Genomic DNA, 56527 nt, shown 5'->3' on the forward strand with positions numbered 1-56527 from the left:
GCCTGCTGCAGTGCTGCGCGAATACTGTGCAGATTGCCACCTGCAACGCCCACCACCACCAGGCGCGGGTGGATCAGCAGCTCGTCGCGGTTGGCCGGGCGCGCCTGATGCCCCACATGAATGGTGCGCTGCGCCACTTCGCTGGCGGGCAACTGCGCCAGCTGCAGCCACGGGGCGTTACCTTCGATGCGCACAGACTCACCCGCCAGCAGGTCGGATACAAAGCGCTTGCCTTGCTCGATGTCGGCCAATGCATAGCCCTGCGGCGGGTTCAGCAGGCAAGTACCGAAGCGCAGCTCGCCACTGGTGGTGATGGCAGCGGAAACGCCCAATGCGTCAGCGATTTCGCGCGCCATCACGTTCACCCCACCAAGGCCTCCAAGCAACGGCACTACCGCGCTACCATCCTCGGCCACGGCCAGGACCGGCGGCTCGCTGCCCTTCTCGCTGAGCAGGCTGGCCAGGCTGCGGATGACGATACCCGCGGCGCACAACGCAATGATCGGCGTGTCTTGCTGGTACAACCCGCGCAGGGTATCGCCGAAGGACGCGTACGACTGGTCCGCACCCTCGACACGCCCCTCAAGGCCATGGATCGTGGCCTGTGGATAACAGGCCTGGATACGCTGCGCTGTCGCAAGGCTGCCCGGGCCGAGAATGACGATGGCCGGTGCCTTGTGCATGTTCAGCCCTGCCATTTTTCCCCCGGCACGATGATCAGCGAGAAGTAGGGTGACGACTGCGGGTCGACCTGGTCCAGCGGCACGATCTTCTGGTTGGCCATGGTCGCCCGCTCCACATACAGCGCACGCCGATCCAGGCCCAGTTCGGCCAGCACTTCGCGCACCTTGGGGAAGTTGCGTCCAAGTTTCATGATCACCGCTGCATCGGCGTCGGCCAGACGGCGCTTGAGCTCTTCGGCGGGCAACACGCCAGACAACACCGACAGGCTCTGGTTGCGGTACACCAGCGGTGCCCCCAGCACCGAAGCACCACCGAGCATCGAGCAGACACCGGGAACCACTTCGGCCTCGTAGCGCTGCGCCAGGCGGTCATGCAAGTACATGTAGGAGCCATAGAAGAACGGGTCGCCTTCGCAAATCACCGCCACGTCGCGGCCGGCATCCAGATGCTCGGCCACCTGTACGCTGGCTTCGTCGTAAAAGTCGCTGATCACTTGCTCATAGGACAGCGGCGCCGGCAGTACTTCGGTGGTGACCGGGTAGACCAGCGGCAGCAGGGTCTGCTCGGGCTGCAGATGCGCCTCGATAATGCCGAAGGCATTGCCACGCTTGCCCTTGGCCACGAAGTAGCCGACCACCGGCGCCTCACGCAACAGGCGCAGGGCTTTGAGGGTAATCAGTTCAGGATCGCCAGGGCCCACGCCCAGGCCAAGCAGCCGTCCACGCGGGGCCATCATTCCACCTCCGTAGCCAGGGCGTTGACCGCCGCAGCGGCCATCGCGCTGCCGCCCAGGCGGCCTTGCATGATCACGAACGGCACGCCACGGCTGTCGGCGGCGAGCATGGCCTTGGACTCGGCAGCGCCGACGAAACCGACCGGGAAACCGAGGATCAGCGCCGGTTTTGGCGCGCCGGCATTAAGCATTTCCAACAGGTAGAACAGCGCGGTAGGGGCATTGCCGATGACCACTACACTGCCTTCCAGGTGCGGGCGCCACAGTTCCAGGGCTACGGCGGAGCGGGTGTTGCCGGCGTCTTTGGCCATGCCCGGCACGCTCGGGTCACGCAGGGTGCAGATGACTTTGTTGTCGGCTGGCAGGCGGGCCCGGGTGATGCCTTCGGCCACCATGTGCGCATCGCACAGGATCGGCGCGCCGTTGAGCAGCGCCTCGCGCCCGGCCCGGCCGGCACCTTCGGAGAACTGCAGGCCATCGATGGCGTCGACCATGCCACAGGCATGGATCACGCGCACGGCGAGCTTTTCAAGGTCTGCGGGGATCCGCTCGAGTCGGGCTTCCTCGCGGATGATCCGGAAGGAGTTGCGATAGATCTCCTGACCATCGCGGATGTAGTCAATCATCAAGGTGCTCCGTCGGCAGGTCGAGCATGGCGCCTGCTTCATTCAAGGTAAGGTCGGTGGCGCGCAGGGCACCGAAACCCGGCTGGCGCGCATCACGCAGGTACAGGTCGTAACGGCCCGGGGAACGGGCCAGCAAGGTGGCCGGGGCAACATGGGCCACAGCACAGGAACGGGGGCAGCCGGACAGGTGCACGCTGGCCGGCACGCCAGGGCCCAGCAGCGCGGCCAGGACAACCGCGTCGGCCTTGGTCTCGGCAAGGGCCTTGGCGCAGCCGCTGGCACCGGTGCAGGCGCTGATACGCGCCAGGGGTTCATGGTCGTGGCACAGCAACCCCAGCGCAGACAGTTCGGCCAGGGCCTGATCGAGGTGTTGTTCTTGCAGGTTGGTCAGCACCAGGCTTTGCCAAGGGCTAAGGCGCATGCTGGCATCGCCCAGTTCACGGGCAATACGTGCGGCAACGCGCAGCATCGCGGGGGTCAGGCGGCCTTGCGGCGGGGCGACGCCAAGGGCAATACCCTGCGCCTGGGGCAGCCTGCCCAACCACGAGGTGCGGTGCTGTTCACGCCGCCATGTGAGCACGGCGGCATCGCGGCGGATGTCCAGACCGAGCCCAGCAACAAAATCAGCTGTCGGGTACACCTCAAGCAGCTGGCGCATGCGCGTCTGCGCCGGGGATGCCAGATCGAGGAAGCGCTCCAGCACGGCGCGCACCAGCATCAGGCCCTGCGCCAGCGGCACCGCACCGAGCACCTGGCCCTCTGCCGGGCAACCTGCCAGGCCAAACGCCAGCCAGGTCTGCTGTTCCAGGTGCAGGGGCGACAGCCACAGGTCATGGGGGTGTTCGAGCATCGCCAGGCGCTCGCCTGCATCCAGCTGCACGGCGAACTTGGCCGACAACTGGTGAAAGCGCGGGGTGCCTTCCAACAGGTCAAGGATCTGCCCGGCCAGCGGCCTGGCATCCAGCAGCATCGCCGGGTCATGCCCGGCCAGCGGGCTGAGCATCAGGTTGCGCACATCGTCACCGGCAGCCTCGCGTGGGCCCAGGCCGGCAGCGAGCAGGGTGTCGACCAGGGCTCGGTGCTCGTTACCGATGCCGCGAATCTGCAGGTTGCCACGGTTGGTAGCCTCGATCACGCCGCCAGCAAAGCGCTCGGCCGCCGCCGCCACGGCTTCGGCCTGCTCGGCCAGCAGCAGGCCGCCCGGCAGCTTGATGCGGCAGATACCGCCATCACGGGCACTGACAATGCGCCACAACCCCGGGCAGGCCGAGGGGCGGGGCGATACGTGGGGGGCATGGGCCTGCGTCAAAGGGGCATCCGGCAGTCTGTGAAAATGCGCTTGAGTGTAGAAGGCGCGGTATTATGCCTGCTTTGTCCGGCGGCATGAAAAGCCGGTGGTCGAGCATCCTCGGCGATTAAGTAGAAATTCAGGACCGCGTCGCCTTCTTCGCGGGCTCGCCCGTTCCCACAGGATCACTGCAGGCCGCACATGCTGCACTGTATCTGTAGGAGCGGGCTTGCCCGCGAAGGGGCGCGAAGCGGCCCCAAAAATGGCGGATTGAAATACATGACACCCTGGCTGACGGTAGTAGGCATCGGTGAAGACGGCTTCAGCGGCCTGGGCAAGCAAGCCCGACGCGCCCTGCTGGGCGCTGGGCGGGTCTTCGGCAGCCCGCGCCAGTTGGCCTTGCTGCCACGTTGCGTGACCGCTGAACAACTGGCCTGGCCCAGCCCGTTCTCGCTGGCCCCGGTGTTGAGCCTTCGCGGCGAGCCGGTGTGCGTGCTGGCCAGCGGCGACCCCATGTTCTACGGCGTCGGCGCCAGCCTGGCGCGCCAGGTGCCTGCTGCAGAAATGCGCGTGCTGTCGATGCCCTCTTCCTGCGCCCTGGCCGCTGCCCGCCTGGGCTGGCCACTGCAGGACCTGCAGGTGGTGTCGCTGGTGGCCCGCCCCCTGGCAGCGCTCAATGCCCACTTGCACAGCGGCATGCGCCTGCTGGTGCTGAGCAACGATGGCGACAGCCCGGCGGCAATTGCCGCGCAGTTGCGCGAGCAAGGCTTCGGCCCAAGCCGCCTGCAGGTGTTCGAGCACCTGGGGGGCGTGGACGAACGCGCACTGGCCGGCACCGCCCAGGACTGGCCGCACACCGGGATCGCGGCACTCAACCTGGTAGCCATCGAATGCCTGGCTACACCCGATGCGCCCCGCCTGCACCGGCTGGCCGGGTTGCCAGACACCGCATTCCGGCACGATGGCCAGTTGACCAAGCGTGATGTCCGCGCCATTACTCTGGCGCGGCTGGCACCGCAGCCTGGCGAACTGTTGTGGGATGTGGGCGCGGGCTGCGGCTCGATCGGCATCGAATGGATGCGCGCCCATCCGGCATGCCGGGCCCTGGCCATCGAGGCCGAGGAAGGCCGCCAGGGTTTGATCGAGCATAACCGCGATGCTTTGGGTGTACCTGGCCTGCAACTGGTTCGCGGCAAGGCGCCAGCGGCGCTGCAAAGCCTGGAGCAACCGGATGCGATCTTCATCGGAGGTGGCGTTACCCGCGAAGGTGTACTGGACCTGTGCTGGGCAAGCCTGCGCCCCGGCGGCCGCCTGGTGGCCAACGCCGTAACCTTGCAAAGCGAACTGGCCCTGGCGCATTTTCGCGAACAGCACGGTGGTGAGCTGACCCGCATCCATGTCGCTCATGCCCAGCCCTTGGGTGCGTTCGACACCTGGCGCCAGGCACTGCCGATCACCCTCCTGGAAGTATTGAAACCCGCCGATGCGTGAAGAAACCCGCGAACAGCCCGCGCCTCTGCGCAGCGGCCTTACCACCGGCAGCTGCGCCACCGCTACCAGTCTGGCAGCGGCCAAGCTGCTGCTCACCGGGCAGCGCGACGATGCGGTGGACATCACCCTGCCCAAAGGCAAGGTCGTGCAGATGCGCCTGGAGTTCTGCCGCCTGATCGGCGAGTGCGCCGAAGCCGGCACCCTCAAGGATGCGGGTGACGACCCAGACGTGACACACGGTGCCCTGCTCTATACCCAGGTGCGCCTGCTGGCGGAACCTGGCATTGGTTTTGTCGCCGGCAGCGGCGTGGGCACGGTGACCCGGCCGGGGCTGGTGCTGGCTGTGGGTGAACCGGCCATCAACCCGGTGCCTCGGCGCATGATCAGTGAACACCTGCAACGCCTGGCCGACGCGTGCGGCTACCTTGGCGGCTTCGAGGTCACGGTCAATGTGCAAGATGGCGAGCAACTGGCCCTGAAAACCATGAACCCGCGCCTGGGCATCCTTGGCGGGCTGTCGATCCTCGGCACCAGCGGAATCGTCCGGCCGTTCTCCTGCGCGGCCTACATTGCCTCGATCCACCAAGGCATCGACGTGGCCCACACCAACGGCTACACGCACATAGCCGCGTGCACCGGCAATGCCAGCGAAGACACCATGCGCCGCGTTTACGGTCTGCCGGAAATCGCCCTGATCGAAATGGGCGATTTCGTCGGCGCGGTGCTCAAGCACCTGCGCAAGGTACCGGTGCCGCGCCTGACCCTGTGCGGCGGCTTCGGCAAGATCAGCAAACTGGCCGCCGGGCACATGGACCTGCACAGTCGTCACTCCAGCATCGACTTGCCGCAACTGGCCGGTTGGGCCGCAGACATTGGCGCTGACGAGGCGTTGCAGGCTGCCATCAGCGGCGCCAACACCAGCCAGCAAGCGCTCGCTCTGGCTCATGCGGCCGGCATTGCCTTGGGTGACGCGGTGTGTGCCCACGCCCTGGCCTTTGCCCGTAGCGTCGTGCCGGCGCAGGTGCAAGTGGAAGTGTTCGCCATCGACCGCCAAGGCGGCATCGTCGGCCAGGCGGGTGTGCAATGACCGCGCGCATCCTGTTGCTGGGGGGGGTCACTGAAGCCCTGGCTATGGCCCGCCGGCTCGGGCCTCAACACGTCTATAGCCTGGCCGGTATCGGCCGCGTGCCACAGGGCTTGCAATGCCAGGTCCGGGTCGGGGGCTATGGCGGTGTCGAGGGCCTGACCCGCTACCTGCGCGAAGCAGGGATCACCCTGCTGATCGACGCCACCCATCCCTATGCCGCGCAAATCAGCCGCAATGCCGCCAGCGCCGCACGCAACGCCGGCATCCCGTGCTGGGCCTTGCGTCGCCCCGCCTGGCAGGCACAAGCAGGCGACGACTGGCGAGAAGTCGAGGACTGGGCAGGGTTGATCGAAGCACTGAAGCCGTTCCGCAGGCCGCTGTTCACGCTGGGGCGTGAGCCGCTGCAGCACCTGGACGAGATTCCGCCGGAGCAGTTCTGGACCCTGCGTGCGCTGGAGGCATGCCCTGGCAACGAGCGCTGTGAAGTGATTGGCGCACGTGGGCCGTTCCATATCGAGGATGAGCGGGCGTTGTTCCAGAGCCGCCACATCGATGTGCTGATCAGCAAGAACAGCGGCAGTGTGGCGACCGAGCCGAAGCTGGAAGTGGCGCGGGAGCTTGGCGTGCCGGTGCTTGTCCTGAAACGTCCGACGCTGCCGGAGGTGGACCGGGCATTCGACTCACTGGCGGATCTGGCAACCGCGCTCGCCCTTTAGGTGCTGCCTTTTCGCTGCCCAAAGGCGCTCCTACAACGATTTCAGACTTTTCTTCCAACTAACCAAGTGGCCTGTTGCAGCCCTGCTGCCTTAAACTCAACGCCCCTCCCCCGGAAGGTTTCACCCATATGGAAATGCAATGGTGGATCTGGCTGGTCTTCGGCATCGCGCTGATCCTGCTTGAACTGGTCCTGCCAACGTTCTTCATACTCTGGTTCGGCATCGGCGCCGTGCTGGTCTCGCTTATCTCGCTCGCCGCCCCCAGCCTGCAACTGGACATGCAGGTCCTGCTGTGGGTACTGCTGTCGTCGGCCACCACTGTGCTGTGGTTCAAAGTGTTCCGGCGCAAGCAGCCGGATGTGCGCTGGACCGCCGATAGCGTGATCGGCGAAGTGGGCCTGCTGACCGCTGCCGTGTCGGAGTTTCAGAAGGGCCGCGTACGCTTCCAGAAGCCGATCCTCGGCAACGAAGAGTGGACCTGCATCGCCGATAGCCAGATCGCCGTCGGCGAACGGGTACGCCTGACCGCCATCGAGGGGAACACCGCCCGCGTTATCCGGGCCTGAATCCGCATTAAAAGGAATTTTGCAGCATGACCAGCCTCATCGTCGTCGGCGCCATCGCCCTGTTCGTCCTGATCACCGTGTTCAAGGGGGTGCGCATCGTGCCCCAGGGCGAGGAGTGGATCGTCGAACGCCTGGGCCGCTACAACAGCACCCTCAAGCCAGGCCTCAACATTGTCATCCCCTACATGGACGTGGTCGCCTACCGCCTGCCGACCAAGGACATCATCCTCGATGTGCAGCAGCAGGAAATCATCACCAAGGACAACGCGGTAATCGTCGCCAACGCCCTGTGTTTCGCCAAGGTAGTCGACCCGCAGAAAGCCTCGTATGGCGTGCAGGACTTCTCGTTCGCCGTCACCAGCCTGACCATGACCTCGCTGCGCGCCATCGTCGGTGCAATGGACCTCGACGAGGCGCTGTCCAGCCGCGAGCAGATCAAGGCCCGCCTGCGCGATGCAATGTCCGAGCAGACCGAAGACTGGGGCGTGACCGTGCGCTCAGTGGAAATTCAAGACATCAAACCTTCGGAAAACATGCAACTGGCCATGGAACGTCAGGCCGCGGCCGAGCGTGAGCGCAAGGCCGACGTCACCCGCGCCGAAGGGGCCAAGCAGGCAGCAATCCTCGAAGCAGAAGCGCGCCTGCAGGCGGCCAGGCTGGATGCCGAGGCACAGATCAGCCTGGCCGAGGCCTCGGCGCGGGCGATTTCGCTGGTGAAGGAAGCGGTGGGCAACGAGACCGTACCGGCCATGTACCTGCTGGGCGAGCGCTATGTGGGCGCGATGGAGAACCTGGCGGGCAGCAGCAATGCCAAGGTGGTGGTGTTACCCGCGGATCTGCAGGAGACCGTGCGTGGGTTGATGGGGCGTGGCAAGGTTTGAGCATGCCAGGGGCTGCTGCGTAGCCCCGATACCCGGCCCCTGCGTCACTTCACCGCACCCCGGCATTTTTACCTATACTCCGCCGTACAATAGCCACCACGATTCCTGACCGGATCTCTCCATGCCCCCACGTCGGCACATTGCCTGGATAGCCTGCCTTGCAGTGCTGTTCAACCTGCTGGCCATGCCGCTGTCCTCTGCTGCGCCCAAGGGCCCGGCCGAGCAGCTGCTGTGGGGGGCTTTCTGTTCCAGCATGGCCAACAAGGCCAACGTCGACGTCCAGGCCTTGGCCAAGATCGACCTCGGCCCGCAAAGTGATGCCAGCGCCGGCATGATGAACTGCTGGTGCTGCTCCGGTGCCGTGCCGCTGCTGGCCCTGCCCAGCTACCCGCCACAGTTGCACAACCCGCCGACACTGCTCGGCGGGCTGCTGCCGCCACCTGCCAAGTACCAGCCTACGCCGCGCCAGCTCTGGCCTGGGCTAAATCCCCGTGCCTCTCCGCTAGCCTGAGTTCATCACGCTGTCTGCCTGAACCAGAACGGAAACGGAGATTCACCATGCTCAAGCACGCCCTCGTCATGGCCGCCCTGCTGCTGCCTGGCGCCTTTGCCAACGCCCACGAATACAGCGTGGGTGACCTGCATATTGCCCACCCGTGGTCGCTGCAACTGCCACCCAACGCGCCTAACGTCGCCGCATATTTCGTGGTGCACAACAATGGCCAGGCCGACGACCGCCTGCTCAGCGTGGACAGCCCCATCAGCGATGATGCGCAACTGCACGAGCATGCCATGAGCGCCAGCGGCGCCATGAAGATGCAACAGGTGCCCAGCGTGGTAGTGCCTGCCGGCAAGGACCTGACCTTTGCCCCCGGCGCGTACCACGTGATGCTGATGCAGCCCAAGGACCGCAGCCTGCTCAGCGACGGCAAGCGCTTCCCGTTGACCCTGCACTTCGAAAAGGCCGGCGATATCACCGTCGAAGTGGCCGTGCAGAAGCAGGCGCCAGCGGACCAGTCGCAAGCCCACGAACACGCACACTGACACCTGCTGACAGGCACTCGCCATGAGCCTGCCGCGCAGCCGCATCAGCCGTACCACCCGCCCTGAATTCAGGCGCGCCGGTGGCGGATGGCTGAGCCTGTTCGCCATGTGGATGATCTTCATCGGCCCGCTGATTTCTCAGTCGATGCCGATGGACCACCACGCGGGCATGAACATGCCGATGGACATGCCGATGGCGGCTGCCCATCAGCATGGCAGCGCCCCCCATCACGGCCACGGTGGCGATGGCCAGCTGCATGTGATGTGGGAAAAGTGCGGTTACTGCAGCCTGTTGTTCAACTGCCCGGCCCTGCCCCAGGCCCTCAGCCCGCTCAGCGCCGGCAGCATCGTCCCCACCAGCCACCTGCTTGCGCCAACGCACCAGGGCCATGCCCGGCAGGCTGTATTCCCTGGTGCGCGCAGCCGCGCCCCGCCTTCTTCGATCAACGTCTGAAACCACATTTTGCGCACGAAGCCAGGAGGCTTCGCGCTAACTCATGACTGATCGACTGGAATCATTATGTCCGGCTGCACCCCTGTTTTTGCCTTGTCCCTGCGTGGGACCATCGCCGCCCTGTGCGGCTCGCTGCTCGCACCCATGGCCCTGGCCGCCGACCCTGGCCATGAAGGCCATGTGCACGACGCACCCGAGTTGAGCCCGACGGTGATCACCGCCGTGGCCCCGAGTTCGCCGCTGACCGTGGTCACCAACCCGAAAGACCCGCGCCAGCCAGTGCCGGCCAGCGACGGGGCCGACTACCTGAAGACCATCCCCGGCTTCTCGGCAATCCGTGCCGGCGGTACCAACGGCGACCCGGTACTGCGCGGCATGTTCGGCTCGCGTCTGAACATCCTCACCAACGGAGGCCTGATGCTTGGGGCCTGCCCCAATCGCATGGACGCGCCCACGTCCTATATTTCGCCAGAAACCTACGACCGCCTGACCGTGATCAAAGGCCCGCAGAGCGTTATCTGGGGCCCCGGCGGCTCGGCAGGCACCATCCTCTTCGAGCGCGAACCAGAGAAATTCGGCACCCTCGGCAGCCGCGTCAACGCAAGCCTGCTGGCCGGCTCCAACGGCCGCTTCGACAAGGTGCTGGATGCCGCGGCCGGCAACAGTCAGGCCTATGCCCGCTTCGTCGGCAACCAGTCACGTTCGGATGACTACCACGACGGCAACAACGACACCGTGCCGTCGCGCTGGGACAAGTGGAACGGCGATGTCGCCCTCGGTTGGACACCCGACCAGGACACCTTGCTGGAGCTGACTGCCGGCAAGGGTGATGGCGAAGCCCGCTACGCCGGGCGCGGCATGGACGGCTCGCAGTTCAAGCGCGAAAGCCTGGGCCTGCGCTTTGAGAAGTCCAACCTCGGCGAGGTGCTCGACAAGGTCGAGGCGCAGGTCTACTACAACTACGCCGACCATGTGATGGACAACTACAGCCTGCGCACACCGTCGGGTAGCGGCATGATGGGCATGCCGATGGTCAGCAACGTCGACCGCCGCACCATGGGCGCACGCATCAAAGCCACCTGGCGTTGGGCCGACGTGCAGTTGATCAGCGGGATCGACGCGCAAACCAACGAACATCGCCAGCGTGGCGGTATGGGTGTGGACGCACACAAGGGCCAGGCCTGGACCAAGGACGCCGACTTCCACAACTACGGCGCCTTCAGTGAACTGACCTGGTACGTCAGCGGAGAAGACCGCTTGATTACCGGCGCCCGTCTGGACCGCGCCTCAGCGCGGGACTTCCGCAAAACCAGCGCCACCGAAGGCGACACCCGCGCCGATACCCTGCCAAGCGGCTTCATCCGTTACGAGCACGACCTGGCAGCCATCCCGGCCACCACCTACATCGGCCTCGGCCATGCCCAGCGCTTCCCCGACTACTGGGAGCTGTTCTCACCCAAGCTGGCACCACCCGGCTCGGCCAATGCCTTCGACGGCATCAAGCCAGAGAAAACCACCCAGCTCGACTTCGGCATCCAGTACCGCACTGAACGCCTGGAGGCCTGGGCTTCGGGCTATGTCGGGCAGGTTCGCGACTACATCCTGTTCGACTACCGCACAGGCATGATGGGCATGAGCACCTCGCAGGCGCAGAACATCGACGCCCGCATCATGGGTGGCGAACTGGGCGCCGCCTACCAGCTGACTGAAAACTGGAAGGCCGACGCCACGCTTGCCTACGCTTGGGGCAAGAACAGCAGCGATGGCAAAGCGCTACCTCAAATGCCTCCCTTGGAAAGCCGCATGGGCCTGACGTACAGCCGCGATGTGTGGAGCCTCGGCGCACTGTGGCGGCTGGTGGCGGCGCAAAACCGTATTGCCGAAAATCAAGGGAACGTCGTCGGCAAGGACTACGACAAGAGCGCCGGCTTCGGCGTGTTCTCCCTGAACGGCGCCTACAAAGTGAACAACAACCTCAAGCTCAGCGCAGGGGTCGACAACCTGTTCGACAAAACCTACGCCGAGCACCTGAACCTGGCCGGGAACGCCGGGTTTGGCTACCCGGCTACAGATCCACAGCCGGTCAACGAGCCAGGCAGGACCTTCTGGACCAAGGTCGACTTCAGCTTCTGACAACAACGGGCGCAGCTTCGGTTGCGCCCCTCAGCTGGTCAAAAAGGAGGTTCCCATGAGAGGAACACGCGTCTCATTCTATAACCTGGCCTGGCGTTGGCATTTCTATGCGGGGCTGTTCGTGGCCCCGTTCATGATCCTGCTGGCGATCACCGGGATCATCTACCTGTTCAAGCCCCAGCTCGACCCGCTGCTGTACCGCGACCTGATGGTGGTCGAGGCCGGTCACCACCGCCAGGGCGCAGACATGATGCTGGCTGAAGTGCGCCAGGCCTACCCCAAGGGCCACATCAGCCAATACCTGCCGCCACTGAATGCAGAGCGTAGTGCGCAGTTCGTGGTGCAGGACGGCGGGCGTGAACTGAACGTGTTCGTCGACCCATACAGCGGCAAGGTCCTCGGTGAGCAGGACGGCAAGCAGAACCTGCAGGCCATCGCCCGCGCCCTGCACGGCGAACTGATGGTCGGCACGGTCGGCGACCGGCTGGTGGAACTGGCTGCGGGCTGGGGCATCGTGCTGGTGGTATCGGGCCTGTACCTGTGGTGGCCGCGCGGGCGCAATGGCGCTGGCGTGCTTTGGCCGCGGCTGTCGGCACGCGGCCGGCTGCTGTGGCGTGACCTGCACGCGGTAACCGGCTTTTGGGGTTCGGCCTTGCTATTGTTGATGCTGCTCAGCGGCATGACCTGGACCGGCTTGTGGGGCAAGCAGTACGCCGATTTGTGGAACCGCTTCCCGGCCGCCATGTGGAACGACGTGCCCAAGTCGGACCAGCAGGCGCGTGAGCTGAACAGCGCGCACCGTCAGACTGTGCCCTGGGCCATGGAAAACACGCCGATGCCGCAGTCCGGTGCACACGCTGAGCATGCCGGGCACCACATGATGTCGGACATGCCCGCAGCGCCCCTGGTGAGCTTGCAGCAAGTCGAAGACATTGCCACTTCGCGTCAGGTCGAGCCGGGCTACAGCATTACTCTGCCTACCACTGCCGACGGGGTGTTCACCATTGCCGTGTTCGCCGACGACCCGCGCAACGACGCTACCCTGCATGTCGACCAATACACCGGCAAGGTTCTGGCCGATGTGCGCTGGCATGACTACAGCCCGGTTGCCCGCGCCACCGAGCTGGGCGTGATGCTGCACGAAGGCAAGATGTTCGGGGCGCTGAACCAGATCATCATCCTGCTGGTGTGCCTGATGATCCTGCTGGGTTCGGTGAGCGGGCTGGTGATGTGGTGGAAGCGCCGGCCTGAAGGTGGCCTGGGCGTACCGCCTTTGCGCCATGACCTCCCGCGCTGGAAGGTGGCGGTGGCAGTGATGCTGGTGCTGGGGGTGATGTTCCCGCTGGTGGGGGTGTCGATGGTGGTGATGTGGGGGGTGGATAGCCTGGTGGTTAAACGCCGCCGGGAGATGGCCAGCGCCTGAGTTTTGTATTGTCTGTACTGGCCTCTTCGCGGGTAAACCCGCTCCTACAGGGGACCGCGTTGCCTCGTAGGAGCGGGTTTACCCGCGAAGAGGCCGGTACAGGCGAAATGCTGAGCCGCAAATGTAGAGTCGATCTGTCGCGCCCCGAACTGGAACGCGCGTGTTAGCCTACCCGGCTACCTCTGACAAGCAGACTGGCCTCTACAAGGGAATGCCGCCTATGACGCAAACCTCAACAACTCCACCCGATGAACAGCACCTGCAACGCAACCTGACCAACCGCCACATCCAGCTGATCGCCATCGGCGGCGCGATCGGTACCGGTCTGTTCATGGGCTCGGGCAAGACCATCAGCCTGGCCGGGCCATCCATCATCTTCGTCTACATGATTATCGGCTTCATGCTGTTCTTCGTCATGCGCGCCATGGGCGAACTGCTGCTGTCGAACCTGAACTACAAATCGTTCATCGACTTCTCCGCGGACCTGCTCGGCCCTTGGGCCGGCTACTTCACCGGCTGGACCTACTGGTTCTGCTGGGTGGTCACCGGCATTGCCGATGTGGTCGCGATCGCCGCCTACACGCAGTTCTGGTTCCCCGACCTGCCGCAGTGGATTCCGGCGCTGACCTGCGTAGGGTTGCTGCTGTCGCTGAACCTGGTAACCGTAAAAATGTTCGGCGAACTGGAGTTCTGGTTTGCCCTGGTCAAGATCGTGGCCATCCTCGGCCTGGTTGCCACCGGCCTGTACATGGTCATCACCGGCTTCACCTCGCCCAGCGGGCGCACCGCCCAGTTGGCCAACCTGTGGAATGACGGCGGCATGTTCCCCCATGGCCTGATGGGCTTCTTCGCCGGTTTCCAGATCGCCGTGTTCGCCTTCGTCGGCATCGAGCTGGTGGGTACCACCGCCGCCGAAGCGAAGAACCCGGAACGCACCCTGCCGCGGGCGATCAACTCGATCCCGATCCGTATCATCGTGTTCTATGTGCTGGCGCTGATCGCGATCATGGCCGTAACCCCGTGGCGCGACGTGGTGCCAGGCAAGAGCCCGTTCGTTGAGTTGTTCGTGCTGGCAGGCCTGCCAGCGGCGGCGAGCATCATCAACTTCGTGGTGCTGACCTCGGCGGCCTCGTCGGCCAACAGCGGCGTATTCTCCACCAGCCGCATGCTCTACGGCCTGTCGCAGGAAGGTGACGCGCCCAAGGCCTTCGAAAAACTGTCGAGCCGTTCGGTGCCGGCCAACGGCCTGTACTTCTCGTGCACCTGCCTGTTGCTCGGTGCGGTGCTGATTTACCTGGTACCGAACGTGGTCGAGGCGTTCACCCTGGTCACCACCGTCTCGGCGGTGCTGTTCATGTTCGTGTGGACGCTGATCCTGCTGTCGTACCTGAAGTACCGCAAAAACCGTGCGGCACTGCATCAGGCCTCGAACTACAAGATGCCGGGCGGGCGCTTCATGTGCTACGTGTGCCTGTCGTTCTTTGCGTTCATCCTGGTGTTGCTGAGCCTGGAGGCAGATACGCGTTCAGCGCTGGTGGTAACGCCGATCTGGTTTGTATTGCTGGCGGTGACCTACCAGCTCGTACGCAGCAGGCGCCATCCCCGCACGGCTGTGCATAACGGCTGATGGCCTCTGGGGCTGCTCTGCAGCCCCAATCCTGTGCACACAAATCCATCAGGCACCAACCTGGATCCAACCAACGCCCCAACACCTCGCACAACCCCTCTATCCCGCACCTTTCTCCACTAGGCACACCCCTTGCAACGCCCTCCCCGCTTGCCCAACACCATAAAAAACTCAGCGGAGAGAGCACATGAAGCGTCGCAGTCTGATCAAGGCCCTTACCCTCAGCGCATCGATTGCGGCGATGGGCCTGAGCTGGAGTATCCAGGCCGCCGAGACCATCAAGGTCGGTATCCTGCATTCGCTTTCCGGGACCATGGCCATTTCCGAGACATCGCTCAAGGACATGGCGCTGATGACCATCGAGCAGATCAACGCCAAGGGTGGCGTGAACGGCAAGATGCTGGAACCGGTGGTGGTCGACCCGGCCTCCAACTGGCCGCTGTTCGCTGAAAAGAGCCGCCAACTGCTGACCCAGGACAAAGTGGCCGTGGTGTTCGGCTGCTGGACCTCTGTGTCGCGCAAGTCCGTTCTGCCGGTGTTCGAAGAACTCAACGGCCTGCTGTTCTACCCGGTGCAGTATGAGGGCGAAGAAATGTCGCCGAACGTGTTCTACACGGGCGCCGCCCCGAACCAGCAGGCCATCCCGGCCGTGGAATACCTGATGAGCGAGGACGGCGGCAGCGCCAAGCGCTTCTTCCTGTTGGGCACCGACTACGTCTACCCGCGCACCACCAACAAAATCCTGCGCGCATTCCTGCACAGCAAAGGCGTGGCCGACAAGGACATCGAAGAGGTGTACACGCCGTTTGGCCACGCTGATTACCAGACCATTGTCGCCAGCATCAAAAAGTTCTCCGCCGGCGGCAAGACCGCGGTCATTTCCACAGTCAATGGTGACTCCAACGTGCCGTTCTACAAGGAACTGGCCAACCAGGGCCTGAAGGCCACCGACGTGCCGGTGGTGGCCTTCTCGGTGGGCGAGGAGGAACTGCGCGGCATCGACACCAAACCGCTGGTGGGCCATCTGGCGGCATGGAACTACTTCGAATCGGTGGATAACCCGGTCAACCAGAAATTTGTCGCCGACTGGAAGGCCTACGCCAAGGCCAAGGGCCTGCCGGGTGCTGACAAGGCCGTGACCAACGACCCCATGGAAGCCACCTACGTAGGCATCCACATGTGGGCGCAAGCGGTGGAAAAAGCCAAGTCCACCGACGTCGACAAGGTGCGTGAAGCGCTTGCCGGGCAGAGCTTCGAGGCACCGTCGGGCTTCACCCTGACCATGGACAAGACCAACCACCACCTGCACAAGCCGGTGATGATCGGCGAGATTCAGGATGACGGGCAGTTCAGCGTGGTGTGGGAAACCGAGCAGCCACTGCGGGCGCAGCCATGGAGCCCGTTCATTCCGGGCAATGACAAGCGGCCAGATTACGCCGTGAAAGGTAACTGAGTGCATGGGGCTGCTTTGCAGCCCATTCGCGGGCTTGCCCGCTCCCACAGGTTCCCCACTGCCCTCTGGACCGATGAAATCCCTGTAGGAGCGGGTTTACCCGCGAAGAATCCAACACCGATTTCCAGGATTGCCCGCATGCTCAGACTCCTGCTCACACTTCTCCTGCTAATGCCCTTGGCAACCCACGCCAGCGAGGGCGAATTCTTTCTCACCGCCAAGCCCGCCGAGCAGGCCCGCCTGCTCGAAGGCTGGGCGGCGCAACCCGATGCCGCGCGTCTGCCGCTACTGGAAAACCTGCGCCAGGGCCGCATCGCCACCGATGACACGCGCAAGGTACGCCTGAACAACCGCCTGCGCGGCCTGATCAACAACGCCCTGGCTAGCCATCAGCTGCTCAGCGACGACAGCGACACCCGCCTGGCCGCCGCACAACAACTGCAAAAAACCGCAAAACCCGCGCAAATGGCCTTCCTTGACCGGCGCTTCGCCAGCGAGCCGGACGCCGCCGTGCAGGCCGCCCTCGGCCTGGCACTGGCCAACCTGCAACTGGGCGCCAGCGAGCCTGCGGTACGCCTGGCCGCCGTGCGCCTGCTGGGTGAAACCGGCGACCCGCTGGCCCGCACCCGCCTCGAAGCCCTGCTGCAGCCCGATGCGGAACGCGACCCGGGCGTGCGCACAGCCGCCGAAACGAGCCTGGCCCAGGTCAAACGCAAACTGCTGGTCGGCGAACTGCTCGGCCAGGCCTTCAGCGGCCTGTCGCTGGGTTCGGTCCTGCTGCTGGCAGCGCTGGGCCTTGCGATCACCTTCGGCCTGCTCGGGGTGATCAACATGGCCCATGGCGAAATGTTGATGCTCGGCGCCTACAGCACCTACATGGTCCAGGTACTGCTGCAGCGCTTCGCCCCAGGCGCCATCGAGTTCTACCCGCTGATTGCCCTGCCGGTGGCGTTCGCCGTCAGTGCCGGGGTAGGCATGGCGCTGGAGCGCACGGTGATCCGCCACCTGTACGGCCGCCCACTGGAAACCCTGCTGGCCACCTGGGGCATCAGCCTGATCCTGATCCAGGCCATCCGCCTGCTGTTCGGCGCGCAGAACGTCGAGGTGAGCAACCCGGCCTGGCTCTCCGGCGGCATCCAGCTGCTGCCCAACCTGGTGCTGCCATACAACCGCCTGGTCATCATCGGCTTCGCCCTGGCCGTTGTGCTGCTCACCTGGCTGCTGCTCAACCGTACCCGGTTGGGCCTGAACGTGCGCGCAGTCACCCAGAACCGCAACATGGCCGCCTGCTGCGGCGTGTCCACCGGGCGCGTCGACATGCTCGCCTTTGGCCTTGGCTCGGGTATCGCCGGGCTCGGTGGCGTGGCCTTGAGCCAGGTGGGCAATGTCGGCCCGGACCTGGGCCAGAGCTACATCATCGACTCGTTCCTGGTGGTGGTGCTCGGCGGCGTCGGGCAGCTGGCCGGTAGCCTCTGGGCCGCGTTCGGCCTGGGCATCGCCAACAAGCTGCTGGAGCCGCAGATCGGTGCCGTGCTCGGCAAGATCCTCATCCTTGCGTTGATCATTCTGTTCATCCAGAAACGCCCGCAAGGCCTGTTCGCCCTCAAGGGACGGGTAATCGACTGATGAACCAGCCACTGCTTGTCACTGCTACGCAAAAGGCCGGCCCACGCCTGACCCTTGCCATCGGTGCCGTCGTCGTCCTGCTGCTGGTGGCCTTGCCACTGTGCTCACTGCTGCCGGCAGACCACGCCCTGCAGGTGTCGGCCTACACCCTGACCCTGGTCGGCAAGATTCTCTGTTACGCCATCGTCGCCCTGGCCCTGGACCTGGTCTGGGGTTATGCAGGGCTGCTGTCGCTGGGCCATGGCCTGTTCTTCGCCCTGGGCGGCTACGCCATGGGCATGTACCTGATGCGGCAGGCAGCCGGCGACGGCCTGCCCGGGTTCATGGCCTTCCTGTCGTGGACCGAGCTGCCCTGGTACTGGGCCGGGACCCAGCATTTCGCCTGGGCCCTGTGCCTGGTAGTGCTGGCGCCCGGGCTGCTGGCGCTGGTGTTCGGCTGGTTCGCCTTCCGCTCGCGGATCAAGGGCGTGTACTTCTCGATCATGACCCAGGCCCTGACCTTTGCCGGCATGCTGCTGTTCTTCCGCAACGAAACCGGCTTCGGCGGTAACAACGGCTTCACCAGCTTCCGCACCATCCTCGGCTTCGACATTGCGGCCCAAGGCACCCGCGCGGTGTTGTTCCTGCTGACCGTGGCCCTGCTGCTGGCCAGCCTGTACCTGTGCTGGCGCCTGACCCGCAGCAAGTTCGGCCGCCTGCTCACCGCCGTGCGTGACGCTGAAAACCGCATGATGTTCTGTGGCTACGACCCGCGCGGCTTCAAGCTGCTGGTATGGGTACTGAGCGCCGTGCTGTGCGGCCTGGCCGGTGCGCTGTACGTGCCGCAGGTGGGCATCATCAACCCCAGCGAGATGTCGCCGACCAACTCGATCGAAGCCGCCGTCTGGGTAGCCTTGGGCGGGCGCGGCACGCTGATCGGCCCACTGCTCGGTGCCGGCCTGGTCAATGGCATGAAAAGCTGGTTCACCGTGGCCTTCCCCGAGTTCTGGCTGTTCTTCCTCGGCGCGTTGTTCATCCTCGTCACCCTGTACCTGCCCAAGGGCGTGGTCGGCCTGTTGAAGAAAAGGAGCCAGCCATGAGAGGCGTGCCCCCAGTCCACCCGGAATTCATGCTGGAACCGGTATTCGACAACCTCGGCGCCGGGCGCGATGCGATTGGCCTGGGCCAGAGCCGCAAGGCCGGCCTCGACACCCGCCACGGTACGGTGCTGAGCCTGGAAGACATCAGCGTCAGCTTCGATGGTTTCAAGGCGCTCAACACGCTGAACCTGTACATCGGGGTGGGCGAGCTGCGCTGCATCATCGGCCCCAACGGCGCCGGCAAGACCACGATGATGGACGTAATCACCGGCAAGACTCGTCCCGACAGCGGCACGGCTTACTTCGGCGATACCCTCGACCTGACCCGCATGAGCGAATACCAGATCGCCCAGGCCGGCATTGGCCGCAAGTTCCAGAAGCCCACAGTGTTCGAGGCGCTGACCGTATTCGAGAACCTGGAACTGGCGCTGAAGACCGACAAGTCGGTGTGGGCCAGCCTGGCCGCACGCCTTAGCGGTGACCAGCGCCAGCGCATCGAGGAAGTGCTGGCCACCTTGCGCCTGCTGCCGCTGGCCCAGCGCCAGGCCGGCTTGCTGTCGCACGGGCAGAAGCAGTTTCTGGAGATCGGCATGCTGCTGGTGCAGGAGCCGCAACTGCTGCTGCTGGATGAACCGGTGGCCGGCATGACCGACGCCGAGACCGAGTTTACCGCCGAGCTGTTCAAGGGCCTGGCCGGCAAGCATTCGCTGATGGTGGTGGAGCATGACATGGGCTTTGTCGGCAGCATTGCCGACCATGTGACCGTGCTGCACCAGGGGAGCGTGCTGGCGGAGGGCTCGCTGGAGCAGGTGCAGGCAGATGAGCGGGTGGTCGAGGTGTATCTGGGCCGCTGACCGGATTTGAATTTTTGGCGCCTGTACCGGCCTCTTCGCGGGTAAACCCGCTCCTACAGGGGGCGTAATGCCATGGGGCGGTTCCCGTCGTAGGAGCGGGCTTGCCCGCGAAGAGGCCGGCACAGGCACAGCATCCCTTTCAGGAACTCTCACATGCTCAAGATCGACACCCTGCACCAGTACTACGGCGGCAGCCACATCCTGCGTGGCCTGTCCTTCGAAGCCAAGGTCGGCGAAGTGACCTGCCTGCTGGGCCGTAACGGCGTGGGCAAGACCACCTTGCTGCGCTGCCTGATGGGCCTGGTGCCCGCCCGTGACGGCAGCATCGAATGGGAAGGCAAGCCGATCACCGCGTTCAAACCGCAGCAACGAGTGCAGGCCGGTATCGCCTACGTGCCCCAGGGCCGCGAAATTTTCCCGCGCCTGACCGTCGAGGAAAACCTGCTGATGGGCCTGTCGCGCTTCCCCGCCCGCGAAGCCCGCGAGGTACCGGCCTTCATCTACGAACTGTTCCCTGTGCTGGAGCAGATGAAGCAGCGCCGTGGTGGCGACCTCTCTGGCGGCCAGCAGCAACAGCTGGCCATCGGCCGCGCCCTGGCCAGCCGCCCGCGCCTGCTGATTCTCGACGAGCCGACCGAAGGCATCCAGCCTTCGGTGATCAAGGAGATCGGCGCGGTCATCCGCCGCCTGGCCGAGCGTGGCGACATGGCAATTTTGCTGGTGGAGCAGTTCTACGACTTCGCCGAAGCACTGGCTGACCAGTACCTGGTCATGGCCCGCGGCGAAATCATCCAGCGCGGTCGCGGCGAAAACATGCAAGCCGAAGGTGTACGCGGGCTGGTAACCATTTAATCTGCGAGCAACGATCTTGCGAGACGCTGTCATGAGCTACGAAATCCGCGATGCCCTGCCCACCGATGTGCCAGGCATACTCGACATCTACAACGACGCGGTGCTCAACACCACGGCGATCTGGAACGAAACCCCGGTAGACCTCGGCAACCGCCAGGCCTGGTTTGAAGCGCGCGCGCAGCAGGGCTACCCGATTCTGGTGGCGGTCGATGAAACCGGCGTGCTGGGGTATGCCTCGTTTGGCGACTGGCGGCCGTTCGAGGGCTTTCGCCTGACCGTTGAGCACTCGGTGTACGTCCGCAGTGACCAGCGCGGCAAAGGGCTGGGGCCGGTGTTGATGGCGGCGCTGGTCGAGCGCGCCCGCGGGTGTGGCAAGCATGTGATGGTGGCAGCGATCGAGCGTGGCAATGCAGCGTCGGTGCGCCTGCATGAGCGACTGGGCTTCGTGGTGACCGGACAGATGCCGCAGGTGGGGGTGAAGTTTGGCCGCTGGCTGGATCTGACCTTCATGCAGCTGGTGCTGAACCCGGGCGCCGAACCGACCTGAAATGCGGTCCATTGTGGGAGCGGCCTTGTGTCGCCCCCACAGATGTCGGCAAGGGAACCTACATCTGGATAAACCGGCCCAGCCGCTGCTTCAGCATGCTGTTCTCACTGCGCAACTGCTGCACTTCCTGCAACAACTCCAGCGCCAGCGCCACCCCTTCCCACTCCAGTTCCAGCTCCTGGTGCAGCTTCACCGCTCGTTTGGCCACCAGCGGCGCCTGATCGTCAAACAGCCAGTCCTCCGGCGTTCGCCCGGAAGGTTCGACAATGCCGTGCTCGACAATTTCGATCACGCATTCAGCCGTGACATCGGCTTCCTGACACAGGGTACGCATGTCCAGTTGAACGATCAGGGTGCTGCTCATGATCACTTACTCCATTGTGTCCTCGGGTTGAACGCAGCTTTCTCGGAAAGCTTGGTCCAGAGTTCGCGGGCAGATTCGTCCGACGCAGGCGGCATGACCACTTTGAGCTGCGCATAAAGGTTGCCGCGCTCTCCCTGCTTGTTCGCCAGGCCCTTGCCCGGTACACGCAGGCGCTGGCCGCTCTGGCTGTCAGGGCGGATGGTCAGGTTGATCTTGCCATCCAGGGTCGGCACCGCCACCTTGGCGCCCAGGGCCGCCTCCCACGGTGCCAACGGCACAGTGATGATCAGGTCATGACCTTCGACATCGAACAGCGGGTGGGGTGCCATGCGGATGGTCAGGAACAGGTCACCGTTGGCCCCGCCACCGCTGCCCGGCGCGCCCTGGCCCTTGAGGCGGATGCGTTCGCCGTCGGTCACCCCGGCAGGAATCCTCACGTTCAAGGTCTTGGTGGTGAAGCCGGTGCGCTGGCCCATGGCATTGGTTTGCGGCACCTGGAAGCTGATCTGCTTGGACTCCTTGCTCAGGGTCTCTTCAAGGAATACTGCCAGTTCAAGCTCCACGTCCTGCCCCCGCCTACCGGCACTGCGTTGCTGCTGCCGGGCGCCACCGAAGGGGTTGCCACCAGCACTGCGCCCACCGAAGATCGAGCTGAAGAAGTCGGAGAAGTCGCCGCCTTCGAAGCCGCCGCCACCGCCACGGTTTTCCCAACCCGGTGGTGCCTGGAACGGCCGGCCATGCTGGCCGCCGTACTTGCGAATTTCGTCGAACTCGGCACGTTTCTGCGCGTCGCCCAGCACCTCATAGGCCTCGTTGGCCTCCTTGAATTTTTCTTCGGCGTCGCGCTCCTTGCTGACATCGGGGTGATACTTGCGCGCCAATTTGCGGTAAGCGGCCTTGATCGCCTTGTCGTCCGCAGTGGGCTCTACGCCGAGTATCTTGTAATAGTCTTTGAAGTCCATTTATGGATCACCAATGTGAATGTGCATGTTGCAACTGAAGATAGGGGTCAAGCATAGCCTTTCAAGACCGACTTGGGTTTGCCTCAAGGCAGACGACTGGTCTTGATTCTGTAGCCAACTGGCATACACTGCGCGGCCGTTTTGCCTCCGGAAGCCCATTTCCCATGTCTGACGTATCCCCGGCCCGCGCCCTGGGCATCGACTTTGGCACCTCCAACTCCACGGTCGGCTGGCACCGGCCTGGCGTCGAGTCGCTGATTGCCCTGGAAGACGGCAAGATCACCTTGCCCTCGGTGGTGTTCTTCAATATTGAAGAGCGGCGCCCGGTGTATGGCCGCCTGGCGCTGCACGAGTACCTGGAAGGCTACGAAGGCCGCCTGATGCGCTCGCTGAAAAGCCTGCTGGGCTCGAAGCTGATCAAGCACGACACCAGCGTGCTGGGCAGCGCCTTGCCGTTCAAGGACCTGCTGGGCATGTTCATCGGCGAGCTCAAGAAGCGCGCTGAAGCAGCCGCTGGCCGTGAATTCGACCAGGTGGTGCTGGGCCGCCCGGTGTTCTTCGTCGACGAAGACCCGGCTGCCGACCAGGAGGCCGAAGACACCTTGGCCGAGGTGGCGCGCAAAATCGGCTTCAAGGACGTGTCGTTCCAGTACGAGCCGATTGCCGCGGCCTTCGACTATGAGTCGAGCATCAGCCGCGAAGAGCTGGTGCTGATCGTCGACATCGGCGGTGGTACCTCGGACTTCACCCTGATCCGCCTGTCGCCCGAGCGCCACCTGGTCGCCGAGCGCCAAAGTGACATCCTCGCCACCGGCGGTGTGCACATTGGCGGTACCGACTTCGACAAGCAACTGAGCCTTCAGGGCGTAATGCCGTTGTTTGGCTACGGCAGCCGCATGAAGAGCGGTGCGCTGATGCCGACCAGCTACCACCTCAACCTGGCCACCTGGCACACCATCAACGCCTTGTACTCGCAGAAATCGCAGCTGGCGCTGGGCAGCATGCGCTATGACATCGAGGACAGCTTCGGCATCGATCGCCTGTTCAAATTGATCGAACAGCGCGCCGGGCACTGGCTGGCGATGGAAGTGGAAGCCAGCAAGATCGAACTGACCGAGCGCGACAGCCGCCACATCGACCTGCGCCGCGTCGAGCCCGAACTGACTGCGGAACTGACCCGCGCGCTCTTCGAAGAGGCGATCGAAGGCCTGCTGGAGCGCGTGCGTGGCAGCGTCACCGAACTGCTGGCCAAGGCCGGGGTAAGCGAAGGCCAGGTCGATACGGTGTTCTTCACGGGTGGCTCCAGCGGCATTCCAGCGCTGCGCAACAGTGTTTCGGCGATGCTGCCAAATGCGCGACATGTGGAAGGCAACATCTTTGGCAGCATTGGTAGCGGGCTGGCAATCGAGGCGCGCAAGCGTTACGGCGCGGCCTGATTTGTCGTTTAGCCTGTAGCCGCGAACGGGCCGGGCCTGCTGGCCAATCTCTACCCGCCGTTCACCGTTGCCGCCGCTACCGTATTCGCGGGTAAACCCGCTCCTACGCCCGATCGGGGGTGGACACACATCGGTGATTGGCCGCAGGCCGTCGTAGGAGCGGGTTTACCCGCGAAAGGGCCGGTACAGGCCAATACATGATCAAACCAGCTCCGCCCGCTTCAGCTCACTCTTCAGATAGGCATAGTAGATGGGCCCTGCCACGACACCGGGTAGCCCGAACGCCGCCTCGAATACCAGCATCGCCAGCAGCAATTCCCAGGCCTTGGCACTGATCTGCCCACCCACGATCCGCGCGTTGAGGAAGTACTCGACCTTGTGGATGACGACCAGGTAACCCAGCGCAGCCGCCGCCACCCAGATCGACAGCGACAGGCCGACAATGGTGATCAAGGTATTGGACATCAGGTTGCCGATCACCGGCAGCAGGCCCAGCAGGAAGGTCAGCACGATCAGCGTCTTGGTCAGCGGCAGGTGCACGTCGAACAGTGGCATCACCACAGCCAGGAAAATGCCGGTGAAGATCGTGTTGAGCATCGAGATCTTGATCTGCGCGAACACGATGTTGCGAAACGCCTTCACCAGCAGGCTAAGACGCTCGAACAGCGCCGCCGCCAGGGGCTTGCGCCGGGAAATATCGGGAATGCGCTGCAAAGCGATGATAGCGCCGAGGATCATGCCAATCAGCATCGTCACGAACATGTGCGCCATGCCCTTGCCCACCAGCTGCAAATCGCTCAGGTGGCTCTTGATCCAGTCGCCGATGGCCACCTTGAACTCTGCGGCACTGGCAGGCAGGTAGCCTTCGATGAAGGGGGGCAACTGGCTGCGGGCTCGCTCGACCAAGGACATGAACTTGTCCAGCGAGGCACCGGGGTTTTCCGCCTCGTGCAGCAGGAAGCTGAAGGCACCGGCAATCAGCAGTGTCAGGGTGCTGACCACCAAAGTGCCGAGCAGCGCCACGGCCAGCCAACGCGCGCGTTGACCAGCAAGCAGCGGCTGCAGGCGCGGGGTCAGCATGTTGACCAGTTCGAACACCAGCAAACCGGCCAGCAGGCTGGGCAGCAACTTCAGGGGCAAAGTCAGCAGCAACCCGGCCATGACGATGATCAGGCTGGCCAGGGTGATCTGACGGGGAGTAAAGGTCATACAGCCTCGACGGCAGACAGCGGGAATGCCGCAGTCTGCCAGCCTTGGCGGCGCAGGCATAGGCGCAGGTCATTTCTTCTTCAGGCAGTCACTCATGAACGCCTTGCGCTCGTCCCCCTTCAGGGCTTTGGTGGTGGCGTCAGCATTGCAGGTCTTCATTTTCTCTTGCTGGGTTTGCGGCACATCCTTTTTCAGGCAGGTGCTCATGAACGCTTTGCGTTCATCGCCCTTGAGGGCCTTGGCGGTGGCGTCGGCGTTGCAGGTTTTCATTTTCTCCTGCTGCGCGGTATTGGCAGCGAAACCTTGGGCACTGAACAACACCGCCAGCGCCAGTAACGGGATTTGCAGCACTTTCATGGAGTGGTCTCCTTGGCTCCGCGCCCGATGCACGGGGGTCGAGCTGAGTGTAGCCAAGAATGTTCAACGCCCGGCCCGCGCCTGCCGGCGGTACTGCTCGGGCGTACACCGGGCCTGGCGCTGGAACATGGCGATGAACGCCGAAGCGCTGCTGTAGCCAAGGTCGAAGGCAATGGTCTGAATCGGCAGGCCGGCCTCCAGCGCTTCGATGGCACGCAGAAACCGCAGGCGCAGGCGCCATTCGCCAAAGCTGATGCCCAGTTCGCGCAGAAACTGGCGGGCCAGGGTGCGTTCGCTGACGTGCACGCGAGCGGCCCAGTCGGCCAGCGGGCGGTTGTCCCCCGGATCGGCGCTGAGCGCGTCGAGCACCTGGCGCAAGCCATCGCTGTGGGCGAACGGCAGGTAGCAGGCCAGGGTAGGCGCCAGCAGCAATTGGTCGAGCAGTACCTGTACCAGGCGCTGGTCACGCTCATTCTCGGCCACCTTGAGATTGCGCCGGGCGAAGTCGCCTAGGATGGCCTTGAGGATGTCACTGATCATCAGGCTGCACGGGTGCGCTGGCAGGGCTGCGCACAGGCTGCGGTCGAGGTAGATGGAACGGTAGACGATGGCCTGGGGGTTGTAGCAGCCGTGCTCGGTGTCGGGCGGCACCCAAACGGCGTAGTGCGGCGGCGACAGGAAGCGCTGGCCGGCCACATCCAGATGCATTACGCCGTGGGCGGTGTAGTTCAGCTGGCCCCAGCCGTGTTGGTGCACGGCACTGTGGGTGTCGGCAACGAACTCGTCGTGGCGGAAGTACACCGGGGCCGGCAGTTGGGTGAACTGGGGGATATCGAGGTATTTGCGCGGCATGCTGTCTGCTTTGCAGGATGGGTTGTCTGGATAGGAGTATAGGCCTGTGGACAGACATTCGATAATACGGGCCTATCGAGGGCCTGACTTGCAGGCCTTCGCGGGCTCGCCCGCTCCCACAGGATCTGCGCCAGCCTCCAGGCCTGTGTATCCGTAGGAGCGGGTTCACCCGCGAAGGGCTGCAAAGCAGCCCCAATCCAGCCCCCAACGAGTACCCTGCTGCATGAATTACCTGTTCCCCCTCACCGCCATCCTCATCTGGGCCGGCAACACCGTGGTCACCAAGATGGCGGCTGGCGCCATCCACCCCGCGGAGATCGGCTTCTACCGCTGGCTGCTGGCCGCCTTGCTGTTTACCCCGTTCCTGCTGCCCGCCGTGTGGCGCAACCGTGCAGCCATCCGCCCGCACCTGGCCAAGGTGTTCGTGCTCGGCGTGCTGGGCATGGCGATGTACCAGAGCCTGGCCTACTTCGCCGCCGGCATCACCAGTGCCACCAACATGGGCATCATCCTCTCGCTGATGCCGCTGATGTCACTGGCGCTGTCCATCGTCTGGCTGGGCCAGCGCCTGAGCTACGGTGCTCTGCTGGGCGCGGTGGTGTCATTCTTTGGCGTGCTTGAAGTGGTCGGCGCCGGCCACCCCGCCAGCCTGCTGCAGCAAGGGCTGAACAGCGGCGATCTGTTGATGCTGGTGGCCACCTTGGCCTATGCGCTGTACAGCTTCCTGCTGAAGAAATGGCAACTGCGCCTGCCGCCGATGCAGCTGCTGTACCTGCAGGTTCTGGTAGCCATCGTCGTGTTGCTACCGCTGTTCCTGCTGTCGGACAAGACCGGCCTGAACAGCCACAACATCGGCCTGGTCCTGTATGCCTGCGTACTGGCTTCGATGGTCGCGCCACTGGTGTGGATGCAGGCCGTGCACCGCCTGGGGCCCAGCCGCACCACGCTGTTCTTCAACCTGCTGCCGCTGGTCACTGCGCTGATCGCCGCCGTTGTGCTCGACGAGCAACTGGCCAGTTACCACCTGGTCGGCGGCTTGCTGACCCTGGCCGGCGTAGTGCTGGCCGAACGCTGGACCACGCCGATCCGCCGCCAAGGCGCTTGAGCTAAAGCCCCGCCGCCTTGAGCCGGGCGGCATGTTCTGTGAACAGCCGCACCGGCTCGGCGCCTTTGCCCACTGCACCGAGTGACTGGTTGACGATGTCCAGGTGATCGAGCGGGTACTCGTCGCCGATCACCTGCCCCAGGTGCGAACTGAAACGCCCGACCATGCCGTCGCAATAGCCCTTTTCCTTGATGAAGCTGCGTGCGAACAGGCGGCAGAAGCGGCTGCTGCCGTCGAAGCGGTTGCGCCCCTGGTCTGTCAGGCCCGGTTGCAAGGTGCCGGACCAGGAGTAATAGCGTACGCCATTGACCTCATAGGCCCCTTCCCCGCCCCAGGTTTGCGGCAGGCCCTGTGGATAAGCCTGGTTGAACAGTGCAACCCCGGCGCTGGTCAGCGACTGGTGCGAGGCGTGCACATCTACCGGCAGCGGGTCACGACGCCAGCCGGTTTCCAGCCACACCAGCAGCACGGCAAACCCATGCAGCATGGCCTTGAGGATGCGTCCCTGGGGTGAGCTGCCCGGTGCCGTGCGTTCCAGGTGGTCGGCCAGCTCAGAGCCATGGTTGGGCCCCGCCACCGACGTGACCGATGCCACCCGCCCCGGCCGTTTGGCCGCTGCGTAACGCGCGCTCAGGGCGCCCTGGCTGTGGCCGATGAGGTTGACCTTGTCGACGCCAGTACGTTGGCAAATGTCGTCAATGATCGCCAGCAACTGCTCGCCGCGTACCTCGCTGGAATGCAGCGGCGAAACCTGCACCGGAAACACCTGCGCCCCGCCCTTGCGCAGGGCCGGCACAATGCCGAACCAGTAGGGGTAGAGCACCATCCGGACAAACCCGAGCATGCCCGGCACCAGCACCAGCGGGTATCGCGTGGCCAAATCCTGCTGCATTACCGCAGCCCCTTTTGCGTGGACGACGGGCCAACACTACAGCGGCCATCATGACCATCGCAATCGAACTCCCGGCGCGCGTTGTGGTTCAAAACCACACAGACCCTTTGCAAGGAGCGGGAAAATGTACAAGCAGACCCTGGCAATCCTTCTGGCAAGCGCCACCCTGGCAGCCTGCGGCAGCCGCCCGGAAAACCCGGTGGATTACGTCACCTACCGCGACGAGCCGCTGGTCAAGCAGGTGGAGAACGGTATGACCATGCAGAAGGTCATCGCCATTGGCGGCAGCCCGTCGAACGTGATCGACCTGCCGCACGGGGGCACCTGCAACAACTACATCCTCAACCGCGACGGCAATCAGCAGCCCTACTACGTGCGCTTCGATGCCACCGGCCATGTCGATGCCAAAGGCTTCAAGACCTGCAAACAACGCCAAGAGGACAGCGACGCCCTGCATGGCGCGTAAGCCTGCGCTCCAACCTGACCCTGACCCCTGCTGGAGATAACCATGAGCAATGTTGAACTGACCGATGTGAAAACCCTGCGCGAGCGTGCACGCCAGCATGTGGAGCAAGGCGCAGTGACCGAGGGTTACCACGCCGACCGTGAGCAGATCCTGCGCCTGCTTAATGAATCGCTGGCCACCGAGCTGGTCTGTGTGCTGCGCTACAAACGCCACTACTTCATGGCCAGCGGCATAAAAGCGAGTGTGGCTGCCGAGGAATTTCTGGAACATGCCAACCAGGAAGCCGAACATGCCGACAAGTTGGCCGAGCGCATTGTGCAACTTGGCGGAGAGCCGGACTTCAACCCCGACAACCTGACCAAGAACTCGCATGCCCAGTACGTGGCCGGCAATTCACTGAAAGAGATGGTGCTGGAAGACCTGGTGGCAGAGCGGATTGCCATCGACAGCTACCGCGAGATCATTCAGTACATCGGGGATAAAGACCCGACTACCCGTCGCATATTCGAAGACATCCTGGCGCAGGAAGAAGAGCACGCGGACGATATGTCCGACCTGCTACAAGGCCTTTGATTTCTGACACCCTTCTGGGGCCGCTTTGCGGCCCCCTGCTATTTCTGCGCTTTCACCGTCGCCGGCGCCTTGCCTGCCTTCATCTGCTGCAACAAGGGTGTGCACTGGTTCGGGTCATCCCCGCTGCTGGGCGCAATCAGCGCCAGCAACCCCGCCGCCGGCCCAGCAACCACACCCAGCGCAACCATCCCTGCGCCGCGCAACGCCAGCGGCAGCGCCTGCACACCGGCGTTCGGTTTGGCGAACGGCCCGCGCACATACAGGGGTGAACGCAGCGAGAACAACCGCAGCCCTTTCGATTCCGGGGTGATGTTCAAATCCAGTTGCTCGGAAGCGAAATTCGCCGTGCCGTCGATGTAAATGATCGCGTTCTCGGTATCGAAGATGAACAGCCGCGTAGTCGCCAGGCCATCCTTGATGCCAACATCGGCCGCCGCACAGTTGATCTTCACGTCCTCATCACCAAACAACTTGCCGACCACATAGTTGCCCACGTTCAACCCGGCAATTTCCATCAGGCTGCGGCTGATGGCGCCATCGTTGATCAGCATGCGCAGGTCGCCATTGGCTGTACCTAGCAAGGCGGCTACCGAGTTGCCACGGCCGCTGATGTCGGCGTCGCCGTTGAGCTCACCAAAGCTGGTCTGCATCGGCGCAAAGGTGGGGAACAGTTGTTTGAGCTTGAAGCCCCGCGCAGTCAACTTCGCACGCCCCTGCAAGGGCACGCTGCGCCCGTCCAGGCGGATGTTGGAGGCCAGGCTGCCGCCGGCCACGCCAAAGCGCAGGGGCTCCAGGCGCAACAGGCCGTCTTCGAGAACCACATGGGCCGACAGGTCAGTGAACGGCAGTTGCGCGCTGTGCACGATGCGTTTGCCAGCAAACGTGACGTCAGCGTCCATCGCGCGCCAGCGCTCGGTGCGAAACGCCTCCACTGGCAGCACCTTGCCTGCAGGCTGCTTGCTGGCACCGCCGCGGGCCTTCTGTTCGGCATTGGAGTCGGCGCCGATCAGCGGCGCCAGGTCCTTGAACAGCAACTGGTTCGATACCAGGTTGCCGGACAGTCTGGGCCGTGGCTGGCTGGCAACAAAGGCCAGGTCCCCGTGGATATCGCTATCGCCGATCTTGCCGTTGAAGCCGTGGTAATTGAACGTCGCCCCTGGCGCCGCATGCAGGTTGGCGCTGAGGCGACCGTCGGTGGAATAGGCCGGGGTGTCGGGCAAGGTGACGCCGGTCAATGGGTAGAGGTTGCCCAGGCTGGCACCCGATAAACGCAGGCGCAGGTCGAGGGCACCAAGATTACGCGGGTCGGTGAGGGTGCCGGCGAGCACCACATGGGTGTCGGCGATGCGCACGTCGGCCTGCACCGGGAACGGCTGGCTGGCGTCCTGCAGGGCCAGCAGGCCACCAATCTTGCCGGTGCCGGACACTGGCTGGCCTTTATAGCGGCCCTGGGCCTTGAGGCCGAAGGCATAGTCCTGCGCACCACCGACCTTCTCGGCACTGGCCTTGCCGACAATTTCACTGAACGGGATTGGTTTGCCAAGCGGGTCGATCTGCACCTTCATGCGGGTTTTCAGGGTCTGGTCGTCGAAGCTGACGTTGCCCTGATCGAAGCCGATGGCGCCGATGTCTAGCTGCCATTTGGAAGGTTCAGCGTTTTCATCCTTGGGGCCGAAGTCGAAGACCCAGTTGGCGCGGCCATCGGCCAGGCGAATGAGGCTGGCAGTGGGCTTGGTGAGGTTGATGCGGGGTATGCTGATCTGCTGGAACACCAGCGGCAGCGGCGCCAGGCGAAACTCTACGCGCTCAAGACCAACCATCGTCGGCTCCTTGAGCCACTCGGGGTTGCCTAGCGTCAGGTCTTCGGCAATGAAGTGCGGCCAAGGCACCCAGGCACGCCAACCGCCCTCTTCGGGCTCGGTACGCCAGTGCACGGCGAGGTTGCCGTTGATCGCGAAGGGCCGATGCAAGGCTTCGGAGACCTTCTCGTTGAGCAGTGGCTTGACGCGGTTCCAGTCGAAGGTGGCAATCACTACCACCAGGATCGCCAGCACGGTGAGCAGGCTGGCGAGGGTCCAGACGAGGATTCTGGCGGGACGCGTCATTGCGTAATTCTCCTTGCGGCATGACAGAAAACAGGCGCAGCGATGGCCTCAATAACTCCGACTGATGAAAACCCGTGAGGTTTTATCGATGGCGCCATGATAGCGAAGTTTTTCCTGGCCTTTTGCTCAGGAATTTGTCGCACCACGGCGCACATGTTACCTACCATCAACAGGGTCAGGGGATTGTCATTACGCCTGCAAGGCTCGGAATAGAGGCCTTTCCAACCTCTATCAATATGGTCGATTGTTACCATTACCCATATGAACTTCTCTCTGGCGTTACGCGGCGTAGCATTGGCTCCGTACCCACTTTCCAGCCCCCGAGAGGAGCACCGAAATCATGAAACGCCATCTGCTGACCCTGACCCTGTCCCTTCTGGCCGCCAACGCTTTCGCCCTGCCAGCGTCCGAGCAACACCTGACATCCGAAGCGCGCTCCAGCGCTGCCGAAATTGCTCAGCCGCTGAAAACCGTAGCTGAAGGTGGTTCTGATCGCCTGATCGAACGCACTGGCCGTGTCGCCGAAGGTGGCTCGGATCGCCTGATCGAACAAGCTGGCCGTGTTGCCGAAGGTGGCTCGGATCGCCTGATCGAACAAGCTGGCCGTGTCGCCGAAGGTGGCTCGGATCGTCTGATCGAACAAGCTGGCCGTGTTGCCGAAGGCGGCTCCGATCGCTTGATCGAACAAAGTGGCCGTGTTGCCGAAGGTGGCTCGGATCGCTTGATCGAACAAGCTGGCCGTGTCGCTGAGGGTGGCTCGGATCGCCTGGTTGAACTCAGCCGTGTGAGCTGATCGCCATGGCCGAAAAGAACAACTTATGTCACAACGCTTGCTCCCCTCCAGGCCCGGTCCATTGACCGGGCTTTGTTTTTTTATCTAGAGTGCCCAGCCTGACCGTTACAGAAGCCCGCACCATGCTGCCGCGCGCCGAACAGAAGCTACAGACCCGCCAGGCCCTGCTCGATGCCGCCTGCCTGCTCATGGAGAGTGGCCGTGGTTTCGGCAGTATCAGCTTGCGCGAGGTGGCGAAGACAGCTGGCATCGTGCCGACCGGCTTCTACCGGCATTTCTCCGACATGGACGCCCTGGGCCTGGCCCTTGTCGCCGAAATCGACACCACCTTCCGCCAGACCATTCGCCTGGTGCGCCAGAACGAGTTCGAACTGGGCGGCATCACTGACGCTTCGGTGCGCATCTTCCTCGACGTGGTAGCCGCTCACCGCGCGCAGTTCCTGTTCCTGGCCCGCGAGCAGTACGGCGGTGCACAGGCCGTGCGCCAGGCCATTGCCCGCCTGCGCCAGGATATCAGCGACGACCTGGCCACCGACCTTGCGCGGATGAAGCGCTGGCAACACCTGGACAGCGCAGCGCTGGCGGTGATGGCCGACCTGGTGGTCAAGACCGTGTTCGCCACCCTGCCCGAGCTTATCGACAACCCGGAAGCGGGTTATCCACAGGCCCTGACGCCTCAGGAAAAAATCACCCAGCAGTTGCGCTTCATCTTTGTCGGGGCACGGCATTGGCAGGGGCTCGGCAACCCAGGCTACTGAAACCCCACTTCTGCTACCATGGCGCCCTGCCCGACAGCGACGAGCGCCTAAATGTCCGACCCCCGCCCCACCCTGCCCGAACTGGCCCGCTTCAACCAGCACTTCGCCGAACGTATCGTGCCGCTGTGGCAAGGCCCGGGCTGGAACGCCGACATGGCCCTGCCCTACGAAGCGCTGGACGCCCAGCACCATCCGTTGCCGGTGCAGCGCTACCGCGCCATGGCCTGTGCACGCCAGCTTTACCTGTTCAGCAGCCGTATCGGTCAGCCGGGTGCCGCCGAGCGTGCCGCAGCCCTGTTTCGCTCGCTGCAAAAGCACTTCCACGATGCCGAGCACGGTGGCTGGTTCTACAGCATCGACGCCCACGGCAAGCCGCTGGACCGGCGCAAAGACCTGTATACCCACGCCTTCATCGTGTTCGCCTGCGCGCACTACTGGGGCAAAGTGCGCGAAAGCCTGGTGGAGTCCACGTTGAATGCCGCGCTGGCCATCATCGACCAGCAGTTCGCCCGTGACGATGGCCTCTTCGAAGCCTGCCTGGGCGAAGACTGGGCCGACCTCGGCACTGGCCCGCTGCAAAACCCGCAGATGCACCTGGCCGAAGCGTTCCTGCAGGTACTGGCTGTGCGTGGCGACGAACATGTCCGCCAGTCGCTGCTGCAATTGTGTCAGGCGCTCGAGGCGCATTTCATTGACCCGGCCCATGGCCTGATGCTGGAAAAGCCACGCGGGGCTGTGGATAACTGGTTCGAGCCGGGTCACCAGTTCGAGTGGTTCTATCTGCTGCATACTTCCCCGCTGCTGCGTGACACGCCGCTGCATGCCTCAATTGACCGGGCTTTCGGCTTTGCCGAGCAATGCGGGGTGAAGGATGCGGCAGTACTGGCCATGCTGAATGTGGATGGCCGGGTGCTCGATGCCTCCCAACGTATCTGGGCGCAGGCCGAGTACCTGCGGGCGCTGACATTGCGTGAAGGCAGTGAAGCAAAGCTAGCTGGGCAGTTAAGCGCGCTTTCAGCGCGGTTCCTGCGTGACGCCGGCTGGTATGAGTGCCGAGATGGTGACGGCGCAGTGAGCAGGGATGACATGCCATCGACCACGCCTTATCACTTGGCTACCTGCCTGGAAGGGCTGAATCAGGCGAACACCTGACTGTTCATACAACGAACCTGTCAGGGGTGAGCGCTTCCCTCTGCCGGAAGCATCTCCCCACGCCTATGTTGGTGCTCCTTTCTCGAACGTTCAGGAGTCACCAAAATGGAAGCAGAAGCCTTCAAGGCATTTGTCGAAGAGCAGATCAACCGAGCGGCACAGAAGATAATCGATCACGGCCACCGCTATGACGAGCACTCCCATGGCAAACTCAACTACCTGCTAAGCCTGCGCCGTGTCATCAACTGCGAAGCAACGGCCGAGGACATGGGCCGGCATGACGCCATCAACGATGTCCTTCAAGCGTTAGGCATCATTCCTAAAGAAAGAACCGGCTTTTACTATATCAACTAAGCGATGCGGTTGATTCGCGAACCGGATCTTTCCGGTTCGCGCCTCGTGCTTAGCCTTTTGATCGGTCGATCGAGAACCCTGCCCAGTCCTGGCTCACTGGCATCAGTTCCAGGCTGTTGATATTGATGTGCGCCGGCTGGTTGAGGATCCAGAAGATGGTCTCGGCAATGTCCTGTGGCTGGATCGGCTCCGCACCCGCGTAGGTAGCATCGTACTTGGCCTGGTCACCCCCGAAACGCACCAGCGAGAACTCGCTCTCGCACAGGCCCGGCTCGATGTTGCTCACACGCACGCCGGTACCGCGCAGGTCGCAACGCAGGCTCAGCGAGAACTGGCCGACGAAGGCCTTGGTGCCGCCATACACGTTGCTGCCCGGGTACGGATAGTTGCCCGCCACCGACCCGACGTTCAGGATCGACGCGCCGCGGCCATGGGCGATGAGCCGTGGCAGCAGCAGGCGAGTGGTGTACATCAGGCCCTTGATGTTGGTGTCGACCATGGTTTCCCAGTCGTCCAGGCTGCAGTTCTGTGCAGCATCCACACCCAGCGCCAGGCCGGCGTTGTTGACCAGACCGCGAATCTTTTCAAAGCCGGCCGGCAGATTGGCAATAGCCTGCTCCATGGCCTTGCGGTCACGCACGTCCAGCACCAGGCCATGCACTTCGGTCGTGGCCGACAGTTCAGCGCACAAGGCATCCAGGCGCTCTTTGCGGCGCCCAGTGAGTACCAGCTTCCAGCCGGCTTCGGCGAAGCGGCGGGCGGTGGCCTCGCCGAAACCGGAAGTCGCGCCAGTGATGAATACGGTGGACGTCATGCTCTGTTCCTCGCGGTAGGTTCATGCCAGCTTTGCAGCATGCCCGCGCACAGCGCTGGCAGCAAGCCGCTCAGGAGCTGTTCATTTTTTGTTCATATTCGTCAAACCCTTGCGACAGAGGGCTCGCCGCCAGGTATGCGCATGTTATCCACAGGGCTTTCCCCACGGATTGGGGGCAACTTGTCCACTGCACGGAACCCTTTCAGCGGGTTGCGGTCGCTGGATATCTTTTAGGTGATGGCGCAAGGCTTTCAAGCATGCCGCCTGCAACGGTCTGTCCAACGTTTTCTCACAGACTTATCCACAGGATTTTCGCTGCGTTTGAAGTGCATGCAGGGGTTGTGAAAATCAGAGAAAATCATCCACAAAGGGGATATGAACAAAAAATGATCATATGCCTACAGGGCTTGATTCTAAAGGCCTAGAGCGATATGCCACCATGTTTTCCACAGGCGGCTCCACATTATCCGTGGAAAAGATATGGCCTGTGGAAACAATGGCTTGCGGGGGAATATTGGCGTGTGTCGGGAGAAGGGAACGACAAGTTTTCCACATTGGAAAGGGGGCTGCATTGCAGCCCCTGCATACAACTCAGTGCCCACCCAGATAAGCGTTACGCACTTCCTCATTGACCAACAGTTCCTGCCCGGTCCCGGTCATGCGAATCTGCCCGTTGACCATCACATAGGCCCGGTCCGACAGTTTCAGCGCATGGTTGGCGTTCTGCTCCACCAGGAAGATGGTCATCCCGGTCTTGGCCAGCTCTCGCAGGGTCGAGAAGATCTGCTTGACCACGATCGGCGCCAGCCCCAGCGAGGGCTCGTCCAGCAACAGCAACTTCGGCCGGCTCATCAGCGCCCGGGCAATCGCCAGCATTTGCTGCTCGCCACCGGACATGGTCATGGCCCGCTGGTTACGCCGCTCCTTCAACCGCGGGAACAGTTCGTACATGCGCTGCATGTCTTCGTCGGCATGCTTGTCGCCGATAGGGATGGTTCCCATCATCAGGTTTTCCTCGACGGACATGTCGGGAAACACTCGACGCCCTTCCGGCGACTGGGCAATGCCGTTGGAGGCGATGTAGTGCGAGGATTTGCGGGTGATGTCAGTGCCGCGATACACGATATGCCCGGATGCCGCCCGCGGCTGGCCGAAAATCGACATCAGCAGGGTCGACTTGCCGGCACCGTTGGCACCGATCAGGCTTACCGTCTCGCCCTCGTTGATGTGCATCGAGACCTTCTTCAGCGCCTGGATCGGCCCATAGAACACGTCCAGGTCCTTCAGCTCGAGAATGGGTGCACTCATACCAGTTCCTCTTCGTCTGCACCCAGGTAGGCGGCAATCACCGTCGGGTTGTGGCGGATGTCCTGCGGCGCACCTTCGGCAATCACGTTGCCATGGTCCAGCACCACGATATGGTCGGAGATGCTCATGACCATGCCCATGTCGTGCTCGATCAGCACCACCGTGATGTCGTGCTCGTCACGCAGCACACGGATCATGCGGCTGAGTGCTTCGGTTTCCTGCGGGTTCAGGCCCGCCGCCGGTTCGTCCAGGCAGATGATCTTCGGCCGCGTGCACATGGCCCGGGCAATTTCCAGACGCCGCTGCTGGCCGTACGACAGCTCGCCGGCCAGGCGGTTGGCGCAATCGACCAGATCGACCACTTCCAGCCAGTAGAAGGCGTGGTCCAGTGCATCGCTTTCGGCCTTGCGGTAGGCCTTGGTGTTGAGCACCCCGGCCAGCAAGTTGCGGTTGACCCACATATGCTGGGCCACCAGCAGGTTCTCCACCACCGACATTTCCTTGAACAGGCGAATGTTCTGGAAGGTGCGCGCCAGGCCGGCGCGATTGACCAGGTGGGTACCGCCGAACATCTTGTAGTACATACGGTTGGCAAAGCGCGCAGGCGACACGAAGTCGGCCGCCTGGAAGCGTTCGCCGAGCAGTTGGATGACGTTGGTGTGGCTGCCACGCACGTTCAGCTCGATACGTCCGCCACTGGCCTTGTAAAAGCCGGTCAGGCAGTTGAACACCGTGGTCTTGCCGGCGCCGTTAGGGCCGATCAGGGCAAAGATCTGGTTGCGCCGAACCTTCAGGCTGACGTCGCTGAGCGCCTTGATGCCACCGAACTGCATCATCAGGTTGTCGACCGAGAGAATGATATCGTCGCTCATGGCGCCACTCCTTTACGCGGGGTCACACCGGCACGGCTGATGCGGATCAGCCCACGCGGTCGCCAGATCATCATCAGCACCATCAGCACGCCGAACAGCAGCACCCGGTATTCGGAGAAGCTGCGCAGCAGTTCCGGCGCCACGGTCAGCACGAACGCCGCGATGACCACACCCACGGTCGAGCCCATGCCACCCAGCACGACGATGGCGAGGATCAGCGCCGACTCGAAGAATGTGAATGACGAAGGGTTGACGAAGCCTTGGTACGTGGCGAAGAACACCCCCGCCAGACCGGCAGTCGAGGCACCCAGGGTAAAGGCCGACAGCTTGACCAGCACGTGGTTCAGGCCCATCGAACGGCAGGCGATCTCGTCTTCGCGCAGCGCTTCCCAGGCCCGGCCGACCGGCATGCGGGTCAGGCGATGCTTGATGTACAGCACAGCCAGCACGACCATGAACAGCACCGCGTAGATGAACACGAACTTGAGGCTGGCGTTGTACTCGAAGCCGAAGAACTCGTGGATCGGCACGCCGCCATCCTTGGCCCGGCGGCCGAACTCCAGGCCGAAGAAAGTCGGTGAAGGCGCCGGCATACCGTTGGGGCCGCCGGTGAACGATAGCCAGTTGTTCAGCACCAGGCGGATGATCTCGCCAAAGCCCAGCGTCACGATCGCCAGGTAGTCACCGTGCATGCGCAAAACCGGGAAGCCGAGGATGCACCCCGCCAGCGCCGCAGCGATGGCCGCCAGCGGCAGCACACTCCAGAAACCCAGCCCCAGGTACTGATAACCCAGCGCCAGGCCGTAGGCACCGATGGCATAGAACGCCACGTACCCCAGGTCGAGCAGGCCGGCCAGGCCGACCACGATGTTCAGGCCAAGGCCCAGCAGTACGTAGATCAGGCCGAGGATGACCACGGTCAGCAGGTACTTGTTGGCGAAGATCGGGAAAACGATGGCAATCACGATCAGCGCAGGGATGATGTAGCGCAGGCGCGACTTGTAGTCCGGGGCGGTCACATGCACGCCCGAGCCGCCGCTGTCGAAGCCCAGGAGCATGCGTTGCCCGGGGGCAGTCTGCAGGAACAGGCTGATCAGGAAGCGCCCAACCATCACACCGCCGACCAGCCAGGCCACACGGCGCGGCTCGGCATTGAAGGTGTAGCCGTCGAGTACCACGCCAACGACCGGGCCAAACACGATGAGTGCAAGCAGGCCTGCGACAATGGTCTCCAGCAGGCTGCGTTTAAGGTCGAAACCCTTGGTTTCGCTAACAGAGGCAGTTTTGGCAACGGACATGTTCACACCTTAGCCACGAGCGGGCGACCCAGCAGGCCTTGTGGGCGGAAGATAAGGATCATCACCAGCAGTGAGAAGCTGAACACATCCTTGTAGTCGGAGTTGATCAGGCCTGAGAACAGGGACTCGGAAATACCCAGGATGATCCCGCCGAGCATGGCACCCGGCAGCGAGCCGATACCACCGAGCACTGCGGCAGTGAACGCCTTGATACCGATGATGAAGCCGGCGTAGAAGTCGAAGGTGCCGTAGTTCATGGTGATAAGCACGCCAGCCAGGGCGGCCATCACTGCACCGATGACGAACACGTAGGAGATCACCCGGTCGGTGTTGATGCCCAGGATCGAGGCCATCTTGCGGTCTTGCTGGGTGGCACGGCACATGCGGCCGAGTTTGGTGTACTTGATCACGTAGGTCAGCAGGCCCATGCCGACGAAGGCCGCCACCAGGATGAAGATCTTGGTATATGTCAGTTGCACGAAGCCGGTTCCGACTTCGACACGCATGGCGCCTTCCAGCAGGGTTGGCACGCCTTGCTGGCGGGCGCCCTGGCTGATCTGCGCGTAGTTTTGCAGGATCAGCGAAATGCCGATGGCGCTGATCAGCGGTGCCAGGCGGGTGGAGTTACGCAACGGTTTGTAGGCGATGCGCTCGATGGTGAAGCCATAAACGCCGGTGACGACGATGGTGAACAACAGGGTGCCCAGCATCAGCAGGGGGAACGATTCGACACCGAAGTAAGCCAGCAATGCCAGGCTGATCGCCGCGAGGTAAGCGGAGATCATGTACACCTCGCCGTGCGCGAAGTTGATCATGCCGATAATGCCATAGACCATTGTGTAGCCGATGGCGATCAGGCCATAGACCGACCCTAGGGTCAGGCCGTTGACCAGTTGCTGCAGGAAAATACCATCCATAACGCAATCTCACCTGATTGAGATTGCACTAGCGCCGACCACGGCGCGGGCCACCTGTGCGGGGCCCTCGCCGCGCAGAACTGTGCAGATCTACGAAGAAAGACAGGTACCGCGGGGCTTGGGCCCGAGCAATAGCCCGGGCCGCGGGCCGTTGTTATTTTTGTTTTTCCAGCTGGTGGTATTTACCGTTCTTGTCCCACTGGTAGACCACATAGTCGGAGACGGTCAGGTCGCCCTTGCTGTCCCACTTCTTCTCGCCCATCACGGTCTGCACCGGGTTGGCCTTGAGCCACTTGGCAGCGTCTTCGCCCTTGTTCGACTTCGCGCCATTGAACGCGGCAGCCAGCGCCTGCAGCGAAGCGTAGGCGTACAGGGTGTAGCCCTCAGGTTCGGTGCCGGCCTTGCGGAACTCCTCCACCACCGCCTTGCTGTCTGGCAGCAGGCGCGGGTCGGCACCGAAGGTCATGTAAACGCCATCCACGTACTGCGCGCCACCGGCGGTGGACACCAGTTCGTCGGTGACAATGCCATCATCGGACATGAACTTGACGTCTTTCAGGCCCTGCTCGCGCAGCTGGCGAACCAGCGGGCCGGCTTCCGGGTGCAGGCCGCCGAAGTAGACCACGTCGGCACCGGTAGAGCGGATCTTGGTGACCACAGCGCTGAAGTCTTTCTCGCCACGGGTCAGGCCTTCGTACAGCACAGGTTTCACGCCACGTTTCTCCAGCTGCGCCTTGGTCGCGTCAGCCAGGCCCTGGCCGTAGGTGTCCTTGTCGTGCAACACCGCGACCTTCTTGCCCTTGAGCACGTCGACGATGTAGTCGCCAGCGACGATACCCTGCTGGTCGTCACGGCCGCACATGCGGAACATGGCGCTCAGGCCGCGCTCAGTGACAGCTGGGTTGGTGGAGCCTGGGGTGATGGCGATCACGCCCGCCTCGTCATATACCTCGGACGCCGGGATCGTGTTGGAGGAACAGAAATGGCCCACCACGCCGATCACCTTGTCCTGATCGACCAGGCGGTTGGCCACGGACACGGCTTGCTTCGGTTCACAGGCGTCATCGCCTTTGACCAGGACGATTTTCTCGCCATTCACGCCACCGGCGGCGTTGATCTTGTCGGCCGCTGCCTGCGCACCTTTCATGTACTGCTCGCCAAACGCTGCGTTTGCCCCGGTCATGGGGCCCGCTACACCGATCTTGACGTCGGCCTGGACATACGAAGAAACACCCAGTGCCGTAGCTACGGCCAGAGCCAGGAAACCTTTCTTGTAAAACGTCTGCGACATGAGGTGGTGCTCCTAGAGTTTTTTTGGTTGGCACTACAACTTCTCAGCCCGGTACTCCGAGCAAGGGCCGTGCCATAGGTTTTGTCTTCCGGGAAAACACACTGTGAAGGGTGCCTGTAGGCGACGGGCGGCCTTTTCTTTATTGAGCGTGCAACCGTCTGCCACGCGGCAGGCGCCACCACACGTACAGACAAGGAGCAACCGCCGAGTGCCATCATTGCAACCCTGGCAAGTGTTTACGTGCAACCGCCCTGTAACAGCCAACGTCACCGAAGTGCACACCGCTGGTGCGCGAGTGCTACAGGCGGCACCGTTTCAAGGCTAGCCGGTGCACGGAAAAACACCTCTGTTTTGGCCGTTCCGGCCTCTTCGCGGGCAAGCCCGCTCCTCGTTCCAGCACCGTGTAGGAGCGGGCTTGCCCGCGAAGAGGCCGGAACAGGCACAACAAGACCAAAGACTGGCACAATGTCCGCCATTCGCCGCTTCCGGAGCCCCCTTGATGAGCGAAAGCGCATTCGCCGAGCGCATCGTGCACAACCTGCTCGACACCGACTTCTACAAACTCACCATGATGCAGGGAGTGCTGCACAACTACCCGGACGCCGACGTCGAATGGGAATTCCGCTGCCGCAACGGTGAGGACCTGCGCCCCTACCTCGGCGAAATTCGCAATCAGCTCGAACGGCTAGGCGACCTCACCCTGGACGATGGCCAGCTGGCCTTCCTCGAACGCATCAGTTTCCTCAAGCCCGACTTTTTACGCTTTCTGCGACTGTTCCGCTTCAACCTGCGTTACGTGCACGTCGGCATTGAAAACGACCAGCTGTTCCTGCGCCTGAAAGGTCCATGGCTGCATGTGATCCTGTTCGAAGTGCCGCTGCTGGCCATCATCAGCGAAGTACGCAATCGCAATCTGCACCCGCACATGCGCCTGGCCGAGGCGCGGGACCAGTTGTACCGCAAGTTCGACTGGCTGCGCGCGCATGCCAGCGACGACGAGCTGGCCGAACTGCAAGTGGCCGACTTCGGCACCCGCCGGCGTTTTTCCAGCCGCGTGCAGGCGGAAGTGGTACGGGTGCTGCGCGACGACTTCCCCGGCCGCTTTGTCGGTACCAGCAACGTCGACCTGGCATGGAAACTGGATATCAAGCCGCTGGGCACCATGGCCCACGAGTGGATCATGGCCCACCAGCAGCTCGGCCCACGGCTTATCGACAGCCAGATTGCCGCGCTGGACTGCTGGGTACGCGAGTACCGTGGTCTGCTCGGCATCGCCCTGACCGACTGCATCACCATGGATGCCTTCCTCGGCGATTTCGACCTGTACTTCGCCAAGCTGTTCGACGGCCTGCGCCATGATTCAGGCGAGCCAGTAGCTTGGGCGGAAAAGGCCATTGCCCATTACCAGAAACTGGGTATCGACCCGATGACCAAGACCCTGGTGTTTTCAGACGGCCTCAACCTGACCCGCTCGCTGGAAATTTTCCGCGCCCTGCGCGGCCGCATCAACGTCAGCTTTGGCATCGGCACCAACCTGACCTGCGACATCCCAGGTGTGGCGCCAATGAGCATCGTGCTTAAAATGACCGACTGCAACGGCGCACCGGTGGCCAAGATCTCTGACGAAGCCGCCAAGACCCAGTGCCGCGACGAGAACTTCGTCGCCTACATGCGTCACGTATTCAAAGTCCCCAGCAAGGAGTAACCCATGCAAGCGGTTCAGCAAGAGATTGCCCAGGCGCTGAAGGTACAGCCGCCGTTCGCCGACGCGGCAGCGCTCGAGGCCGAAGTCGCCCGGCGCGTGGCGTTCATCAAGGACTGCCTGGCCAACGCCCGGCTCAAGACCTTGGTGCTGGGCATCAGCGGTGGCGTCGACTCACTGACTGCCGCCCTGCTCGCCCAACGCGCCATCAACGAGCTGCGCGCCGAGACCGGCGACAAGGCATACACCTTCATTGCCGTGCGCCTGCCGTACCAGGTACAGCATGACGAGCATGACGCCCAGGCATGCCTTGATGTGATCAAGGCTGATGAAGTTCACACTGTGGATATCGCCCCGGCAGTGCGTGCATTGGCGGCCGAAGTGGTGGAGTTGAAGAACGGCTCGCCGACGCTGGTGGACTTCGTGGTTGGCAACGTCAAGGCGCGCACCCGAATGGTCGCCCAGTACACCATCGCGGGCGCCCGCGCAGGTCTGGTGATCGGAACCGACCATGCCGCAGAGGCGGTAATGGGCTTCTTTACCAAGTTTGGTGATGGTGCCTGCGACCTGGCGCCGCTGAGTGGGCTGGTGAAGAATCAGGTACGGGCTATTGCGCGCAGCTTCGGTGCGCCGGAGTCACTGGTGGAGAAGGTGCCAACGGCCGACCTGGAAGACCTGGAGCCGGGCAAACCGGACGAAGCGTCACATGGCGTGACCTACCAGCAGATCGATGCCTTCCTGCACGGGCAGCCGGTTGACCAGGCAGCGTTCGACATCATCGTCGCCACCTACCGCAAGACCCAGCACAAGCGCGAACTGCCGTTCGCACCTTGATAAGGCTATAGAAAGACCTGTAGGAGCGGGTTCACCCGCGAATACGATGGTGAACCCACCGCCGCATTCGCGGGTGAACCCGCTCCTACAGGGTTCGCCGTCAGCCTTTGATTACTTGACCACAACCTTGCCTTTCATCATCGAGATGTGGCCCGGGAAGGTGCAGAAGAAGCTGTAGTCACCACCGGCTTCCAGCTTGGATGTGTCGAACTTCACTTCGGTTTCTTTCTCAGGCGCGCCGATCATCTTGGTGTGGGCGATGATTGCGGCGTTGTCAGCCTTCAGGTAGTCCTTATCCAGACCCTGGCTCATGCCTTCGGTGGCAATGGCCTGCATGTCGGCAGTCTTGCTGATCACCAGGTTGTGGCCCATGACGTTCTTCGGCAGATTGCCGGAGTGGGTCAGTTTGACGGTGAATTCCTTGCAGCTCTTGTCGACAGTGAATTCCTTGCTGGTGTAGGACATCTGGTCAGTCGAGTCGACAGTGACCGAGCACTCGGCGGCGAAGACAGAAGCGCTGGCGAGGGTCAGCAGAGATACCGCTACAGCTTTCGCAAACATCATGAATCTCCTTGGCAGGGTTTTATCAATTGCGAGACTGCCTGAAACCGTTCAGCCCCTTGCTGATATGGGTCAAGGGGGTGTCAAGGGGTCAGCCAGTAGAATTGTTCAATAGATTGTATACAACCAATTTAAGGGCACATCATGCCCTTTTATTGGACGATGGGACAACCTCTCATTTAGGAGCAATACCAAATGCCCATCTCCAACTTCCTCAATAGCCTGCTCGCTGCCTACGCCCACGGGGCTACAGGTGCAATCTGCGAATTCTCCCGGCCAGAATGAACCGGCCTTGGAAGTGACGGGCATGCGCCGTACCCTGTGCGCCTGAGTGACAGGAGATGAGCAATGCCCGTACGTTCCGTTTGTGTGTTCTGCGGCGCCAGCATCGGCGCCAACCCTGCCTACCGTGAAGCAGCCGTCGCGCTAGGCCAGGCCATTGCCCGCCGCGGTTTGACCCTGGTGTATGGCGGTGGCGCGGTTGGGCTGATGGGTGTTGTGGCCGACGCGGCCATGGCAGCCGGTGGCGACGTTGTCGGGATCATCCCGCAGAGCCTGCTGGACGCTGAGGTCGGCCACAAAGGCCTGACCCGTCTGGAAGTGGTGGATGGCATGCATGCGCGCAAAGCCCGCATGGCCGAGCTGAGCGATGCTTTTATTGCCTTGCCGGGTGGGCTGGGTACGCTGGAGGAACTGTTCGAAGTGTGGACCTGGGGGCAGTTGGGCTATCACGCCAAGCCGCTCGGGCTACTGGATGTGAACGGCTTCTATGACAAGCTGGGCGGGTTCCTCGATCATATCGTCGAAGAAGGCTTCGTGCGCCCGCAACACCGGGCGATGTTGCTACTGGGGCAGCAACCGGACCAGCTGCTGGACGGGATGGACCGCTTTATCGCACCGGTGGCGCCGAAGTGGGTCGACAAGCAGCCTGACTGACCCAGATGGATGGGCCGAACACTGACCCTGTGGGAGCGGGTTTACCCGCGAATCGATAGTGGATCTACCGACGCATTCGCGGGTGAACCCGCTCCCACAGGGCTCTATGTAGCCTTCAAAATCAGCGGGGAATCACAGGCTGACGCGGCTTCTTGTTGCCCTTGCCGCCCTTGCTCGCCTCTTTGCGCTCCTTGGCCGCCTGCTGGTTACGCGCAAACGCTTCGGCCTTGGCTTTCTCGCGCTTGTCCCACGGCTTGCTGCCATCGCTGCCACGCGGCGGCAGGCCGGTGTGCTGGGTCAGGATCTTCTGGTCCTTGCCTACCTTGTGGCTCCCCGCCGGCGTCGAGTTCTTGCGGCGCGCGCTCTGGTAGCTGTCGGTCTGCGGCTGGTGCGCCGGAATCAGCTGGTGCTTGCCCGGCCCGATCAGGTCGGCGCGGCCCATCCGCTGTAGCGCCTCACGCAGCATTGGCCAGCCCTTCGGGTCGTGATAGCGCAAGAACGCCTTGTGCAGACGGCGTTGCTCGTCGCTCTTGACGATCTCCACCCCTTCGCTCTTGTAGGTCACCTTGCGCAGCGGGTTCTTGCCTGAGTGGTACATGGCCGTGGCCGAGGCCATTGGCGACGGGTAGAACGCCTGCACCTGATCGGCACGGAAACCGTTGCCCTTAAGCCACAGAGCCAGGTTCATCATGTCTTCGTCGGTGGTGCCCGGGTGCGCAGCAATGAAGTACGGGATCAGGTACTGCTCCTTGCCCGCTTCTTTCGAGAACTTCTCGAACATACGCTTGAAGCGGTCGTAGGTGCCGATACCCGGCTTCATCATCTTGTCCAGCGGGCCACGCTCGGTGTGCTCCGGGGCAATCTTCAGGTAGCCGCCAACGTGGTGGGTGACCAGTTCCTTGACGTACTCCGGCGATTCCACCGCCAGGTCGTAGCGCAGGCCGGAAGCAATCAGGATCTTTTTCACACCCGGCAAGGCACGGGCCTTGCGGTACAGCTCGATGAGCGAGCTGTGGTCGGTATTGAGGTTTTCGCAGATACCCGGGAACACGCACGACGGCTTGCGGCAGTGCTTCTCGATCTCGGGGCTTTTACAGGCGATGCGGTACATGTTGGCAGTCGGCCCGCCAAGGTCCGAGACCACGCCGGTGAAGCCCGGCACCTTGTCACGCATCTCTTCGATTTCGTGCAGGATCGACTCATGCGAGCGGTTCTGGATGATGCGGCCTTCGTGCTCGGTGATCGAGCAGAAGGTACAGCCACCGAAGCAGCCACGCATGATGTTCACCGAGAAACGGATCATCTCGTAGGCCGGGATGCGCTCCTTGCCATAGGCCGGGTGCGGCACACGGGCGTAAGGCATGCCGAACACGTAGTCCATTTCCTCGGTGCTCATGGGGATGGGTGGCGGGTTGAACCACACATCCACTTCGCCGTGCTTCTGCACCAGCGCGCGAGCGTTGCCCGGGTTGGTCTCCAGGTGCAGCACGCGGTTGGCATGAGCATAGAGCACCGGGTCGTTACGCACCTTTTCGAACGATGGCAGGCGGATCACCGACTTTTCCCGGGTCACGGCCGGGCTGTCGAGAATCTGCACCACCTTGGCTTCGTTCGGGTCTTCCTGGTCGCCCTTGGCCTGCTCGATGGCGCAGGCCTGGGTGTCCTGGGTATTCACGTACGGGTTGATGATCTTGTCGACGCGCCCCGGGCGGTCGATACGGGTGGAGTCGATCTCGTACCAGCCCTGCGGGGTATCGCGGCGCACGAAGGCGGTGCCGCGAACGTCGGTGATGGTCTCGATCTTCTCACCGTTGGACAGGCGCTGGGCCACCTCGACCACCGCACGCTCGGCGTTGCCGAACAGCAGGATGTCGGCGCTGGCGTCGATCAGGATCGAGTGACGAACCTTGTCCTGCCAGTAGTCGTAGTGGGCGATGCGGCGCAGCGAAGCCTCGATGCCGCCGAGCACGATCGGCACATGCTTGTAGGCTTCCTTGCAGCGCTGGCTGTACACCAGGCTGGCACGGTCCGGACGGCTGCCGGCCAGGCCACCCGGGGTGTAGGCGTCGTCGGAACGGATCTTCTTGTCTGCGGTGTAGCGGTTGATCATCGAGTCCATGTTGCCGGCGGCCACCCCGAAGAACAGGTTTGGCTCGCCGAGTTTCATGAAGTCGTCTTTCGACTGCCAGTTCGGCTGGGCAATGATGCCCACACGGAAGCCCTGGGCTTCCAGCAGACGGCCAATGATGGCCATGCCGAACGACGGATGGTCGACGTAGGCATCACCGGTCACGATGATGATGTCGCAGGAATCCCAGCCGAGCAGATCCATCTCCTCCCTGCTCATTGGCAGGAAAGGTGCTGGCCCGAAGCATTCGGCCCAGTACTTGGGATAGTCGTAGAGTGGTTTGGCTGCTTGCATGTCAGTGACCGGTTCTGGTGTACAGGGAAATCGCGGGCGCGGAATATAGCACAAATTTTGACCAAATCCGACTGGATTCGTGGGGATTGGTGGGCGGGGCGACGGTTGGGGGATGGACGTGGCAGGTGGTTGGCTTGAGGGGTGTAGTGGGGTTGCCAGGTGTTCGACAGAATCCTTGCAGCGCCTTGGCCATCGCACTCAGGAAATGGGCAGCCCAGATCATCATCGGCTTCTCATCCATCAACCCGGTGATGGTCAGTTCGCGCACATAGCCCATCAACTCCGAAGACTGCTCGCGGACGTCTCTACACGGGATCCCGGGCTCGATGCGGAACAACGGGTGGGGGCCGTTTTCGCCTTGGTAGAACGTGGTCTTGCCGACGGTGAATTGGGTGTCTTCTTTTGTCATTGTTCAATCCCCTCAAATTTCTCTATTGCCTGGCCGGGCCCTTTCTCGGGTAAACCCGCTCCCACAGGTACGGTGCAACTATTGAAGCCTGTGGTGAACCTGTGGGAGCGGGTTCACCCGCGAAAGGGCCAGCCCAGGCAACACATCAACGAAGCCTTACAGCAGGCACGTGCCCCTGCATCGGGTTGTCTTCAAGAAAAGAGGGATCGTGGGGTGGATCGGGGACAATTTTCAGCATGCCGTGATCTCGTCTGATTCCGAAAAGACCGCCACGACGTCACTTGTATTTGATGGGTAGCGGCTACGTACGGGTCTGCCTCAAGAGCAAGGCGATTACTCACAGGAAAACCTGAGCCTGCTTAGACCGATGGCGATCGCGCGCCCCTGCTGAGCGATCGCAATCCCTTCAGATCTTTACTAAATATTTAGCCTCTCCAACCCTCAGAAAATGCTAACCGGCTAATTATTAGTAGATTTTCTCTAGCTCTTAAAAAATGTAGGAATCGAACTTCAAGTCCTAGTAAAAAATCCTACGACAACTTTCCTCAACAAATCCCGAGCAGATCTTGAACCAATAAAAAAACAAGTGATACAACAGTGACGCGCTGAAAGGCACACTCAAACCAACTCTATAGGAGCACTAGCCACGGGACGTCGTCGTTCTGAAATCCACACTCTGCAGATCCCACGCGTGATGAACTACACATTCACCGATTCCGAGGTTGAATTTCTCAACCTTCTGTAAATGATAAACCAGAAGGGCCTTAGCTCCTTCTGGCTCTACCAAGGATCAGTACCCGCTTTTCACCCTCCGCATACCGATCTCAGCGTGCGCGGGCAAGTCAAGCGAACACTGATCAACTTGGAAAAACATAACAAGATCGCATTCTATCGCACACTTTATGAGCACCCGAATCTCGCTACGGTTGTTCAGGTGTTCATACCCGGACTTGAACGCTTCCACCTGATCAGATCAGGTATTCCAGTCGCGCCACAGAGTGCACTCAAAGGCATAAGGCAATGACATGCAAATCTATAGAGGAATTCTCGCCGCCCTCGGCGCGACACTGCTCCTGAAAATCGCGACCGTCGTACCTGCTCTAGTCTTGGCCGACATCATTGACAACCTGGCCACCTCAGCCGCGTCTTCCCAGCTTCTGCTCGGAGCTTTCATATGCCTTGTCGCATTACAAGCCTCTATGACCCCTCTACAAGCCTGGTGCCTGGCGCGGCTTTGCCAGGAACGCGTGAAGCAACTTTCCATCCGCTGGTGCCGCGAATTGCTGGACAAGCGCTTCGAGGCCTATGGACAACTCCATGGCGGAACACTGGTAAAAGTACTAGATAGGGGCATTACCGCACAGGAGCGGTGGTTGGGCTTTCTGATTGGCTCGGCATGGCCGGTGCTAGCCGAAGCTGCAGTGCTGATAACGCTCTTCGCTTACCTGGGGGCTACTTCGGTATTGATCGGCCTCATCCCTTTGAGCCTGGCCTACCTGTGGGCCAACGATCGCCTGGTGCGCTGGCGCCGGCCACATATCGAGGCAGTGAACGCGCGCGAGGATGAACTGGCGGAACAATGGTTCGATACCTTCGCCAGCGCGGCAACGGTCAAACTGGAAAAGGCCGAGGATGCCGCAATGCTCCCGGTCAACCAGACACTTTCGCACTATGCCGACTCAGCAGTGCAGGTAGCTCACAGTGGGGGTTGGATTCAGAGCCTGCGCACCCTGTTCATAGGCCTGGGCAGTGGCGGTTTGCTCATGTGGGGTATCCATGATCAGGCTCTGGCAACACCGCAATTGAGCCTGGGCGAGCTGGTTGCTCTCTTCACCTTGGTGAGCGGATTGCTGGCAGGGGTTGCGCAACTTGCTGAGGCCTGGCGATTGCTAGACCAGTTTCGGCTAGACAAACGCAAACTCGAACAATGGCTCCAGCTCCCCTCGTTCGGCCCAGCATGCACTACTGAGGCGAAGTCCCAAGACAAGGACGCTGGCCTAAGCATCGCCCCGTGCCAGTTGAGCGCTCGAGATAATGTACAACTTCACATCGAAGAACCCTTGGTACTGCACAAAGGAGAACGGGTCGCACTGATCGGGCCCAGCGGATGTGGTAAATCGACACTTCTGCATACGCTGGCGGGAACGATATTCCCGTTGCGCAAGGATGTGCACCTGCACGGCAGGTGCCTGGCGTCGCTCAACGCTAGTGAACAATTCAGTCGATTACGACTCTGCCCTCAGGAGGCGCATTTCATACCCGGCCCCCTGCCCCGCGCCGTGCTGTTCGAGCAAGCTCATGATCGCGCTCAAATCGAACGATGGCTTGAACGGTTGGGCCTGAGCAAAGACTGGTACGAACTTGATCTGGATGCACGCGCAGAATCGATATCGGGCGGCGAAGCACGCAGGCTGACGCTGCTACGCCTTCTTAATCAGCCTGGGGAATTCAATTTCTTTGACGAGCCCACAGCCGGGCTCGATGCCGCGTCGGCAGAGCGTACCTGGGACCTGTTGTTCGAAGCATTTAAAGGGCGAGGGCTGATTTGCGTGACGCATGATCAGAGCGCACTGTCGCGGTTTGACCGGGTGATCACCCTGCGCGAGGGGCGGATCATCAGCCAAGGGCAAACGAACATCGCTCAGACTTCAGAGCTAGCAGGCGCACCGCAAACCTTGTAGGAGCGGCCTTGCTAGCTCAATGGGTTATTCATCATCATCAAAGTTGTACATCCCCGGCGCCAAGTTCTCGAACCGGGTGTACTTGCCGATAAACGCCAAACGCACGAAGCCGATGGGGCCGTTACGCTGTTTGCCAATGATGATTTCCGCCACGCCCTTGTGCTCGGTCTCGGGGTGGTACACCTCGTCGCGGTACACGAACATGATCACGTCGGCGTCCTGCTCGATTGCACCGGATTCACGCAAGTCGGAGTTCACCGGGCGTTTGTTCGGGCGCTGTTCCAGCGAGCGGTTCAGCTGCGAAAGGGCAATGACCGGGCAGTTGAATTCTTTGGCCAGGGCCTTGAGCGAGCGGGAAATCTCGGAAATCTCGTTGGTACGGTTGTCACCGGCCGAACCTGGGATCTGCATCAACTGCAGGTAGTCGACCATGATCATGGCGATTTCACCATGCTCACGGGCCAGACGGCGGGTGCGCGCGCGCATTTCCGAGGGGCTGATACCCGCCGTATCGTCGATGAACAATTTGCGGTCGTTGAGCAGGTTCACTGCCGAGGTCAGGCGCGGCCAGTCGTCGTCGTCCAGCTGGCCGGAACGGACCTTGGTCTGGTCGATACGCCCCAGGGACGAGAGCATACGCATGATCAGCGACTCACCTGGCATCTCGAGGGAGAACACCAGCACCGCCTTGTCGGTACGCAGTACGGCATTTTCCACCAGGTTCATGGCAAAGGTGGTCTTACCCATCGACGGACGGCCGGCGACGATGATCAAGTCTGCCGCCTGCAGGCCGCTGGTCTTCTCGTCCAGATCGGTGTACCCGGTGGAAATACCGGTGATGTCGCTGTCGGAGTTGAACAGCGTGTCGATGCGGTCGATGGCCATGGTCAACAGTTCGTTGACCCCCACCGGGCCGCCGGTTTTTGGCCGGGCCTCGGCGATCTGGAAGATCTGCCGCTCGGCGTCGTCGAGGATTTCTTCGGCGTTGCGCCCTTGCGGGTTGAAGGCGTTGTCGGCGATGTCGGTACTGATGCTGATCAGTTGGCGCAACGTAGCCCGCTCGCGAATGATCGCGGCGTAGGCCTTGATGTTGGCTACCGAGGGAGTGTTCTTGGCCAACTCGGCCAGGTAGGCCAGGCCGCCGATTTGCGAGGAAAGGCCTTCCTTGTCCAACTGCTCGTGCAGGGTCACCACGTCGAATGGCTGGTTGGCGTCGGCCAACTTGTGCACGGCACGGAAGATCAGCCGGTGGTCATGCCGGTAGAAGTCGCCGTCCGACACCTGGTCCAGCACCCGCTCCCAGGCGTTGTTGTCCAGCATCAGGCCACCGAGTACGGCCTGTTCGGCCTCGATGGAATGCGGCGGCACCTTCAGGGCTGCGGTTTGCAGGTCTAGCTGTTCGGAAGTGGTGATCTCGTTCATGGCCACGAAAGAATTCTGGAGGACGAAAAAGACAAAGGGCACGGCCTGTCGAAAACAGGACCGTGCCCGATGTTAACCGCCTGACTCGCAAGGAGCCAGCCAGTTAGCGCAGCTTAGGCAGCTACGACGACCACGCGTACGGTGGCTTCAACGTCGCTGTGCAGGTGCACGGCTACGTCGTATTCGCCAACCTGACGGATGGTGCCGTTCGGCAGACGAACTTCAGCTTTGGCCACTTCAACGCCGGAGGCGGTCAGGGCGTCAGCGATGTCGTGGGTGCCGATCGAACCGAACAGCTTGCCTTCGTCGCCAGCGGTGGCAGTGATGGTCACTTCCAGCTCGGCCAGTTGGGCAGCGCGGTTTTCAGCCGAAGCTTTCTTGTCAGCGGCTGCTTTTTCCAGCTCGGCACGACGCTCTTCGAACGCAGCCAGGTTGGCGGCGTTGGCAACGGTGGCCTTGCCGAATGGCAGCAGGAAGTTACGGCCGTAACCAGCCTTAACTTTTACTTTGTCGCCCAGGTTGCCCAGGTTAGCGACTTTTTCCAGCAGGATCAGTTCCATTTGGTAAAACCTCTTAACTTTTAACCTTCACCGTTCGCGGAGTCTTTCCCCGGAGGGGACTTGCGACCGCGAAAATCAATCAGGCTGTCGACAATGGCCAAAACCATCAGCAACGGATAAATCAGCTGCATGATCAGCGGTAGCGTCACGTACATCCCCACCAGCCAGAAACCGGCCAGTCGGCCCTGTGCCACCAGCCCGTGCATCAAGGCGATGCCGGCCAGCACCAGTACCAGGCTGGAAGCCGATGCCAGGATGATGAACTGCGTGCCGATAAACGGCGCCACCACCATCACTGCCACCAAGACCGCCATGGTCTGTTTCGGCAACTTCAGTTCACGAAACTCGCGACCGAAGCCTCCAGGGTTGTACAACGCTGCCTGCCAATAGCGCGCCAGCATCAACGCCAGCACACTGAACAATTGCACCGTCACTGCTGTGGAAGCGACCAGCACAGGGCGGATCAGCTCACCGGAGAGCACCGGTTGCCCTTCGATTTGCGGCATGGCTTCGGCAAACGCCTTGGCCAGCACATCGAAGGTTTGCGCCAGCGCCAGATCAAGCACGAGGCTGAAAGCCACGGCGAACACGGCACTGGCGAGCAACACCCGGTTCCAGGGGTGCTCGGCACGCAACATGGCGGCCAAGGCCAAGGCACCCGCAATCACCAGAAAGGTGATGGGATCGCCCATGACCCACACGGCCAGCCCGGCCAGCAAGCCGCCGGCGATGACCGATGTAGCATCCTTGAACCCACGCCGCAGCAGCACAAGGCTGCCGGCAGCGGCACTCAACCAGAACAGCAGCGGCAGTACCGCGCTGATGACCACCACGAGGGTGGCCTGCACACGACCGCGCATGATGAAACTTGCTAACGCTCGCATGCTAATCCCTTACTGCTTGTCGACGACCCGGTCTCAGCGGCCGTGGCTGTCGGTGTAGGGCAGCAGGGCCAGGAAGCGGGCGCGCTTGATAGCGGTAGCCAGCTGACGCTGATAACGAGCTTTGGTACCGGTGATACGGCTTGGAACGATCTTGCCGGTTTCGGATACGTAAGCTTTCAGGGTGTTGAGATCTTTGAAGTCGATCTCTTTCACGTCTTCAGCAGTGAAGCGGCAGAATTTACGACGACGGAAGAAACGTGCCATTTAATAGGCTCCTCTAAAGGTCCGTGGATTACTCGTCAGCGTTATCGCTGGAGTCGCTGTCATTGCTGTCGTCGCCTTCGGCGGAGTCAGCATGCTCAGGACGCTCGCGACGCTCACGGCGCTCGCTGCGGTTCTCTTCAGCCTTCAGCATCTCGGACTGGCCGGTAACGGCTTCGTCGCGACGGATGACCAGGTTACGGATAACGGCATCGTTGTAGCGGAAGTTGTCTTCCAGCTCGGCCAGGGCCTTGCCAGTGCACTCAACGTTCAGCATCACGTAGTGAGCCTTGTGAACATTGTTGATTGCGTAGGCCAGTTGACGACGGCCCCAGTCTTCCAGGCGGTGGATCTTGCCACCATCTTCTTCGATCAGCTTGGTGTAACGCTCAACCATGCCGCCGACTTGTTCGCTCTGGTCCGGGTGAACCAGGAAGATGATTTCGTAATGACGCATGAATGCTCCTTACGGGTTAGTAGTCTGCCAGTGAATCTGGTCAGACAAGGAGTGAATGACACTGTATGTCTTGCACGGAGGGGAGGCACATGAGCGCCTGCCAGCTCGGCAAGGGGCGCAATTGTAGAGAAGCCGGGGCGCACAAGCAAGGTGATTGGTGAATATTTGAACAGCCTGAAACATATTCACAAGCTGCGGGCCCATTCGCGGGTAAACCCGCGCCTACAGGGGAACGCAATCACCCTGTAGGAGCGGGTTCACCCGCGAAGAGGCCGGAACAGGCTGAGAATCAGCGCTTGGCCTGACGCTGACGCACCGCTTCGAACAGGCAAACCCCGGTCGCCACCGACACGTTAAGGCTGCTGACGCTACCCGCCATCGGCAACTTCACGAGGAAGTCGCAATGCTCACGGGTCAGCCGGCGCATGCCCTTGCCTTCCGCGCCCATGATCATCACCAGTGGCCCGGTGAGGTCCTGCTGGTAGATCTCCTGCTCGGCCTCGCCAGCAGTACCCACGACCCACAGGCCACGCTGCTGCAATTTCTCAAGCGTACGCGCCAGGTTGGTCACAGCCACCAGCGGAATGACTTCTGCCGCGCCACAAGCCACCTTTCGCACAACCGGCGTCAGCGTTGCGGACTTGTCCTTGGGTACGATCACTGCCGTGGCACCGGCCGCATCGGCGGTACGCAGGCAGGCGCCGAGGTTGTGCGGGTCGGTCACGCCGTCCAGCACCAGGATCAGCGGCGGCGTCTCTGTGCGTTCAAGCAGCTCTTCGAGCATCAGCTCGCCCCACACCTGGCTCGGGCTGACCTCGGCAACAACGCCCTGGTGCACACCTTCGACCCAGGCATCCATCTCACGGCGCTCGGCCTGGCCGACCGGCACGCGGTTTTCCGCGGCCAGCGCCAGCAAGGTCTCGAGGCGTGGCTCGCTGCGCCCTTCCGACAGCCAGATCTGCTTGACCCGCTTTGGATGGTGCTGCAGCAATGCCTGCACGGCGTGTACGCCGTAGATCTTTTCCAGCTGACTCATGAATTGCTCTTGCTTTTGCGTGGCGCGCCGGACTTCGACGGGCCTTTACGGTGCTTGGTCGGCTTGCCGGACGGCTTGCCACCTTTCTCGGATTTGCTGCCGGCACTGCTGCGCGCGTCGGTCATCAGCGCTTTCTTCATCTCACGGCTTTTACGCACTTCAGCGTTACGCTGCACAGCATCCTTGGGGAAGTACGCTTCGGACGCTTCGCTTTTGCGGCTGCGCGGTTTGGGCGTGGCTTTCGCTTCAGTTGCCGGCTGTTGCTCGGCTTTTTCGGCAGCCGGCGCAGCGCCACGCTGCTTACGACCGATTGGTGCGGCGAGGGTCTTTTCCGACACTTCGAAGTCGATCTTGCGCTCATCCAGGTCAACACGCATGACCTTGACTTCGATGGTGTCGCCCAAGCGGAAGCTGCGACCGGTGCGCTCGCCAGCCAGGCGATGGTGTACCGGGTCGAAGTGGTAGTAGTCACCCGGCAACGCACTGACGTGCACCAGGCCCTCTACATAGATATCGGTCAGCTCGACGAACAGGCCGAAACCGGTCACCGCAGTGATCACGCCCGGGAAGGTCTCGCCCACGCGATCCTTCATGAACTCGCACTTGAGCCAGTTGACCACGTCACGGGTGGCTTCGTCAGCCCGGCGCTCGGTCATCGAGCACTGCTCGCCGAGTTGCTCCAGGGTGTTCTCGTCGTACGGGTAGATACGCGCCTTGGGGATGCTCATGGCACCGGCACGCTTGACGTGCGGGGTATCAACCTTGGAGCGGATGATGCTGCGGATGGCGCGGTGCACCAGCAGGTCCGGGTACCGGCGGATCGGCGAGGTGAAGTGCGTGTACGCCTCGTAGTTCAGCCCGAAGTGGCCGTTGTTCTCGGTGCTGTACACCGCCTGGCTCAGCGAGCGCAGCATTACCGTCTGGATCAGGTGGAAATCGGGGCGCCCGGCGATGCTCGCCAGCAGGGCCTGGTAATCCTTCGGCGACGGGTCCTTGCCCTTGTGCAGGCTCAGGCCCAACTCACCCAGGAAGGCACGCAGTTTTTCCAGGCGCTCCGGTGGAGGGCCGTCGTGCACGCGATACAACGCCGGTACACCGTGCTTCTGCAGGAACTCGGCAGTGGCCACGTTGGCCGCCAGCATGCATTCCTCGATCAGCTTGTGGGCATCGTTACGCACTGTCGGGCGAATTTCAGCGATCTTGCGCTGATCACCAAAAATGATGCGGGTTTCCTGGGTTTCGAAGTCGATGGCACCACGCGTGTGACGCGCTTCCACCAGCACCTTGTACAGGTTGTACAGGTTTTTCAGGTCGGGGACG

General features: G+C 62.4%; 55 protein-coding genes and 1 pseudogene (2 of these 56 running past the window's edge). 29 read left to right on the plus strand and 27 right to left on the minus strand.

Features of this window, described 5'->3' with window-relative positions:
* The 4 genes in view from cobJ to cobG are tightly spaced (each overlapping or abutting the next) and all read right to left on the minus strand, a layout consistent with a single transcriptional unit that may run on beyond the window.
* On the minus strand, positions 1 to 698 hold the 5' portion of the coding sequence (cobJ, locus tag INQ47_RS11380) for a precorrin-3B C(17)-methyltransferase (protein ID WP_404701705.1). Its footprint begins 1000 nt before the window's first position; the window shows 698 of its 1698 coding nt (coding positions 1-698); its start codon is at positions 696 to 698; its stop codon lies beyond the left edge, outside the window.
* The gene (locus tag INQ47_RS11385; protein ID WP_209969711.1) at positions 686 to 1417 is read right to left on the minus strand and encodes a precorrin-2 C(20)-methyltransferase; all 732 of its coding nucleotides are present in this window, start codon (positions 1415 to 1417) and stop codon (positions 686 to 688) included. Before INQ47_RS11385 ends, cobJ begins: the two co-directional genes overlap by 13 nt.
* Positions 1417 to 2043 carry a precorrin-8X methylmutase gene (locus INQ47_RS11390; RefSeq protein WP_404701706.1) on the minus strand — a complete coding sequence of 209 codons (627 nt, stop codon included), beginning with the start codon at positions 2041 to 2043 and terminating at the stop codon, positions 1417 to 1419. Before INQ47_RS11390 ends, INQ47_RS11385 begins: the two co-directional genes overlap by 1 nt.
* Complete coding sequence (gene cobG, locus INQ47_RS11395) at positions 2036 to 3367, minus strand: precorrin-3B synthase (RefSeq protein WP_404701724.1); 1332 nt, start codon at positions 3365 to 3367, stop codon at positions 2036 to 2038. The genes INQ47_RS11390 and cobG overlap by 8 nt, the downstream gene beginning before the upstream one ends.
* A 243-nt stretch (positions 3368 to 3610) precedes the next feature.
* Here cobG and cbiE point away from each other — a divergent pair, with 243 nt between their 5' ends.
* The 17 genes from cbiE (at position 3611) to INQ47_RS11480 (ending at position 21164) form a co-directional block, all read left to right on the plus strand.
* Positions 3611 to 4822, plus strand: coding sequence for a precorrin-6y C5,15-methyltransferase (decarboxylating) subunit CbiE (gene cbiE, locus INQ47_RS11400; RefSeq protein ID WP_404701707.1), 1212 nt, complete (start codon positions 3611 to 3613; stop codon positions 4820 to 4822).
* The gene (locus INQ47_RS11405; RefSeq protein WP_252460513.1) at positions 4815 to 5909 is read left to right on the plus strand and encodes a cobalt-precorrin-5B (C(1))-methyltransferase; all 1095 of its coding nucleotides are present in this window, start codon (positions 4815 to 4817) and stop codon (positions 5907 to 5909) included. Before cbiE ends, INQ47_RS11405 begins: the two co-directional genes overlap by 8 nt.
* The gene (locus INQ47_RS11410; protein ID WP_404701708.1) at positions 5906 to 6625 is read left to right on the plus strand and encodes a cobalt-precorrin-6A reductase; all 720 of its coding nucleotides are present in this window, start codon (positions 5906 to 5908) and stop codon (positions 6623 to 6625) included. Before INQ47_RS11405 ends, INQ47_RS11410 begins: the two co-directional genes overlap by 4 nt.
* A gap of 128 nt (positions 6626 to 6753) precedes the next feature.
* Positions 6754 to 7191 (plus strand): NfeD family protein, encoded by a 438-nt coding sequence (locus INQ47_RS11415; protein ID WP_392461732.1) that lies wholly within the window; start codon positions 6754 to 6756, stop codon positions 7189 to 7191.
* A 26-nt stretch (positions 7192 to 7217) separates the two neighbouring features.
* Complete coding sequence (locus INQ47_RS11420; RefSeq protein WP_252460516.1) at positions 7218 to 8072, plus strand: SPFH domain-containing protein; 855 nt, start codon at positions 7218 to 7220, stop codon at positions 8070 to 8072.
* 121 nt (positions 8073 to 8193) lie between these two features.
* Positions 8194 to 8583: a DUF2946 domain-containing protein gene (locus INQ47_RS11425; RefSeq protein WP_404701709.1), complete on the plus strand. Its 390-nt coding sequence runs from the start codon at positions 8194 to 8196 to the stop codon at positions 8581 to 8583.
* 47 nt (positions 8584 to 8630) lie between these two features.
* Positions 8631 to 9116, plus strand: a complete 486-nt coding sequence (locus tag INQ47_RS11430; RefSeq protein ID WP_021784423.1) for a copper chaperone PCu(A)C — start codon at positions 8631 to 8633, stop codon at positions 9114 to 9116.
* A gap of 22 nt (positions 9117 to 9138) precedes the next feature.
* Positions 9139 to 9570, plus strand: coding sequence for a DUF2946 domain-containing protein (locus INQ47_RS11435; RefSeq protein WP_404701710.1), 432 nt, complete (start codon positions 9139 to 9141; stop codon positions 9568 to 9570).
* Positions 9571 to 9636: 66 nt separating this feature from the next.
* A complete protein-coding gene (locus INQ47_RS11440) occupies positions 9637 to 11703 on the plus strand; it encodes a TonB-dependent copper receptor (RefSeq protein ID WP_404701711.1) in 2067 nt (688 codons plus the stop codon).
* Positions 11704 to 11758: 55 nt separating this feature from the next.
* On the plus strand, positions 11759 to 13126 hold the full coding sequence (locus tag INQ47_RS11445; protein WP_404701712.1) for a PepSY-associated TM helix domain-containing protein: 1368 nt from the start codon (positions 11759 to 11761) through the stop codon (positions 13124 to 13126).
* A 220-nt stretch (positions 13127 to 13346) separates the two neighbouring features.
* A complete protein-coding gene (cycA, locus tag INQ47_RS11450; protein ID WP_404701713.1) occupies positions 13347 to 14753 on the plus strand; it encodes a D-serine/D-alanine/glycine transporter in 1407 nt (468 codons plus the stop codon).
* A gap of 187 nt (positions 14754 to 14940) precedes the next feature.
* Entirely contained in the window at positions 14941 to 16206 is a 1266-nt protein-coding gene (gene urtA, locus INQ47_RS11455) for an urea ABC transporter substrate-binding protein (RefSeq protein ID WP_003249642.1), read from the plus strand.
* A gap of 138 nt (positions 16207 to 16344) precedes the next feature.
* Positions 16345 to 17832, plus strand: a complete 1488-nt coding sequence (urtB, locus tag INQ47_RS11460; RefSeq protein ID WP_084850665.1) for an urea ABC transporter permease subunit UrtB — start codon at positions 16345 to 16347, stop codon at positions 17830 to 17832.
* Positions 17832 to 18911 carry an urea ABC transporter permease subunit UrtC gene (urtC, locus tag INQ47_RS11465; RefSeq protein ID WP_021784429.1) on the plus strand — a complete coding sequence of 360 codons (1080 nt, stop codon included), beginning with the start codon at positions 17832 to 17834 and terminating at the stop codon, positions 18909 to 18911. Before urtB ends, urtC begins: the two co-directional genes overlap by 1 nt.
* A complete protein-coding gene (gene urtD, locus INQ47_RS11470; protein WP_252460521.1) occupies positions 18908 to 19765 on the plus strand; it encodes an urea ABC transporter ATP-binding protein UrtD in 858 nt (285 codons plus the stop codon). Before urtC ends, urtD begins: the two co-directional genes overlap by 4 nt.
* 153 nt (positions 19766 to 19918) lie before the next feature.
* On the plus strand, positions 19919 to 20617 hold the full coding sequence (gene urtE, locus INQ47_RS11475; RefSeq protein ID WP_003249634.1) for an urea ABC transporter ATP-binding subunit UrtE: 699 nt from the start codon (positions 19919 to 19921) through the stop codon (positions 20615 to 20617).
* Positions 20618 to 20648: 31 nt separating this feature from the next.
* A complete protein-coding gene (locus tag INQ47_RS11480; protein WP_176683175.1) occupies positions 20649 to 21164 on the plus strand; it encodes a GNAT family N-acetyltransferase in 516 nt (171 codons plus the stop codon).
* Between the two features lie 58 nt (positions 21165 to 21222).
* On the opposite strand, the gene INQ47_RS11485 is transcribed toward INQ47_RS11480, so the two are convergent.
* Complete coding sequence (locus INQ47_RS11485) at positions 21223 to 21528, minus strand: chaperone modulator CbpM (protein WP_021784432.1); 306 nt, start codon at positions 21526 to 21528, stop codon at positions 21223 to 21225.
* Between the two features lie 2 nt (positions 21529 to 21530).
* Entirely contained in the window at positions 21531 to 22490 is a 960-nt protein-coding gene (gene cbpA / locus INQ47_RS11490; protein ID WP_019437188.1) for a curved DNA-binding protein, read from the minus strand.
* 164 nt (positions 22491 to 22654) lie between these two features.
* On the opposite strand from cbpA, the gene INQ47_RS11495 reads away from it, so the two are divergent.
* Positions 22655 to 23926, plus strand: coding sequence for an Hsp70 family protein (locus INQ47_RS11495; RefSeq protein WP_021784433.1), 1272 nt, complete (start codon positions 22655 to 22657; stop codon positions 23924 to 23926).
* 201 nt (positions 23927 to 24127) lie between these two features.
* Here INQ47_RS11495 and INQ47_RS11500 read toward each other — a convergent pair whose 3' ends face one another.
* The 3 genes from INQ47_RS11500 to INQ47_RS11510 form a co-directional block, all read right to left on the minus strand.
* Positions 24128 to 25135, minus strand: a complete 1008-nt coding sequence (locus INQ47_RS11500) for an AI-2E family transporter (RefSeq protein WP_021784434.1) — start codon at positions 25133 to 25135, stop codon at positions 24128 to 24130.
* A gap of 69 nt (positions 25136 to 25204) precedes the next feature.
* The gene (locus INQ47_RS11505) at positions 25205 to 25492 is read right to left on the minus strand and encodes a PsiF family protein (RefSeq protein WP_014592571.1); all 288 of its coding nucleotides are present in this window, start codon (positions 25490 to 25492) and stop codon (positions 25205 to 25207) included.
* Positions 25493 to 25555: 63 nt separating this feature from the next.
* The gene (locus INQ47_RS11510; protein ID WP_252458964.1) at positions 25556 to 26344 is read right to left on the minus strand and encodes a helix-turn-helix domain-containing protein; all 789 of its coding nucleotides are present in this window, start codon (positions 26342 to 26344) and stop codon (positions 25556 to 25558) included.
* Positions 26345 to 26567: 223 nt separating this feature from the next.
* Between INQ47_RS11510 and INQ47_RS11515 the strand changes: the two genes are divergently transcribed.
* Positions 26568 to 27449 (plus strand): DMT family transporter, encoded by an 882-nt coding sequence (locus INQ47_RS11515; protein WP_404701714.1) that lies wholly within the window; start codon positions 26568 to 26570, stop codon positions 27447 to 27449.
* Between the two features lies 1 nt (position 27450).
* On the opposite strand, the gene INQ47_RS11520 is transcribed toward INQ47_RS11515, so the two are convergent.
* On the minus strand, positions 27451 to 28341 hold the full coding sequence (locus INQ47_RS11520) for an alpha/beta fold hydrolase (protein WP_404701715.1): 891 nt from the start codon (positions 28339 to 28341) through the stop codon (positions 27451 to 27453).
* Positions 28342 to 28465: 124 nt separating this feature from the next.
* Between INQ47_RS11520 and osmE the strand changes: the two genes are divergently transcribed.
* Together osmE and INQ47_RS11530 are read left to right on the plus strand one after the other, a co-directional pair.
* Entirely contained in the window at positions 28466 to 28807 is a 342-nt protein-coding gene (gene osmE / locus INQ47_RS11525; RefSeq protein WP_053870445.1) for an osmotically-inducible lipoprotein OsmE, read from the plus strand.
* Positions 28808 to 28849: 42 nt separating this feature from the next.
* A complete protein-coding gene (locus tag INQ47_RS11530; RefSeq protein ID WP_020192925.1) occupies positions 28850 to 29380 on the plus strand; it encodes a bacterioferritin in 531 nt (176 codons plus the stop codon).
* Between the two features lie 38 nt (positions 29381 to 29418).
* Here the strand turns inward: INQ47_RS11530 and INQ47_RS11535 are convergent, their stop codons facing one another.
* Positions 29419 to 31485: an AsmA family protein gene (locus INQ47_RS11535; RefSeq protein ID WP_404701716.1), complete on the minus strand. Its 2067-nt coding sequence runs from the start codon at positions 31483 to 31485 to the stop codon at positions 29419 to 29421.
* Positions 31486 to 31825: 340 nt separating this feature from the next.
* Here INQ47_RS11535 and INQ47_RS11540 point away from each other — a divergent pair, with 340 nt between their 5' ends.
* From INQ47_RS11540 to INQ47_RS11555, 4 genes are all read left to right on the plus strand, one after another.
* Complete coding sequence (locus INQ47_RS11540; RefSeq protein WP_404701717.1) at positions 31826 to 32278, plus strand: phage infection protein; 453 nt, start codon at positions 31826 to 31828, stop codon at positions 32276 to 32278.
* Between the two features lie 122 nt (positions 32279 to 32400).
* The gene (locus INQ47_RS11545; protein WP_003249603.1) at positions 32401 to 33036 is read left to right on the plus strand and encodes a TetR family transcriptional regulator; all 636 of its coding nucleotides are present in this window, start codon (positions 32401 to 32403) and stop codon (positions 33034 to 33036) included.
* Between the two features lie 51 nt (positions 33037 to 33087).
* Positions 33088 to 34188, plus strand: coding sequence for an AGE family epimerase/isomerase (locus INQ47_RS11550; protein WP_404701718.1), 1101 nt, complete (start codon positions 33088 to 33090; stop codon positions 34186 to 34188).
* A gap of 105 nt (positions 34189 to 34293) precedes the next feature.
* The gene (locus tag INQ47_RS11555; protein WP_404701719.1) at positions 34294 to 34542 is read left to right on the plus strand and encodes a hypothetical protein; all 249 of its coding nucleotides are present in this window, start codon (positions 34294 to 34296) and stop codon (positions 34540 to 34542) included.
* Between the two features lie 49 nt (positions 34543 to 34591).
* Here the strand turns inward: INQ47_RS11555 and INQ47_RS11560 are convergent, their stop codons facing one another.
* The 6 genes from INQ47_RS11560 to INQ47_RS11585 all read right to left on the minus strand — a co-directional run bounded on the left by INQ47_RS11560 (position 34592) and on the right by INQ47_RS11585 (position 41042).
* Entirely contained in the window at positions 34592 to 35356 is a 765-nt protein-coding gene (locus tag INQ47_RS11560; RefSeq protein ID WP_275966529.1) for an SDR family oxidoreductase, read from the minus strand.
* Between the two features lie 591 nt (positions 35357 to 35947).
* Positions 35948 to 36664, minus strand: coding sequence for an ABC transporter ATP-binding protein (locus INQ47_RS11565; protein ID WP_021784443.1), 717 nt, complete (start codon positions 36662 to 36664; stop codon positions 35948 to 35950).
* Entirely contained in the window at positions 36661 to 37536 is an 876-nt protein-coding gene (locus tag INQ47_RS11570; RefSeq protein ID WP_010955466.1) for an ATP-binding cassette domain-containing protein, read from the minus strand. The genes INQ47_RS11565 and INQ47_RS11570 overlap by 4 nt, the downstream gene beginning before the upstream one ends.
* A complete protein-coding gene (gene livM / locus INQ47_RS11575) occupies positions 37533 to 38834 on the minus strand; it encodes a high-affinity branched-chain amino acid ABC transporter permease LivM (protein ID WP_252460123.1) in 1302 nt (433 codons plus the stop codon). Before livM ends, INQ47_RS11570 begins: the two co-directional genes overlap by 4 nt.
* A gap of 2 nt (positions 38835 to 38836) precedes the next feature.
* A complete protein-coding gene (locus INQ47_RS11580) occupies positions 38837 to 39751 on the minus strand; it encodes an ABC transporter permease subunit (RefSeq protein ID WP_014592581.1) in 915 nt (304 codons plus the stop codon).
* Positions 39752 to 39905: 154 nt separating this feature from the next.
* On the minus strand, positions 39906 to 41042 hold the full coding sequence (locus tag INQ47_RS11585) for a branched-chain amino acid ABC transporter substrate-binding protein (protein ID WP_021784446.1): 1137 nt from the start codon (positions 41040 to 41042) through the stop codon (positions 39906 to 39908).
* Between the two features lie 499 nt (positions 41043 to 41541).
* Here INQ47_RS11585 and pncB point away from each other — a divergent pair, with 499 nt between their 5' ends.
* Both pncB and nadE read left to right on the plus strand, forming a co-directional pair.
* Positions 41542 to 42747: a nicotinate phosphoribosyltransferase gene (gene pncB, locus INQ47_RS11590; protein WP_021784447.1), complete on the plus strand. Its 1206-nt coding sequence runs from the start codon at positions 41542 to 41544 to the stop codon at positions 42745 to 42747.
* 3 nt (positions 42748 to 42750) lie between these two features.
* Positions 42751 to 43578 (plus strand): ammonia-dependent NAD(+) synthetase, encoded by an 828-nt coding sequence (nadE, locus tag INQ47_RS11595; RefSeq protein WP_252460122.1) that lies wholly within the window; start codon positions 42751 to 42753, stop codon positions 43576 to 43578.
* 111 nt (positions 43579 to 43689) lie between these two features.
* On the opposite strand, the gene azu is transcribed toward nadE, so the two are convergent.
* Positions 43690 to 44139 carry an azurin gene (gene azu, locus INQ47_RS11600; protein ID WP_129933869.1) on the minus strand — a complete coding sequence of 150 codons (450 nt, stop codon included), beginning with the start codon at positions 44137 to 44139 and terminating at the stop codon, positions 43690 to 43692.
* Positions 44140 to 44487: 348 nt separating this feature from the next.
* Here azu and INQ47_RS11605 point away from each other — a divergent pair, with 348 nt between their 5' ends.
* A complete protein-coding gene (locus tag INQ47_RS11605; protein WP_404701720.1) occupies positions 44488 to 45075 on the plus strand; it encodes a TIGR00730 family Rossman fold protein in 588 nt (195 codons plus the stop codon).
* Positions 45076 to 45196: 121 nt separating this feature from the next.
* Here the strand turns inward: INQ47_RS11605 and INQ47_RS11610 are convergent, their stop codons facing one another.
* On the minus strand, positions 45197 to 47497 hold the full coding sequence (locus tag INQ47_RS11610; protein ID WP_003249577.1) for a YgiQ family radical SAM protein: 2301 nt from the start codon (positions 47495 to 47497) through the stop codon (positions 45197 to 45199).
* Positions 47498 to 47675: 178 nt separating this feature from the next.
* A pseudogene (locus INQ47_RS11615) lies at positions 47676 to 47906 on the minus strand (DUF3077 domain-containing protein); the annotation flags it as partial.
* A 1025-nt stretch (positions 47907 to 48931) separates the two neighbouring features.
* Between INQ47_RS11615 and INQ47_RS11620 the strand changes: the two are divergent.
* Positions 48932 to 50587, plus strand: coding sequence for an ATP-binding cassette domain-containing protein (locus tag INQ47_RS11620; protein WP_404701721.1), 1656 nt, complete (start codon positions 48932 to 48934; stop codon positions 50585 to 50587).
* A 24-nt stretch (positions 50588 to 50611) separates the two neighbouring features.
* Here INQ47_RS11620 and dnaB read toward each other — a convergent pair whose 3' ends face one another.
* The 7 genes from dnaB to rnr form a co-directional block, all read right to left on the minus strand.
* Positions 50612 to 52009 (minus strand): replicative DNA helicase, encoded by a 1398-nt coding sequence (gene dnaB, locus INQ47_RS11625; RefSeq protein ID WP_252460117.1) that lies wholly within the window; start codon positions 52007 to 52009, stop codon positions 50612 to 50614.
* 113 nt (positions 52010 to 52122) lie between these two features.
* Positions 52123 to 52569, minus strand: a complete 447-nt coding sequence (rplI, locus tag INQ47_RS11630) for a 50S ribosomal protein L9 (protein WP_019752620.1) — start codon at positions 52567 to 52569, stop codon at positions 52123 to 52125.
* A gap of 20 nt (positions 52570 to 52589) precedes the next feature.
* Positions 52590 to 53453: a hypothetical protein gene (locus INQ47_RS11635; RefSeq protein WP_252460116.1), complete on the minus strand. Its 864-nt coding sequence runs from the start codon at positions 53451 to 53453 to the stop codon at positions 52590 to 52592.
* Positions 53454 to 53486: 33 nt separating this feature from the next.
* Positions 53487 to 53717, minus strand: coding sequence for a 30S ribosomal protein S18 (gene rpsR / locus INQ47_RS11640; RefSeq protein ID WP_003249563.1), 231 nt, complete (start codon positions 53715 to 53717; stop codon positions 53487 to 53489).
* Positions 53718 to 53745: 28 nt separating this feature from the next.
* On the minus strand, positions 53746 to 54171 hold the full coding sequence (gene rpsF, locus INQ47_RS11645) for a 30S ribosomal protein S6 (protein ID WP_003249557.1): 426 nt from the start codon (positions 54169 to 54171) through the stop codon (positions 53746 to 53748).
* 289 nt (positions 54172 to 54460) lie between these two features.
* Positions 54461 to 55207 carry a 23S rRNA (guanosine(2251)-2'-O)-methyltransferase RlmB gene (gene rlmB, locus INQ47_RS11650; protein ID WP_003249554.1) on the minus strand — a complete coding sequence of 249 codons (747 nt, stop codon included), beginning with the start codon at positions 55205 to 55207 and terminating at the stop codon, positions 54461 to 54463.
* Positions 55204 to 56527, minus strand: the 3' portion of a protein-coding gene (rnr, locus tag INQ47_RS11655) for a ribonuclease R (protein ID WP_404701722.1). The gene runs 1250 nt beyond the window's last position; only the last 1324 of its 2574 coding nucleotides appear in the window; its start codon lies off the right edge, out of view; the stop codon is at positions 55204 to 55206. Before rnr ends, rlmB begins: the two co-directional genes overlap by 4 nt.

The sequence above is a fragment of the Pseudomonas sp. 3HC3 genome (genome assembly GCF_044904505.1).
In the GTDB taxonomy this organism is placed as follows: domain Bacteria; phylum Pseudomonadota; class Gammaproteobacteria; order Pseudomonadales; family Pseudomonadaceae; genus Aquipseudomonas; species Aquipseudomonas putida_Y.

Coding starts and splice junctions, on each gene's coding strand:
- INQ47_RS11505 (WP_014592571.1), bottom strand. CDS start 25,492: ATGAAAGTGCTGCAAATCCCGTTACTGGCGCTGGCGGTGTTGTTCAGT.
- INQ47_RS11550 (WP_404701718.1), top strand. CDS start 33,088: ATGTCCGACCCCCGCCCCACCCTGCCCGAACTGGCCCGCTTCAACCAG.
- INQ47_RS11425 (WP_404701709.1), top strand. CDS start 8,194: ATGCCCCCACGTCGGCACATTGCCTGGATAGCCTGCCTTGCAGTGCTG.
- INQ47_RS11520 (WP_404701715.1), bottom strand. CDS start 28,341: ATGCAGCAGGATTTGGCCACGCGATACCCGCTGGTGCTGGTGCCGGGC.
- INQ47_RS11580 (WP_014592581.1), bottom strand. CDS start 39,751: ATGGATGGTATTTTCCTGCAGCAACTGGTCAACGGCCTGACCCTAGGG.
- INQ47_RS11415 (WP_392461732.1), top strand. CDS start 6,754: ATGGAAATGCAATGGTGGATCTGGCTGGTCTTCGGCATCGCGCTGATC.
- INQ47_RS11495 (WP_021784433.1), top strand. CDS start 22,655: ATGTCTGACGTATCCCCGGCCCGCGCCCTGGGCATCGACTTTGGCACC.
- azu (WP_129933869.1), bottom strand. CDS start 44,139: ATGTTTGCGAAAGCTGTAGCGGTATCTCTGCTGACCCTCGCCAGCGCT.
- INQ47_RS11510 (WP_252458964.1), bottom strand. CDS start 26,344: ATGCCGCGCAAATACCTCGATATCCCCCAGTTCACCCAACTGCCGGCC.
- cbpA (WP_019437188.1), bottom strand. CDS start 22,490: ATGGACTTCAAAGACTATTACAAGATACTCGGCGTAGAGCCCACTGCG.
- rpsF (WP_003249557.1), bottom strand. CDS start 54,171: ATGCGTCATTACGAAATCATCTTCCTGGTTCACCCGGACCAGAGCGAA.
- rlmB (WP_003249554.1), bottom strand. CDS start 55,207: ATGAGTCAGCTGGAAAAGATCTACGGCGTACACGCCGTGCAGGCATTG.
- INQ47_RS11535 (WP_404701716.1), bottom strand. CDS start 31,485: ATGACGCGTCCCGCCAGAATCCTCGTCTGGACCCTCGCCAGCCTGCTC.
- INQ47_RS11430 (WP_021784423.1), top strand. CDS start 8,631: ATGCTCAAGCACGCCCTCGTCATGGCCGCCCTGCTGCTGCCTGGCGCC.
- INQ47_RS11570 (WP_010955466.1), bottom strand. CDS start 37,536: ATGAGCGACGATATCATTCTCTCGGTCGACAACCTGATGATGCAGTTC.
- INQ47_RS11405 (WP_252460513.1), top strand. CDS start 4,815: ATGCGTGAAGAAACCCGCGAACAGCCCGCGCCTCTGCGCAGCGGCCTT.
- cbiE (WP_404701707.1), top strand. CDS start 3,611: ATGACACCCTGGCTGACGGTAGTAGGCATCGGTGAAGACGGCTTCAGC.
- INQ47_RS11515 (WP_404701714.1), top strand. CDS start 26,568: ATGAATTACCTGTTCCCCCTCACCGCCATCCTCATCTGGGCCGGCAAC.
- INQ47_RS11545 (WP_003249603.1), top strand. CDS start 32,401: ATGCTGCCGCGCGCCGAACAGAAGCTACAGACCCGCCAGGCCCTGCTC.
- INQ47_RS11560 (WP_275966529.1), bottom strand. CDS start 35,356: ATGACGTCCACCGTATTCATCACTGGCGCGACTTCCGGTTTCGGCGAG.
- INQ47_RS11565 (WP_021784443.1), bottom strand. CDS start 36,664: ATGAGTGCACCCATTCTCGAGCTGAAGGACCTGGACGTGTTCTATGGG.
- INQ47_RS11435 (WP_404701710.1), top strand. CDS start 9,139: ATGAGCCTGCCGCGCAGCCGCATCAGCCGTACCACCCGCCCTGAATTC.
- urtB (WP_084850665.1), top strand. CDS start 16,345: ATGCTCAGACTCCTGCTCACACTTCTCCTGCTAATGCCCTTGGCAACC.
- INQ47_RS11530 (WP_020192925.1), top strand. CDS start 28,850: ATGAGCAATGTTGAACTGACCGATGTGAAAACCCTGCGCGAGCGTGCA.
- nadE (WP_252460122.1), top strand. CDS start 42,751: ATGCAAGCGGTTCAGCAAGAGATTGCCCAGGCGCTGAAGGTACAGCCG.
- urtA (WP_003249642.1), top strand. CDS start 14,941: ATGAAGCGTCGCAGTCTGATCAAGGCCCTTACCCTCAGCGCATCGATT.
- INQ47_RS11620 (WP_404701721.1), top strand. CDS start 48,932: ATGCAAATCTATAGAGGAATTCTCGCCGCCCTCGGCGCGACACTGCTC.
- urtD (WP_252460521.1), top strand. CDS start 18,908: ATGAGAGGCGTGCCCCCAGTCCACCCGGAATTCATGCTGGAACCGGTA.
- INQ47_RS11635 (WP_252460116.1), bottom strand. CDS start 53,453: ATGCGAGCGTTAGCAAGTTTCATCATGCGCGGTCGTGTGCAGGCCACC.
- osmE (WP_053870445.1), top strand. CDS start 28,466: ATGTACAAGCAGACCCTGGCAATCCTTCTGGCAAGCGCCACCCTGGCA.
- INQ47_RS11500 (WP_021784434.1), bottom strand. CDS start 25,135: ATGACCTTTACTCCCCGTCAGATCACCCTGGCCAGCCTGATCATCGTC.
- cycA (WP_404701713.1), top strand. CDS start 13,347: ATGACGCAAACCTCAACAACTCCACCCGATGAACAGCACCTGCAACGC.
- rplI (WP_019752620.1), bottom strand. CDS start 52,569: ATGGAACTGATCCTGCTGGAAAAAGTCGCTAACCTGGGCAACCTGGGC.
- pncB (WP_021784447.1), top strand. CDS start 41,542: ATGAGCGAAAGCGCATTCGCCGAGCGCATCGTGCACAACCTGCTCGAC.
- INQ47_RS11440 (WP_404701711.1), top strand. CDS start 9,637: ATGTCCGGCTGCACCCCTGTTTTTGCCTTGTCCCTGCGTGGGACCATC.
- INQ47_RS11610 (WP_003249577.1), bottom strand. CDS start 47,497: ATGCAAGCAGCCAAACCACTCTACGACTATCCCAAGTACTGGGCCGAA.
- INQ47_RS11540 (WP_404701717.1), top strand. CDS start 31,826: ATGAAACGCCATCTGCTGACCCTGACCCTGTCCCTTCTGGCCGCCAAC.
- rpsR (WP_003249563.1), bottom strand. CDS start 53,717: ATGGCACGTTTCTTCCGTCGTCGTAAATTCTGCCGCTTCACTGCTGAA.
- INQ47_RS11385 (WP_209969711.1), bottom strand. CDS start 1,417: ATGGCCCCGCGTGGACGGCTGCTTGGCCTGGGCGTGGGCCCTGGCGAT.
- dnaB (WP_252460117.1), bottom strand. CDS start 52,009: ATGAACGAGATCACCACTTCCGAACAGCTAGACCTGCAAACCGCAGCC.
- INQ47_RS11485 (WP_021784432.1), bottom strand. CDS start 21,528: ATGAGCAGCACCCTGATCGTTCAACTGGACATGCGTACCCTGTGTCAG.
- urtE (WP_003249634.1), top strand. CDS start 19,919: ATGCTCAAGATCGACACCCTGCACCAGTACTACGGCGGCAGCCACATC.
- livM (WP_252460123.1), bottom strand. CDS start 38,834: ATGTCCGTTGCCAAAACTGCCTCTGTTAGCGAAACCAAGGGTTTCGAC.
- INQ47_RS11445 (WP_404701712.1), top strand. CDS start 11,759: ATGAGAGGAACACGCGTCTCATTCTATAACCTGGCCTGGCGTTGGCAT.
- INQ47_RS11390 (WP_404701706.1), bottom strand. CDS start 2,043: ATGATTGACTACATCCGCGATGGTCAGGAGATCTATCGCAACTCCTTC.
- INQ47_RS11410 (WP_404701708.1), top strand. CDS start 5,906: ATGACCGCGCGCATCCTGTTGCTGGGGGGGGTCACTGAAGCCCTGGCT.
- INQ47_RS11585 (WP_021784446.1), bottom strand. CDS start 41,042: ATGTCGCAGACGTTTTACAAGAAAGGTTTCCTGGCTCTGGCCGTAGCT.
- INQ47_RS11420 (WP_252460516.1), top strand. CDS start 7,218: ATGACCAGCCTCATCGTCGTCGGCGCCATCGCCCTGTTCGTCCTGATC.
- INQ47_RS11480 (WP_176683175.1), top strand. CDS start 20,649: ATGAGCTACGAAATCCGCGATGCCCTGCCCACCGATGTGCCAGGCATA.
- INQ47_RS11555 (WP_404701719.1), top strand. CDS start 34,294: ATGGAAGCAGAAGCCTTCAAGGCATTTGTCGAAGAGCAGATCAACCGA.
- INQ47_RS11605 (WP_404701720.1), top strand. CDS start 44,488: ATGCCCGTACGTTCCGTTTGTGTGTTCTGCGGCGCCAGCATCGGCGCC.
- urtC (WP_021784429.1), top strand. CDS start 17,832: ATGAACCAGCCACTGCTTGTCACTGCTACGCAAAAGGCCGGCCCACGC.